Here is a 54,710-nt window from a genome sequence, read left to right on the forward strand (position 1 = left end):
CCGCGATCCACGCATCGTTGAAGACGCCCTTGTAGGCGAGTTCGCTGTGGGTCGTCATCTCCGGTTTCAGGTCGCCGTTGGGTACCCCGTAGCCGAGCTTGTAGGAGTAGCGCTCTTTCATCGAGGGGAAATAGGTCTTTTGGGCCACGCTGAGGCGGAGGGTCTGTTTGGGGGCAAGCTCCGCGATGAAGGCCGCCTCCGGGTTCCAGGCCGATTCGTCTTTCTTGTCGTCGATCGTCGGGTCGCTGATGTAGTCGGAGGATTTGACGTCATAGCCGATGCCCGCGACAAGGGTGAAGCGCTCCGCGAAGCGGTAGCTGTCCTCCACGCCGAAGGAGAGGGTCGTATCCTCGAACTCCTCCCCCAGGGTACTGACGTTGGTCACCTTGTCGATGTCGTACCCTTTATGGTGGTCATGTTTGTAGTTTGATGAGAGGGTGAGCCGGTTGCCCGCCGCGTCGACGGTGAACTCCGCCCGGAGGCCGTAGGTCGACTCCTTGTAGTTGGATTTCCAGGCGAACTTTTTGTTCATCGTCGTCAGGTTGATGTCGTCGTAGGAGTAGAGCTTGCTTTCGTACTCCGTGTAGTAGGCCGTCGCTTTGAAGAGCCCGCCGAAGAGGGTGTGCTTCCCGACGGCGTAGAGGCTCTGCATATCCCATTTCGGCCAGTCCCAGTACTTTTCACGGCCGTAGACGGGGTCGGTGACAGTAGGCTGCTGCTTGGTCGCGTGCTGGTACATATAGCCAAGGGCGACTTCGCCGCCGTCAAGCAGGTAGCCGTATTTGGCGCTGACCTGGCGGTCGTCGGAGGCGGAATTGAGCCGGTCGCCCTCGGGCTGGACCGGGGTCGCGTCGTAGCTTTCGGGCAGACGGGAGTGATCACGGTGCTTGCCCGTCGCGGAGAGCTGCAGGTAGTAGTGCGGTTCGCGGATGCCGATGTTCCCGCCGACCATGGTACCCGTCTGGTCGCCGCTGCTGTCGATCGACCCCTGAGCGAAGACGGTGCCTTCGAAGGGGCGGCTTGGCTTTTTGGAGACGATATTGACGACCCCACCCATCGTATTGGCGCCGAAGGCCGTCGAGGAGAAGCCTTTATAGACGTCAATGTCAGCGATGTTGGTTGTCAGGTAGCGGGTGTAGTCCATATTGCCGTCATAGGGGACGTAGATGGGCACGCCGTCGTAAAAGACGCCGATGCGGCGCGAATCGAAACCGCGGATACTGATATCCGTCTCGGCCCGGCCGCCCCGGGAGTAGAATGCCACCCCCGTCATACGGGTAAGGGCTTCGGAAACCGTGGTGTCGCCGTAGATGTCGATCTGTTCGGCGTCCACCCGGTCGTTAAAGATCTCCGAGAGCAGCGGGTCGGCGGTGACGGAGACCTGGCCGAGCTCGAAGCTCTCCGCACAGAGAAGGGCAGGCGCAAGCAGCGCCGCAAGCAAGGTGGAAAGACGCGGGTTTTGTTTCATAAAGATACTCCTGGATTGAAATGGGGTCTGATCTCGGCATTGAAGCGTTCGAGCATGGCGATATCGGTGTCGGCATCCCGGCCCGCGGGTTTGAGGGAGAGATGGAGGTTGGGCAGTGCGCGGGTCAGGGCATCGATCCGGGCGATGCAGGTGTCGGGGTTGCCGAGAATGGCATTCTCAAAGAAGGCCTGCCCGTCGAAAAAGGCGCTCCGCTCCCGCAGCAGCGCTTCATAGTTTTCGGCGTCGAAACCGGGCTGAGGCTGCTCCCGCTGGGCGGCACGCATGCATTTGACGAAGTGGTCGATGGCCGGCAGGGCGGCGCGCTGCGCCTCGGCGTCGCTGTCCGCGACGGCAAAGACGCGCATGACGATCATCTCCGGGTCGTGCCCGGCGACCATGCGGTAGAAGTTCTGCGCCTCGACGCAGTCGCGCAGCGTCGCCCCCTGCGACATCATCAGGCCGTAGCCGTGCGTCGCGGCAAAGTGGATCGTCGCCTCGGACGCGAAGGTCGCCACGTAAAAAGGGAGCTGCTTCTGGAGGGGTCTCGGCGTCACCGTGCTGTTGCGAATCTGGAGGAAGTCGCCTTCGAAATCAACGCCCCTGCGCTGCAGGAGAAGTTCGACGGCTTCAACGGTCTCGAACATAATGCTGCGCAGCTCCTCTTTTTGCTGCAGGAAGTGGCGGGTGTCCGGGGCGAACCCTCCCTTGGCAAAGCCGGCGTTGATGCGGCCGCCGCTCAGGTTGTCGAGGACGGCGATGCTTTCGGCCAGTCGGACGGGATGGTAGAAGGGGGCCAGGAAGCCCGCGGTGCCGAGCCGGATGTGCTGCGTACGCGCCGCGGCGTAGGCGAGCATCAGTGCCGGGTCGGGAATGACGCTGAAGTTGTTGAAATGGTGTTCGCCGAACCACGCCTCGTCAAACCCGAGCCGCTCCGCCGCCTCGACGAGACGAAGCTGTTCATGCAGGCTCTGCGCCGTGTCGCCGCTGTAGTCTTCGGCGAGGCAAAATAAACCGATGTGCATCAGAGCCCCTCTACTTGCAGATATGGGCCCAAAAGCCGCTCTCGTCGTTAATGATCTCGAAGGAGGCGGGCTGCAGCCGTTCGAGGATCTGCGGCAGCGCATCGCGCATGGCTTTCGAGCGGTGTTTGAAACGCTCTTCCCAATTCGGTTCGCGCTCGAGCATCGTGCTGACGATCTGCTCGCGCAGTTCCGCGCTGCCGAATCCGCCGCCCACATAGGCACGGCCGCCGCGGCGCAACACGCGGAGAATTTCGCTGTAGGCCCGTTTCTGGTCATCCCAGAAGGGCGAGGAACCCCGGCTGATGACGAGATCGACGCTTTCCGAGGGGAGCGGGATGTCGTGGATATCGCCCTGGAGGAAACGGCTGCGCGCCGTAATGGCCTCCGCGTCGGCGTAGCCGCGGGCAAATTCGAGCATCTTTTCGCTCTGGTCGAAGAAGGTGACCTCGCATCCGCTCAGTCGCGCCATGGCCCGTCCCAGTGCACCTGTGCCGCAGCCGGCATCGAGACAGACGCCCCGGGTTGTCTGCGTCTGTTGAATAATCTGCGACGCGATGACCGGGTAGATGGGGGCGAAGACCTCCCTGACGATGGCATCAAAGCCGGAAGGGTCGCCGGCGCCTTTGTGTTTTTTGGAATGGGTCGCATTCATGGTTTTTTCCTTTATGTCAATATAGATATAACGATCTGCGATCGCGATCAGCCGCCGTGCCGGAGGTTGAAGGTGACCGGAAGGACGATGCTCAGCGCCTTCCCTTCCGGCGGTGCCTCGAAGGGTGCGGCGTTGCGGATCGTCGCCAGTGCCTGTTCGTCCAGGGTGCGGTGGCCGCTGGAACGTTGCAGGGCCAGGGCGTTGATGCTGCCGTCGCTGAGGATAATGAACCGCAGCCGCGATTCGCCTTCGAGCCGCAGCCGCCTGGCCGTCATCGGGTAGCACAGGCAGGCCTGCACCTTCTGGCGTACCCTTCCCAGATAGCTCTCGGCCGCCTGCCGGCGCTGTGCGGATGCCGAAGGGGGCGCGGGCTCGCTGACCGGTGCTTCGGACGTTTCCGCCGGGGCAGCCTGCGGTGTTTCGGGCGGTTTGGGCAGCGGCACCGCGGTTAATGCGGATTTGGACGGCGTTACCGGTGCCGGTGTAGGCTTCGGTTTTGGCAACGGTTTCACTACCGGTTTAGCCACCGGTTTCGGTTTGGGCACTACTTTCGGCGGCAGCGGCTTTTTTATTGGCGGGGCCGGGGGCTTCGGCGTCGGTGCAACGGGTTTGGGGGCCTCCGGCTCGGGGGTGCTGATATCGACCACGGCGATCTTCACGGCCTCGCGGCCGGCGGGTTCGGGGAGTTCGGTCTGTATCAGCGCCCCCGCGATCGCCGCGTGAATCGTGGTGGTCACGGTCAATGCCGTGACGAAACGGTACTGCGCTCTCATCGGGGCTGCTCCTGCTGGGTCTGGATGGCGAATGTGCTCACCTCGGCGCTTTTGCACCAGTCGATCGCCTTCACCACGAATGCGAAGGGGGTCTGTGCATCGCTGCGCACGATGACCCCCACGGCACGCTGGGTCGCGTTGAGCTCCTGCAGCCGCGTGCGCAGCTGCGTTTCGCTCACCTCCGCATCGTTGAGGTGGTAGCGGCCGTTCTCTTCGATTGTGATCACCGTCGGCTTTTTGGGCTCTTTCTGCCCCGCCTGCGCCGAACTTTTGGGAAGGGTGACCGGGATCTTCCCCTGGGCGACGAAGGTCGCCGTCGCCATGAAGATGATCAGGATGACGAGCACAATGTCCACGAAGGGGGTCATGTTGATCTCGCTGATCTCCTGATCTTCCTCCATCGCCGACGCGCTCATGCCCCCGTCTCCCGTTTGAGCAGGACCGTTTTGATGCGGCGCACGAAGTAGTTGTAGGCCATGACGCTGGGAATCGCCACAAAGAGCCCCGTTGCCGTCGCGACAAGCGCCTCGGAGATCCCGCCCATCACGGCGTTGACCCCGAAGGAGGCGTCCGCGCCCAGGGTGTGAAAGGCGTTGATGACCCCGAGCACCGTGCCGAAAAGGCCGATAAAGGGGGCGTTGTTGCCGAAGGTGGCCAGAATGCCCAGCCGCTTTTCAAGTTTGAGGCGCAGCTGCGCCTCGGGGTAGGCGGAGGCGTCGGCTTCAAGGGTGCGGAAGGCGAGGAGCCGCTCGGCGATGACGAAGAGCGAGACGCTGCTCATCGCGAGCAGCACCCACAGCACGGGGTCGATCCCGATCACGGCGATGCCGAGCAGTTTGTCAGTAAGCATGGTCTGTCTCCTTGTAGTGGGGGAAGAAGATCGCTTCGAAGCGGGCCTGTTCATCCTCCTTGAGCAGCCCCGGGTAGAACTGCTGCATCAGCCAGCGGATGCCCATGAGCCGCATGAAGGAAGGGGGACGGGTAATGTAGTTGTAGGGGTGCGCCGGCACCAGGAACAGCCGCCCCGTTTTGACCGCCCGGAGGCTGCGCCAGAGGGGATCTTTTTGGGCATGGGCAACGAACTGGGGTTCCATCGCCACGATGACGTCAGGATCGGCGCGCATGACACTCTCCATGCTCACCTTTTCCATGCCGTAGTTGGAGCTCATCGTGCAAACGAGGGCGTTCTGCGCCCTGGCGAAATCGAAGGGGCGTATGTGGAACGATCCCGGGCACTCCGTTGAGAGGCCGTCGAGGCCTTCGGCGAAGTAGTAGCGTACTTTTTTCGCGGCGGCGAGCTGCGTGCGGTACTGTTCCAGCAGCCCCAGGCTCTCTTTGGTGTAGCGCATCAGCGTCTGTGCGCGTGCCGTGTCGCCCGAGAGCGTCCCGAAGAGCCGGAACTGCCCGATGAGGTCGCCGAGGGTGCTGTTGCGGACCATCAGGACGGGGATGCCGAGCTTTTCAAGCTTTGCGAGGATGCGGTCGGCACCGGTCATATCCCCCCACATCAGAATGACGTCGGGTCTGACCTGCAGCAGCAGCTCCATGTTGGGCGTCTGCCCCTGGCCGAAGAAGCCGCCGACGACCGGCCGCTGCGCCGCCGCCCCGGCATAGGGCTTCTGCGCGTCGGTGAAGGGGAAGTTGAGAGCGGCGACGAGCCGGGGATCGAAGGCCAGCAGGCTCATGGTGAGGGGCGGGTGCGTCGCATAGACGGAACGTACCGTCTCCGGCACTTCGACCGTACGGTTGAAATCGTCCGTGACCACCCGGCCCCAGAGGGTGACGCAGGCTGCCAGCAGCAGGAGCATCACCCGTGTGATGCCGGAGGGCCGAAGGGGCGCGAGGTTAGAGACGGTTTTCATGGAGGGCTCCGTTCAGAATGGTCGTCAGCTGTTCGGGCGTCAGGGAGACGTTGAGGAAGAGGCGGTAAAAGGCGCGGGTCGTCTCGCGGATATCCTCGCCGTACTGCCCCGGGTAGAGGGTCGCCATCACCCACTGCAGTCCGAGCAGGCGCATGAAAGAGGGGGGACGGTCGAACCAGTTGAAGGGGAGCCGGGGGATAAGGTAGACCTGCCCTTTCTGCACCGCGTGGAGGTGCTGCCACGACGGATGGGTGCCGATGCGCTCGAAGAAGGTCTGCTCCTGTACGAGGATGACGTCGGGGTCGTACTGCAGCAGGGTCTCCATGGAGAGTTTCTCCAGCCCCTTGTGGTTGGAGGTGTGGCAGCGGTGGACATTGACGTCGCCGGCGAGCTTGAGCAGCTGCACGTGGATGGCATCGTCGCATTCGGTGGAGAGGCCGTCCAGGCCCTCCGCGTAGTAGACACTGGGGCGCGCCGCCTTCGGGATCTCGGCCAGGGTCTGCTCGGCCTGTGCGAACACGTTCTCACTGTAGCGCGCCAGGGCTTCGCCCCGTTCGGGCAGGCCGAGGGCACTGCCCAGGAAACGGAAAATGGCCGCATAATCGGTCAGCGCCTCGTCTTTGGCATAGACGGCGGGCGTGTTGAGCAGACGCAGGCGCTCGGCCTCTTTCTGCGTGAACGCGTCGCGGTGCGACCACATAAGCAGCAGGTCCGGCTGCTGCGCGAGCAGGATCTCCAGGTTCGCGGACTGGCCCGGGCCGAAGACCCGGCCGAGGACGGGGAGCGTCCGCATCCGCGGGTCAAGGTAGGGGTAGGCGCGCGCGTCGATCGTGAAGATCCAGCCCGCCAGCAGCGCGGGGTCCATGGCGTAGAGCGCATACGAACCGTACGGCGAGGGGGCATAGACCTTTTGGGGATCGGCGGGAACGACGACGTCGCGCCCGAGCATGTCGGTGATCTCCCTCCCGCCGAGGAGGGTCCCCATCAGCAGTGACATCAGGAGTAGGGGTGTGGTAAAGCGCATGGTTTCTCCTAAAAAGCGAAGGCGATTTCGGCCCCGAGGGTCCGTCCGCGGTCGTAGTAGTAGCCGGTGACGTAGCGGGTCGCGTAGTGGTCGTCGGTCAGGTTGCGCCCGTAGAGCTTGGCGGTGGCGGTTGCGCCGCCGAAAACGAAGTCGCGGGCGATGTTGGCGTCAACACGGGTATAGTCCCCCAGGTCCAGGCCTGTCATGGTCCCTTTCGGGCTGCGTGAGCTGGAGTAGCCGTCGACGCGTTTGGCCGAGACGTTGAAACGGTAGGCCTCGTAGGCGTGGCTCAGCAGGGCGCTGAAGGTGTTGCGCGGCATCGTGGCGCCGAGGCTCTCCGTGGTCACGCCCCCGGACGTCGTCGAATTCTCGATGATGTGGGTCCATGCGAAGCGGTAGCTCGTCGTGTTGCCGATGCGCCCTTTGAGGAGAAATTCGACCCCCTTGCGGTGGGAATCCTGCTCGGTGTAGTAGTAGTACTCGTTGCCGTCGCTGTCGGTGTAGGTGCTGCCCGTCGCGGTTTTTTCATTGTCGATGGCGACATCGAAATAGGTGAGCGCCGGGACGAAGGCGCGGGCGATGCCCGCCTCGAAACCGATCTCCCAGCGCTGCTGCCGTTCGCCGTGGAGCGTCGCGTTGTCTTCGGTCATCAGGTCGAAATCCCCGGAGGTCCCTTCATTGCCGTAGAAGTAGCGCGCGCTCAGGCGGTACCCTTTTGCGATGTTATAGAGCACACCCGCCGTATAGACGTTGGCGGCGGGAAGGTCCGTATTGCTGTTGGCATCCGGCGTCGCCAGTGCTTCGCTTTTGGCCGCCGTGGCGTGGTTGATGTGCTTGACGTCGTAGCGGTAGCCGGCGTCGAGGCAGAGCATCCCGTCGAACAGGGAGTGTTCGGCGGCGACGGAGTAGCCGTTCACCGTCGTGTTGTAGCTGTTGTAGGCCTTGGAGAGGTTGGGACCGAACCCTTTGCTCTGGGTCGACTGTCCGCCGAGATGCACGGTGGTGTCGCCGAAGCGGGCGTTGTGCCGGAGGCTCAGGGTCTGGGTCTTCTCCTCGTAGTGACGCTGCGACGCCACGGCGCTGTTGAAATATTCGTTGTGCTCCTCCTGGTCGTACGCGATCGTCGCCGCGGAGAAGAGCGTGATCTGGTTCTCGTTCCAGAGGACATTGCCGTCCAGGGAGAAGATGCGGGTCTGGACAGGATCGTAGTACCATTTCGCGCTGTCGGTTGTGCCGTCGACGGCGACGCCGCGCTGCATTTCGAAGCGGCCGCTGTCGATGTAGCCCATCATGTTCAGCGAGAGTTTCCCGAGGGTGAGGCCGCCGTTGACCATCCCCGACACGGCCCGGCTGCCGTCGAACCACGAATCTTTGCTCGGGCGGTCGTAGCGTGAGGCCATCATCCCGACATAGCTGTTGTAGGGAGCGCCCTCGTCCAGCCGGGTCCCGACGTAGATATCCTGCCCGTTCGCCGCGGGCTGCGAAATCGCCTGTTCGTAATAGGCGTGGAGAAGCCCTTCGGTGGTTTTCGGCCGTTTGGTGCGGATGACGATGAAACCGATGTTGAGGCCCGAGCCGCTGTTCGAGGCGCCGATGCCGATGGACGGGGCCAGGGAGAGGGCCGTCGACGAGCGGACGATCTCGATCGATTCGATCGCGTTGACGGGGAGCTGCTGCAGCATCCGGTCGCTGCTGGAGGGGAGAATGGCCCCGTCGACGATGTAGGTGATACTGCCGCCGCCGCGCATGTTGACAAAGAAGGGGTGGCGGCGTCCCTGGTAGGTGAGGTCCAGGCCCGTCGCCATGTTCAGGAGTTCGAGGACGTTCTTGGCCTTGTAGGCTTTGATCTCCTTCTCATCCATCACCTCCGTGCCGAAGGCGGCGGATTTGGCGACGCGGTAGGGGTTGGTCGGACTGTCGATCTGCGTATCGTCGCGTTCGGCGAATTGGGAATAGGCCGAATCGGTCGCGGTGACGGGGGCCAGATAGGTATCGTCGGCCGTGGCGGCGTGCTGCAGGAGGAGTAAGCCTGTGATGGCAAGGTTTTTTTTCATGGTTTTCCTTATGAACATGGGGTGTGGGATGGGGAAGTGAAATGGGGGACGCACCAGCCCCGTTCACGGTGACGGATCACCTCCGCATCGACGTCGTAGACGTGGCGCAGCATCCGGGGGGTGATAACTGCATCGGGATCGCCGTTCGCGATGATTTTGCCCCCGTGCATGACAATGACCCTGGTGGAGACCAGCAGTGCATGGTCGGGATAGTGCGTCGTCTTTAAAAAGGTGTAGCCCTCTGCCGCCAGCTCCGTGATCATCCGCAGCAGGCGCATCTGGTTGCCGTAATCAAGCCCGTTGACCGGTTCGTCCATGATGAAGGTGCGTACCTCCTGGGCGATGGCGCGCGCCAGCAGCACCATCTGCTTCTGGCCGCCGCTGAGCTGCCCGAAGGGGCGCGAAGCGAGGTCGGCGATGCCGACGCGCTCCAGCGCGGCGCGGGCGATATCTCGGTCGCGTCTGGAGGGGTGGGCGAAAAAGCCCAGCTTCGATACCCGCCCCATCAGGACCATCTCCTCCACGCTGTAGCCGAAGGGGACGTTGTGGTACTGCGGAATGTAGGCGACATGCGTCGCGATGTCGCGGTGGTTGTAGTTGTAGAGCGGTTGTCCGTGCAGGCGGATGTCGCCTTTGCCTTCGAGCAGCCGCAGCATGAGGCGGATCAGGGTGCTCTTGCCGCAGCCGTTTGGCCCCAGCAGGCTCACGACCTCTCCCGGGTAGAGGGCAAGATCGACGCCATCGAGAACGGAATGTTTCGGATAGGCGAAAGAGAGATTTTTAACGGTATAGACGGGTTTCAGTTCCATGCGGCCCTCGCGTTTTTAAGTACGATGATAAAGACGGGGATGCCGATGAGCGAGGTGAGGATCCCGATGGGGATCTCGACGTTCATCGCCAGGCGGGAGACGGAATCGGCCAGGAGCATGAAGGCTCCGCCGACCAGGGCGCTCAGCGGCAGCAGCAGCGTATGCGAAGGTCCCGCGGCCATACGGACGATGTGCGGGATGATGAGTCCCACCCAGCCGATGATGCCCGCCATCACCACGGAGAGCGACGAGGCGAGCGTCGCCAGGATAATGGCGGTCAGGCGGATGCGTTTGACGTCGATGCCGAGGGCGCGCGCCTCCTCGTCGCCGAGGCTCAGCAGATCGAAATACTTGCCCATCACGAGCAGTGCCGCGATGGAGAGCCCCATCGGCACGGCGGCGAGCAGCACCTCGTCGAGTTCGGCCATGCTGAGCGAGCCCATCAGCCAGTAGACGATGGCCGGCAGCGTGCTGTAGGGGTCGGCGACGTATTTGACGACGGAGAGCAGCGCCGTGAAGAGCGAACCGCTGATGACCCCGCCGAGCACGAGCATGACGGTCGAGCGCGAACTGGTCACCATGGAGCCCACCATCACGGCGAAGGCGACGGCGACGAAGCCGAAGGCGAAGGCCAGGGCTTGCACGATCCACCACTGTTCGCTCAGCAGCATCCCCAGTGCGGCGCCGAAGGAGGCACCGGCGAGGACGCCTAGGATCCCCGGCGAGACGAGGGGGTTGACGAACATCGCCTGGAAAGCGGCGCCCGACGTCGCGAGCGCGGCACCGATCAGGATAGCCAGAAGGATGCGCGGCAGACGGATCTGGAACAGGATGTTCTCAAGCAGGGCGAACTCCTCCTGCACAGCGCCGCCGAAGAGTTTGTACTTGACAAAGGCGAGCAGCGTTTCGGGCGCGATCGGGTACTGGCCCCAGGAGAGGGCCAGCAGCGCCGACAGCAGGAGCAGCAGGGTGCCCCCGCCCAGAAAGAGCCAGTAGGATGAGGTGCGCCTGGTCAAAACGACAGACTCAGCGATCCGAAGACGGAGAGCGGCGCCCCCGTCTGGTAGGTGGAAGAGGTGCCCGTCGTCGCGAGGACGTTGTCCGCGGAGATGATGGTCGCCACGTACTTCTCGTCGGTCAGGTTCGTCCCGCTGAGGCGGAAGACGGCGCTTTTGCTGCCGAGAAAACCGTTGATGCGGTAGGCGACGTCAAGGTCGAAGAGGGTGTAGGCGTCGACGGTCTGGCTGTTTTGGAGGTCGCCGTAGCGTTTGGAGGTGTAGCGCACGCTCGGCGTGATCATCCAGCCGCCGACGCTGTAGGAGAGCGCCGCCTTGGCCAGGACCTCCGGCGCGTCGGGGACCTGTTTGCCCTCCGTGTCGATCGTCGTCGTCGGCGAGCTTTTGAAGTCCTGCGTAAAGGCGTACTTGTTGTAGGAGAGCCCCGCGATGAACTCCAGCGATTCGCTGACCGGACCCGAAGCGGAGAACTCTGCGCCGTAGCCCATCGCGTCGCCGACGTTGGCGGGATAGTTGACGCCGTATTCGGGGTCGTAGACGTTGGCCTGCTTGTTCTTGACGAAGGAGACGAAGAGCACCGGGTTCAGCGCGACGCCGCCGACCATCGTCTTGTAGCCCAGGTCGATGTTGTCGGAGGTTTCGAGTTCGAGCTTGTTCCACAGCTGCTGCAGCGTCACGTTCTTGGCGACGAAGTTGGCCCGGTTCTTGATGTAGGTCGGGAAGAGGTTGACGTCGAAGCCGTAGGTGCGGGCGTAGGAGACGTAGAGCGTGTTGAGTTCATCGAAACGGTAGCCGGCATAGAGCGACGGGATCCACGTATGGAAGGTCTTCGCCTTGACGCTGGCCCAGGGGTCGAGGGTGCCCTGGGCGATCGCCGTGTCGTAGTTCTGGCTGGTGTTGAGGTCGGTACCGAAGGTGTAGCTCTTGAGCGAGCCGATCTCGAAGCTCTGGTACTGGAGCCCGGCGTTGTAGTCAAAGCCGCCGAGGCTGCCGGAGAGCTCCGCGAAGGGGGCCTGGAGGGTGTGGTACCCGGTTTCGGCCAGGGAGGCGTACCCGTCAAAAACGAGGTCGCCGCCGACGGATTTGTACTTCAGGCGGTCCGTCGGCGGTCCCGGAGGCTGCTGTTTGTGGTACCAGTAGCCCAGCGTCGTCTTGAGGGCCTTGGAGAAGCGGTGGGTGTAATCGGCGACGCCCCCGAAGAGGTCATGGTCGATCCGCCACTGGATGACGCGGTTTTTCGCAGGGTTCGCGTTGACGCTGGCGTTCCAGTACTCCCCCTTGTCCGTTTTGTAGTAGGGTTTGATTGTCACCGTGTCGTCAGCGCTTGGGCGGAACTGCAGGGTTGCCAGGACGGCCGTCGTATCGAAATTCTGTTTGTTCCAGTCGTAGTAATCGACGTCGTTGTCCGCCGTCGGCCGGGCGGAGGCGAAATCTTTGTCCCAGTAGCTCTCCAGATCCTGGGCCTCGGTATAGGAGAGGGCGTAGTAGTTGTGGTGATCGTCTTTGTTGTAGATGACGTAGGCTTCCGCGCTGAACATCTCCGAGGGGGTATAGGCGATCCCCGCCATGGCGTTGAAGCGCTCAAGTTCCCCGTCGCCTTTGTACTTGTCGTATCCGAGGTGGGAGAACGATCCGAAGAGGCGGACGTCCCCCATCTGCCCGCTGTCGAAGCGTGCAAAGGAGCGGGTGAAACTGTCCGAACCGAACGCCTGGGAAAGCGTACCGCTGCTCTGCTGCCGCGGCGCGTTGACGTTCATGTCTACCTTGCCGATCAGGCTGGAGAAACCGATGTTCTTCTCCGGTGGCAGGTACCCTTTGAGCAGGTCGATGGAGGCGACGTTCTCCATGTCGAGCATCTGTTTGCCGCCGCCGGGGTTGCTGGAGATCGGCATGCCGTTGATCATATAGACGCCCCCCGGGCCCGACTGGGATTTGCCGCGGATGCGGATGGGGTCGTGGTAGGAGGGTTCGTTGGAACCGGACGTGTCGGCGGGGGTGTAGTTGACCGAAGGGGAGTACTGGATGACCGTAAAGGGGTTCATGTTTGCCTGGGTCCCGAGGGTCGTGATGCTCTTCTTTTCGAAGCGCTGATCGGAACCGTTGGTGTCGCCCTGGTAGAGGGTGTCGTCCAGCGCGCTGTCGGAGACGACGATGTGTTCGATATTAACGGGGTCGGCCCAGAGGGCGGAGGCGGCCATGACGGCAACGAGGGGGTAGGTGTAAACGGGTTTCAAGTGGATTCTCCTTGGTTTCTTCATGGCACCAGGCAGAGCCCGGATACCTGTATTGATGCTGTGTTCTTCGTTGCGCACCGAGAGACCGTGTTTCGTCGAACGCAGCGGCTTGTTGGTTGCTCGCGACCCGGTCAGGGCACCAGCAGGTCGTCTATCTCTTGCGCGCTCAGGTCGACGCCGAGAAACAGTTTGTAAAAGGCGGCAACGCGCACTTTCAGATCGACGTCGTACGCCTCGGGGTGGAAAAGCGAGGCGAGCCACTGGATGCCGATGACGCGCATGAACGACGGCGGACGGTCGACCCAGTTGAACGGCAGCGTCGGGACGAGGTATATCCGTCCCGCTTTGACGGCGCGGAGCTGCTGCCACATCGGGTCCTCCACGAGGTCGCCGTAGACCATGGCGTGCTGGACGATGATCACCTCCGGATCGTAGGCCAGCAGGGTCTCGAAGTTGATCTTCTCCAGCCCGCGCAGGTTGCTCTGGCGGCATTTGTGGACGTTCTCGCCGCCGGCGAAGTTCATGGCGACGACGTGGAAGGAGGTGTCGCACTCCGTCGAGAGGCCGTCCAGCCCCTCGGCGTAGTAGTAGCGTGTCGGCTTGGTGCCGGCCAGGGAGGTGTTGATCTCGGCAATGACCGTGCGGGTGTAGTCGGCCAGTTCCCGGCCGCGTTTGCCCGCGCCGATGGCGTCGCCGACGCGTTCCATGGCGTCGGGCATCGAGTCGATCTGCCGGAACGGTACGGTCATCGTCGGAACGCCCAGTTTCGTGATCTGGTCGGTCACGGTCTGCACGAGCATGTCGTCTTCCCAGATCAGCACAAGGTCCGGGCGGGCGGCGATGAGACTCTCGAGGTTGATGCGGCTGCCGCTGCCGTGGAACGAGCCGATGACGGGCAGCGCGAGAAAGCGCGCGTCGAGGTAGGCGGGATTGGCACCGTTAAAGGGGTTCTTGGCCGCGAAGTTGAGGCCGATCATTTTGTCAGGGGCGAGGGCGTAGAGCAGGTAGTTCATCGGCGGCGAAGAGCCGAAGACCCTCTTGACGGTCGCCTGATCTTCTTTCATATCGCTAAGCGCCTGGGGTACCAAGACGAGCACCGATATAAAGAGGGTAAGCAGAAGTCTGTTCATGGTGGGTTCCTAAGAGTGTGAAAGTGAGAAGGTAATCGGGATCGTCAGATGGGTCAGCGATTCAAGAGAGGGAAAATCGCCGCTGAGATCCCATAGCGTTTGCAACGCTTTACGGTCCAGAATCGTACTGCCGCTGCTGCGTAAGATTTCCGCAGCAGCGACCGTACCGTTGGAAGCAAGTTTGAACGAGAGCGTCACCACCCCCTCGAGCCGCAGCCTTCTTGCGGCGGCGGGGTAGGCGATGGCGGATTCGATCATGGCACGTATCTGTCCCAGCACCGTTGCGTCCGGCCCGGTTGGGTCAGCTTTTTTGTTGTTGGCAAGCGGTGTAGCGCTTGACGCATTGTTTGGTGTGTGAGGAGAAGTTTCCGCGTGTGAGGCCGGGGCCACGGGCGGGGACGGAAGAGAGGCAAACGCCTCAGATAAAGCCGCGTCATCGGGTGTCTTTATCTCAGGGGTTTTGGGGAGGGGAACGGGAGCGCTCTGGGGCGCGGCCTTGACCGTTTCATGTACCGGCACCGCTGCCGTTTTTACCGGCGGTTTCGGGCGTGCAGCCGGTGTGGCCGGGAGGGGTTTCGCTTTCGGCGCGGCGGCCGCAGCTGCGGCACGCGGCGCATAGTCGGCCAGGGAGATCGCCATCGTCTGCCGCTCGGCCGTGAGGAGGGGCGTCGAGGGGTGCGGTGCGTAGAAGAACGCGCCCACCAAGGCGGCGTGCATCAGCAGGGACGCACCCATCGCTTGCAGGCGGTGATGGCGGTCGTTTTCATGTATCATATTTGATATAACGCTTGGTGCAAAAGAGTGCATTGTCTACTCCGCCGCCTTGCGTCCCGCGAGGGGTTCATAGGGGTAGCGCGTGATGGGGGTGACCGTCGTACGGCGGTTGATCATGCGGATGGAGAGGGCTTCGATCCACTCCCAGAACTCCCGGGCGTGTTCGGCGGGCATGGCACGCTCCGCCATCGCCTTGCGGTACATCATCAGCCAGATCTCCCGGGCTTTTTCATCCACGATGAGGTGCAGGTGGCGCATCCGGAGCGCGGGGTGGCCGTGGGCATCGCTGAAGGTTTTCGGTCCGCCGAGGGCCTCAATGAAGAAGTCGGCGGCTTTTTCGGTGGCGGCGGCAAAGGCGTCGTCGTCATCGGGGAACATCTCGCCCAGCACCGTCTTGCGCAGCAGGCCGTGGTGGTACCGGACGAGGTCGCGGATGTTTGCTTGGCCCCATGCGCGGTAGAGCGCGTCGGAGGGGAAGGTGACCTCGGGATAGACAAAGTCGATCTTCGCATCGGCCGTACGCGGGGCGGCGCCGGCTCCTTCAAACGGCCCGGTGCCGCACTGGTTAAAGCCATGGATCGCCGTGCCATTCTCTGTAAAGACGTTCATGCTTCCCTCCATTATGTTTTAAATGATATAACGCTGTTTCAACGATTGATGCAGTTGGCATTCCACGAAAATCGGAACATTTTGCGTTGTTTTTGGAATGATATAACGAAATTGTCTTGTTTTGTCTTAAACGGTGCTGTTTTTGTCGCGCGGGGGCTGCAAACCCTCCGGCCGGACAGCCGCATCGTGTCGGTACGCTTTGAAAGTACAAGGAGGCAGGGCGTGTAGAGCGGCCCCGTGGGGTAATGGACTGTCCTGCGGGAGTGTTCGTCCGGGCCTGCGGCCCGGTATGCCCCGCTAGGCGAAGCTGTTTTTGAATACGGTGAACATACCCCAGCCGAAGTAGACGAGACACCACAGGATCAAAATGGCGAACGTGGAGTTGGCCAGTCTGGTCACCAGCGCGTCTTTACTGGCGTCGAAGACCCCTTCGGTCTTGCCGGCCTTCCAGGCGAGCGTGGCGATGAACGCGACGCCCGTGAAGCCCAGGAAGACGAAGGTGAGCAGAAACATGACGACGGAGGGCCAGTCGATGTTCATGGGGTAGTCATAGACGGAGTAGCCCAGGTCGCCCATGATCTGGAAGCGGATCAGCTCGCGCATGCCGGAGATCAGCAGGGCGACCACTACCAGCCAGAGGGTCGTCAGGTAGCTCCGCTTGACGACGTTGATCATGACGAGCAGGAGCAACACGGAGATGACGATGGCGAGGGAGAGCGGGTTGAACAGTAGCCCCTCCATAAACATCCATGCGACGAAGAGCGCGGCGCTCACCAGAAGACCGATGGTCGCGATTTTCGTGCCAAGGCGGCGCGAAAAGGCGATGTACTCTTTCGTGAAATCGCTGCGCGTACTCAGGAAGTCGCTGTAGTTCTGCAAAAAGATGCCGACGACCGGGGCGCTGAGCGAGACCATAAAGAGCAGCCGTACCGGATCCATATGGAAGTTGAGGCCGGAGGTGTCGACCGTGCCGCCCGGGGCGTACCAGTTCATCCACTCGTTGGGCTGGATGGATTCGACGGAGAAGACGTGCATCAGTACCCCGGCGAAGACGATGAAAGCAAAGCTGATCAGGCCGATCGTCCTGCCCCCGCCCTTTTTATTGGCGTAATAGAACCAGTAGAAGAGCATATAGCCGACGATCAATGCGTAGATGAACGTGAAGACCCAGATACCCGAAAGGGCATTGGTGACGTACCAGTTAGGGTCGTAGATAACCTGGGTAAAGAGCAGCGGGGCGATGCCCAGTAGAATCGCCAGCGAGATGCTGATCTTGCCCGTCTGGATCATATGCCCCGTCAGGAGCTTCCAGTCGGGGCTTTTCTTCTGTTTGCCGCTGCCGGCGAGCGAGAGGGTGATACTGCCGATGGCGAGCAGGACGAAGGCGGCGTGCAGCGCCCATGTCAGGACATAGAGCGCCTGAAAGACGACCGGGTAGAACGGGACCCCTGCGGGGTCGCGAAGGGTATTTAACAGTGTAGCATCCATAGGCATCTCCTTAGTTGGTTTGGGTCGCTATCCAGGCGGCCATCGCGTCGAACTCGGCGTCGGGCAGGTCGATCTTGGGCATATAGGGGATGGCCCCCGTCGCCAGCGATCCCTGCATGAAGGCTTTGATCGTCTCTTTGTCCTGGCCGGCGAAGCGTGCCATCAGCGGGCGGAACTTGGCGCCCGGTTCCAGTGCATGGCAGTTGGAACAGGCGAGTTTGGTCAGCAGTTGGCCCGCTTCGAGACGGTTTTCGGGCGTGATCGTGCGCAGCCGGTCCGGGATCCACGGATTGACCCGCAGCAGCCCATTTGCGGCGATAATTTCCACTTCGCCTTTGATGTTTTTGCCCGGGACGTCCCGGCTGATAATCTGGTTGCTGTAGATGTAGCGTCCGGCGACATAGGGTTTGCGCAGGCTTTCGCGCAGTTTTTCACCCGGCCAAAGGCCGACGACAGCGATGACAAAGAGCATGACGATCGCCAGGGAGCGGTGGATGTACTGTGGCTTGACAATCGCCAGCAGGAAATAGAGCGCAAACGCGACGATCAGGATGATGCGCGTCGTCAGAATCGAGGGGAGATAGATCCCCAGCAGGATATCCGCACTCTCGGGCAGCGTCTTGATGTACCACATAAAGAAGAAGAGCACGAGGAAGCCGCCGAGGAGACTGACGTAGCCCATTTTACGGGTCAGCTCGTTGGAGATCTCCTTGTTCTTCATCGCGCTGGAGATGATCAGCCCGATGACACCGGCTATCATAATCATGAAACCGATGCGCAGGAACATATGCGGGAAGGTGTTGACGCCGAAGAACGCGTCGCTGGCCGATCCCGTCTGATAAAAGGCGTCGTTGCCCGGCCACATCATGAAGCTGATGATGCCGATGATGAGCATCAGGGTACCGACGGAGGCCAGTGCGAAGGTGTAGGTCAGTTTCAGGTGCGTTCTGCGGTCGATTTTGTCGATGAAGTAGACCAGCGCGAAGACGCCGATGACCTCATAGATGAAAAAGACCCACTCCGTGGCCCAGACCCAGACGAAGTTGTGGATCAGCGCGCTGATTCCCCGCGGGCTGGCCGCCGTGGCCGTATACCAGATCCCCGGCCCTGTGATGGAACCGATGACATAGGAGAAGATCAGCAGGAACATGCCGTATTTCTTCATATAGTCATAGAGGTCGGTGCGGTTCTCCTTGTATGCCTTGTGCGCCAGGAATGCGAAGAGCAGCGCGGCACCGACGGAGGTGTGCGAAGCCAGAATGTGAATGGTTCCGGTGATGCCCATCAACCAGGCGGAGCCGATATCGGGAAAATAAAAGAGCGGAAACATGCCAATAAAATCCATCCGTTTCTCCTCAAACAGATAATCCCGGCAGAGGCAATGCGCCCCTACGGGATGATTCCATAGGTAGCACTCGGGTGGGTTCGGTACCCAAAATGCGCCTATTGGGAAAAAACAACATTTGATTCGTCATAGGGATATGGCACAATAAAATGTTGTAACACAACACAAACATACCCGTCTGTCATCGCCAAATTGTCGACGGGTATGCTTCTTCATCCGGTTAAAACTGCTTCCTCATTTAAAATGATTCTGAAATATGGGAAACGGAAAATAATAATCAACTGATATTAATTTTGTGTTAAGGGCTGTTCAGAAATGAACGGTTATGAGAAAAGGGTGTGTGCGGGATGCTGTGCGGGCGCTTCAGGCCCCGATGATGATGTGGTTCTTCGCAACGGTGGCGTAGGCTTCCATCGCCGTTTCCAGGGCGTCGCTGGCGTCGAGGTCCGTCACGCCGATCAGTTTGGAGCCCCCTTCGAGCTGGAGGGTGATCTCCGCGTTTTCGCTGCTGCGCTGCAAAGAGGTGATCTTCCCCTTCAGGATATTGACATCGTCGGAGGCTTCCGGTGCGCCCCGGCTGATGATGACGTCGCTGGATTTTATGATGGCGTAGGCGTCACACCCCTCTTCCAGGCCCATGTTGCGCACCGACGTCGAGGTGATCACGGAAAAGAGGGTGTCACCGCCGGGAAGTTGCAGGCGCAGTTCGGAACGCAGACCGTGGGGCGTGATGCTCCCGACGCTGCAGGTGATCTGGTTGCGCGCGCTGGTGGTGAGGAAGGTGCGCGAGAGGATGCGGGCGAGCCGTTCGGGGTCGTCGCCCGCTTCGGCGAAGCGGTTGATGAATTCGCGGTGCAGCTCCGCGAAGCGCTTGTAGGTGGCAATGAGCTCGTAGGCGTGGGCGGTGAGGACCGTCCCCCCGCCGCCGCGTCCGCCGGTGGTCTTCTCGATGATGGGGCGGTCGGCGATGTCGTTCATGGCGTTGACCCGTTCCCAGGCGGCCTTGTAGCTCATTTTCATCGCCTTCGCCGCGGCATGGATGGAGCCGGTCTGGGCAATCTTTTCGAGCAGCTCGATACGCCCGTTGCCCAGGAAGTTCCTGCCGTCCTTGCGCAGCCAGAAGCGTCCGTCTATCTGCATGGAATGCCTTTGGAAGAGGTCACGGGGAGGGAAAACGGCGGCATGGGGTTCCTTGGCGAATGATTTGACGGGCTTATTATAACAGACGCTAACGCGCGGTTTGTTCCGGCGGCAGGGTGCAGCTGAAGGTCACGCGGTTTTCGCTCTGGGTGACGGTGATGGCGATCTTCTCCTCGTCGCAGAGTTTTTTGACGATGTGCAGGCCGATCCCGATGCCGCGTTCACTCTCCTTGTAGAAACGGTCAAAGAGGTTGCGGGGCGAACGGATGGGCGCCGCGGCGGTATTGGTAATGCTGAAGGTGTCCCCGGAGAGTGTCAGCGTTACCTCCCCCTCCTTGACATTGTATTTGCAGGCGTTGGAGAGGAGGTTGTCGACGATCCGCGTCAGGGCGTCGGGGTTGGCGCTCAGCGTCGTCGCTGAGAGGGCGGTATGAAAGGTGAGCGCGGGATAGAGATCCCGGAAAAAGGCCAGCCGCTCCGCAATGAGGGTGTCGAGCCGGAAGGTGTCGCGCTGCTGCGGCAGGCCGCCCTGGTACTCCTGGAGGTTGCGGTAGAGCATGCCGATCAGTTTGGCGCTCTTTTCGATCCGCCGGACGGCCTTGTCCTCCCGGTTCAGCATCGAGGTGTTGATGAGAATGGCACTGACGGGGGTATTGAGGTCGTGGATGATGTCCTTGATGAAACGGTCGGTCAGGGCCAGGGCGCTGCGCAGCGGGCGGAGGGTGTAGCGGGCAAACCCGAAGGCCATCGCCCCGACGACGGCCGAGAGCAGAAGCATAAAGAGAAGGTAGCGGCCCAGAAGTGCGCCGGTCTGGGCTTTGAAGTCCGTTTTCGGGTAGTAGATCTTGAGCAGGTAGCGCTGATTGGCCGGGAGGGGAAAGAGGGCGTAGAGCGTCCGGGCATCCTCGCGCAGTTCCAGCAGGGGGGCTTCCGTCTGTTTGGGGACGAAATCGAGGGAGAACTTTTCGCCCTCGAAATTGAAGTTGTAGTTTTTCATCTCCAGGAATAGCTGCTGTTTGAGGCTGCCGACGTCCTCGCGGTAGTTGTGATAGAGCAGGAAACCGATCAGGATCTCGATGGTGACGAAGTAGAGCGCGAGGCTCTTGAAGAAGGATTCTCTTTCAGAGGCTTTCAAGACGGTACCCCACGCCGCGGACGTTGGTGATGTCGATGCCCAGCTGCTGCTTGAGGCGGCTGATATGGAAACGCAGCGCCTGGTCGGTGGGCTGCTCCAGCAGTTCCAGCAGTTCGCTCTTGTCGATGGTCTGGCCGACATTGGTGACGAGCAGGCGGAAGATCGCCGTACGGATCTCCCCGAGGTCGATGCTGCGGTTGTTTTTGCTCACCCGCCCGTCAGCCGGGTTGAAGGTGATCTCCCCGTAGCGGAGCTGCCGTTCGAGCTGGTGGGTGCGCGCCTTGATGCGCAGCAGGAGCTCGTCGATGTCGAAGGGCTTTTTGAGGTAATCCTCCGCGCCTGCGGCGAACCCCTTGGTCATCGAGTCGATGTCGCGCAGGGCGGAGATGAAAATGGCGGGGGTGCGGTCCTCGGCGTCGCGCAGGGCGCTCAGCAGGTCGAAGCCGCCCAGCAGCGGGACGTTGATGTCGAAGAGGTAGAGGTCGAAGGGGGCATCGAAGGCCGCGTCGGCGGCCGCTTCCCCGTCGGTCACCCAGGCGGTCTCAAAGCCGTTGCGCGTGAGCAGATCCTGCAGGGATTCGCCCAGTACCGGATCGTCTTCGAGCAGCAGAATCCGCGCCATTCTCCCTCCTAGAAGCGGGCGAAGAGCATGATGCCGGCCGCGTGATCGCTGGCCGAATCGCTCAGGCCCAGGCTGTAGTTCACCTTTATCGAGAGTGTATCATAAAGCGGGAAGATCCCCAGCACGGAGAGGGAGCGCAACGCCGTAGTGTCCGGGATATACGACTCGGAGTAGTCGTACGAGAAACTCACGCTGCTCGCCGGCGTGGGGTAGAAGGTGACGCCGGCGGAACCGAAGGCGATGTCAGGGTACTTGACGGTACTGCTGTCGCCCGTGACGGTATAGCCGTACTGCACGAACGCGTCGAGCGCCGCAAAACGGTAGAGCCCCACCACGGAGCCGCCCCAGTCGTTCTCGCCGGTGCCCGTCCCCTCCTCGGCGGTGGCGAGCTTGAGGTGCACCCCCGGCGTGATAAAGAGACTGTCGGTGATGCTGAAGGCGTACCCGGCGCCGAGGAAGGTGTCGGAGAGGCCGCCGTCCTTGCTGTCGGCGACGGTCGGGTCCGCCGTACCGTAGTGGTAGTAGCTGATAAGCCCCGTCACGTAAAAGTCCCCCGCGTAGACGGCCGCCATCGCGTCCGTCGAGAGGGAGTCGACGCTCTCCGTTCCGCCGTATTTCCCGGTGGCGTAGCTCATTCCAAGCCCCGCAAGAAAAGTGACCTCCGTGCCCGCACTGCCGACGGGGCAGCCGTCCGCGCCCACCGTCATATCAAAAGAGGTGCCGGGGCAGTGGTCCAGGGTGTCGGCGACGCCGTCAAGATCGCTGTCGCGTTCTGCGGCAGCCGCGAAGAGGGAGGCGCCGAGCAGCCCCGTGATCAGGAGTAACCGTTTCATCTTACCGACTGACCCTGGCGGGGATGCATCTGCTGTTGTTGCATCTGCTGCATTTGCTGCTGCGTCTTGAGCTGCTGACGCATCTGCTGCTGCATGACGGCTTCGCTGCCCGCAGGTTTGCGCTGCGGTGCCGCCGCATCCTCGCCCGTCTGCATCCGGCTCTGCAGGGCCTCGAGGGCTTCGCTGCGCTGCTGCTGGTTAAGCTCGCGCATCTTCAGTTTGAAGGCGTTCATCTTCTCAAACCGCTCCTCTTTGGGGGCGTTGATGACCGCATCGATCAGGGTGTCGATCTCCTCCGTCTCCGCTGCCCAGAGCGCCGCACAGAGGGTCAGAATCGCTAGAAAGTACCGCATGAGTGCTCCTTTTGACGGTAGTATCGCACAGAAGTGTGAGCGGCGCGTGAGTCGGCTTAGCGGATCCGCCGCTTGTCGTCGTCGCGGCCGTATTCGCACTGGAAGGTCGTGTGGGTGATGCCGAAGCGCTCCTGCAGCCGTTTTTCAAGGGCTTCCACCGTCTGGGTCGCCCGGGAGAGGGGAAGGTTTTCGGCGAAATCGAGGTGGGCTTCGAGGTGGATGGCGTGGTCGCTCAGGCGCCAGAGGTGGATATGGTGGATCCCCGCGACGGCAGGCTCACCGCAGACGGTCTCGGCGACGGCAGCGACATCGACGGTTTCCGGGGCAAACTGCATCAGCACCCCTGTGCTCTCTTTGATGAGCCCCACGGAGGCGGCAATGAGGTAGAGGGCGATGATGATGGAAATGAGCGGGTCGACCCAGTGGATCTGCCACAGGGCGATGGCCACACCGCCCAGCACGACGGCGACGGAGGTGAGCACGTCGCCGAGCAGGTGAAGGTAGGCCGCACGGATGTTCATATTGCCCCGGGCGTCGGATTCGAGCAGGAAGATGCTGCCGCCGTTGACGACGATCCCCAGCAGCCCCATCCAGATCAGCCAGGAGGAGAGGACGGGTTCGGGGTAGATCAGCCGCATGACGGAAGCGTAGACGAGGTAGACGCCGATACCCGCGAGCACCGAGGCATTGAAAAGGGCAGCCACGATCTCGGCCCGCTTGTAGCCGAAGGTCTTGCTGCTGTCCGCCTCTTTGTGGGAGATACGGTGGGCGAACCAGCTGATCAGCAGGGCCATGACGTCGCTGAAGTTGTGCAGGGCGTCGCTGAGCAGGGCCAGAGACCCGGCAATAAGCCCTCCCGCCAGCTGGGCGAGGGTAATGAGGATATTGAGCGCGACGGCGATCAGCAGCTTCGTGCCGCTGATATCGTGGGAGTGGTGGTGGTCGCTCATGGGATGTTACTGCGCCTCGCCGGGTTCGGCTTTGAAGCGCTTGTGCTGGTAGAGGTCATTGATGACATGGATAAAGGCCGTCGTGTCGCGTTCGAGTTCCGGGTTGTGCGCCGCGGGGGTCAGGTGGTCCTCTGCGGAGAGGTCGAACGTCAACGCCGGGGTGTCGGGCTGGACGACGGCGAGTTTGTCGCCGTTGCGCAGGGCGTACATGTCGTGGAACTGCATCAGCACCATCTCTTTTTCGGGGTCTTCGAAGAGCGATTTGCCGAGGATGGGGTAGGTTAGGTCGAGTCCGACGGCGTCGAGGGCCGTGGCCAGGACGTCAGGCTGGGTAGAGCGCTTGGCGACGCGCTGGGGTTTGATGCCGCCGCCGAGGATCATCCCCATGATGCGGTATTTGGGGACGGGGATGAGGTCATCGCCGTAGGTACGGACGTTGTGGTCGGCGAGGATCATGAAGACGGTATCGTCGTAGTACCCTTCGCGCTTGGCGTCGTCGATGAGCTTCCCGATGGCGTAGTCGGCGAACTTGATGGCGTTCTCGACGCTGTTCTTCGGTTTGCCGGGGATCAGGTCGATGCGCCCGCCCGGGAATTCGAAGGGGGTGTGGTTGGTCGTACTGAAGAGCACGGAGACGAAGGGTTTGCCCTCGGCGTGCCACTTGGCGAACTCTTCGTTGGCCCGGACGACGAGGTCCTCGTCGCAGACGCCCCAGATGCCTGTGAAGGCGGGGTTCTTGAACTCGGGCTGATCGATCAGGACATCAAAACTGTTGCCGTAGAACCAGCCGCGCATATTGTCGAAGTTGCTGGCCCCGCCGTAGATGAAGCTGCTGCGGTAGCCGTAGGGTTTGAGCAGGGAGGCGACGGTAAAGAAATCCTCCTGGGACTTGTTGCGTTTGACGACCCCTTTGCCCGGCACGGGGAGGAAACCGGAGACGCTGCCGGCGATCCCCCGCACGCTGCGGGTGCCGTTGCTGTAGAGATGGTCGAAGAAGATGGACTCGCCGGCGAGGCGGTCGATGTTGGGCGTGACCCCTTTCTCGCCGCCGAGGGCGCCGACGAACTGCGCGCCCAGGCTCTCCTGCAGGAAGATGACAAGGTTTTTCGGCTTGGCGGAGGGGAAGTGGGTCGGTTGGGTCCGCCGGAAGGGGTCCTCCATGTCGCCGACGGGGATGCGCAGCTGGCGGGAGACCCGTTCATAGGCCTCTTTCAGCGGCATCTTGCCGTATTTGCTCATGACGACGCCGTGCTTCTTCTGCGAATAGTAGGCGTAGCCGATGCTGTAGAGGCTGTTCTTCGTGATCTCGTTCACGACGTGCGAATCGGTATAGACCGCGAGGGAGATATTGGCCGCGCGGTGGCTGAAGGAGGAGCGGATGCCGATGAAGAGCACGGCGACCAGCGGCAGCAGCAGCAGGAGTCGGATGGGCCACTTGATCTCGAAGACGACCTCAAATGTCTTGCGCGTCAGGGTCCAGAAGAGGTACCCCGCCACGGACATCATGATGGCGGCGACGAGCAGCTTGAGCTTGTAGGTCGCCCAGATGTTGCCGAACACCTCTTTGGGGTAATCGAGGTAGTTCAGAAAGATGTCGTTGGGGCGGACGTCGAATTCGGCGAAGAAGGGGAAGGTCGCATTTTCGATAAAGAGGGCCGCCAGCAGAAAAACGAGCAGATAGACCCGGATGAAGGTGCGGACGGGGCCGCCGAGGACCCGGGGCGCCGTAAAGAGCAGAAGGACGGGCAGCGCGAGGATGATACAGGCGACGATCGTATCCATCTGCAGGCCGAGCAGGAAGCTGAACCACTGGCTGACCCCGGCATCGGCGATGCGGTCGTAATAGAGCGCGAACAAAAGGGCCCGTCCGCTAAAGAAGATGGCAATGAAAAGCAGGTAAAAAGCGAAGAGCTGGCGCAGCGATGCGACAATAGCCTGCTTCTGGGTGAGCGGTGGGTGCATTCTTTTCCCTTTGGGTGTTGTGAAATGAATTATAGAATAATAGCGGATTCAGATGAACGCGGGGAGGCGGGCGTCCGCGGCGGCACTGTCGCCCCGTCCCCTCCGGTGAAAAATTCGCCGCGCTTATGGGCGGGTTGCCCTTCCTGGCGTATAATGCGCTCCACGAAAAGGCCGCTTATGTATGATTCCGTCGCCCGCAATGTCAGACTCTCTTTGCTGCTGCTGGCAACGATGGGCGTCATGTCCGGGATCGCCATCGTCGCGGCCCTGCCGCTGATCAGCCACCACTTCGGGGCCGTCCCCCACATCGAGTTTCTCTCGAAGCTGCTGCTGACGATCCCCTCCCTTGTCATTGCCGCCGTTGCCCCCTTCGCCGGGATGATCGTCGACCGCTTCGGGCGCCTGCGCCCCCTCTACCTCGGCATCGTGCTTTTTATTATCGGCGGCAGCTCCGGCTTCTACCTGCAGGATTTCAAAGCGATCCTCGCCGGGCGCGCCCTGCTGGGCTTTTCCGTTGCGCTGCTCATGACCGCCTCCACGGCCCTGATCGGCGACTATTTTGACGAGAAGGGGCGGCACCGTTTCATGTCGATGCAGGGAATGGCCGTCGGGCTGGGCGGGATCGTCTTCATCATCTCCGGGGGCTACCTGGCCCAGCTGGGCTGGAACTACCCTTTTGCCATCTACCTGCTGCCGCTGCTTTTCGTGCCGCTGCTGGTCTCATCACTGTACGAGCCGCAGCGGATCCATACGCACGGCGACGAAGCGGCGGCGGTTTCGCCGAAGCTGCTCCCGGTCTATCTCAGCGCTTTTTTCTCGATGCTGCTGTTTTACATGCTGCCCACGCAGATGCCCTACCTTGTCATCGACGAGCTGCACGGCACCCCCAGCAGCATCGGCCACTTTGTTGCCTTCGCCCTGCTCATCAACGCGCTCACGGCGCGGCAGTATGCGCGGATCCGCGCGCGGTTCAACTACGCACAGATCTTCGTCTTCATCTACCTCTTTTTCGGGACCGGCCTGCTGATCATGTCACAGGTGAGCTCCCCGCATCAGCTCTTTTTCGCTTCGGCTTTCATGGGGGTGGGGTTCGGACTCGTGATGGTCAACATCAACGCCTGGCTGCTCTCGCTGGTGCCGCCGCACCGCCGCGGCCGCGCGGTGGGGATGCTGACGATGAGCTTCTTCCTGGGACAGTTCTTCTCCCCCATCTTCTTCCAGCCGCTGATCACCTATGCCGGGATCCAGGGGCTCTTCCTGGTCATTTCCGGGGTCTCTTTCATCACGGCGGCGGTGCTTTATGTCAAAACGTTTCTGAAAAGGGGTGCGGGTTCTGCGGAGGGGTGAAGGAGAGGGGAACGGTTCACCGTTCCCCGGTGACATCAGGGTTTAGATGATGTTGCACTGTCCGGTGATTTTGCACAGCGGACAGAAGTTCATGATACCGGCGATGAAGGGGATCACGCCGAGGTAGAACCAGGGGTTGCCGCTGTAGGCACCGTAGCCGATAAGGGCGGCGCCCAGGGCGATACGGAAGGGGCGGCAGAATTTGCGGATCTTGATAACGTTCATAGATTGCTCCGTTTTTTGCGGAATTATAGCGCAGAGGGTGGGATCGTAATATTAATTATTTCAATTAGTCATACTGCTTTCAAGGTGCATCCCCTGTTCTCATGTAGGTTTTTTAGAGTTGCTCTGGGATACAATACGGAATTATGAAGATTATTGAGACCCTCTCCCCCTGGATCAGGACCATCGACGAACCCCTCGACGTCAACCTCGAGATCCCCCATATCGCCTATGCGGAGATCAAGAAGGCCGCGCCGAAGATTCTCGTGTTCACCCACCCAGTTGACAAGGCGCTCGGCAAAACCTACGATATGCCTGTCGTGATGAACATTTTTGCCAATGACGCCGTCGTCGAGACGATTTTCGGCACGACGCCGGACGCCATCGCGGCGAAGGTGCAGAAAGCGCTGAAGCTGAAGCCGCCCAAATCGCTCTCGGACAAGCTGGAGACCTTCAAGTTCCTCTTTGACCTCCGCAACGTCTTCCCCAAGCGCCTGAAATCCGCCGGGGAGTGCCAGGCGCGGGAGATCGCATCGCTCAGCGAGCTGCCGATCCTCAAAACCTGGTCCGAGGACGGCGGCAAGTTCATCACGATGGGACAGGTCTACACGCAGAGCCTCGACGGCGAGATCCACAACGTCGGCATGTACCGCCTGCAGGTCTACGACGACAAACGCCTGGGGATGCACTGGCAGATCCACAAGGACTCAAACCACCTTTTCCACCAGTATAAAAAAGCCGGCCGCAAGATGCCCGTCTCCGTCGCCATCGGCGGCGACCCGCTCTACACCTGGTGCGGGACGGCCCCGCTGCCCCACGGTATCTTCGAGCTGATGCTCTACGGCTTCGTGCGCAACAAGCCTGCTCGTCTCGTCAAATGCAAAACGAACCCGATCCACGTTCCCGAAGATGCGGATATCGTCATCGAGGGGTGGGTCGACCCGGAGGTGACGGAGATCGAAGGGATGTTTGGCGACCATACCGGCTACTACACGCTCAAAGAGCCCTACCCGGTGCTCGAAGTGAGCCGCATCACCGCGAAAAACGACCCGGTGTTCTACGCGACCGTCGTCGGCAAGCCACCGCTCGAGGACAAATATATGGGGCTTCCGACGGAGCGGATCTTCCTGCCGCTGTTGCAGACGCAGGCGCCGGATCTCAAAGACTACAAGATGCCGGAGAACGGGGTGTTTCACAACCTTATTCTCTGCAAGATCGCCCCGCAGTACCCGGGCCACAGCCTGCAGATCATGCATGCGCTCTGGGGCGTGGGGCAGATGAGCTTCGTCAAGCACGCCCTCTTCGTCGACGAATCGGCCCCGGAGCTGGGGGATTACGAAGCGCTCACGAAGCATATCCTCGACCGCCTCAGCCCGGAGGCCGTGACGATCACGACGGGGATCGTCGACGCCCTCGACCACTCCGCGAGCAGGCCCCTTATCGGCGGCAAGCTCGGCATCGACGCAACGGGCAGTGTCGTGGAACGCACCATCGACCTGCTCGATGACGCCGCGCTGCTGAAGAAAGTGAAAACGATCGACAGCGATGTCGTCGCGCTGAAGCAGTACATGACGCAGAGCGCGAACCCGGTGACGGTGATCCAGTACGAGAAGAAGCGCCCGGCGCGCGAACTCTTCGAGGCGCTGAAGCCGCTTAGCGGACACATTGCGATCGCCGTGTTCGTCGACACGCGCCAGAACGACGTGAACAACCCCTACATGCTTGTGTGGCGGGTGACGAACAACATCGACGCGCAGCGCGATGTCTGGCTGGAGGAGATGATCGGTGTCGACGGGACCAACAAGGACCCGATGGACGGTTTTACACGCGAGTGGCCCGGTGACGTCGTTTGCGACGCGGACGTTTTTGCCGACCTGCGCGCACGGGGTCTGATCGACCTCGACGACGAGACGGTGGACCGATACCAGTTGGTGGGAGAGAGTAAATGAAACTGAGTGATGCGCAGCTGGCGCAGTTTGAGCGCGACGGGTACATCCTGCTGCGCGGCTTTGCCGACAAGGCGCGCTGCGAGGCGATCCTGGCGGCAGCCAAAGAGGAGATCGAGGCGCGGACACCGCCGATTGAGACGGAAGGGGAGTATACGGGTTCGAACAACTCGACCCTGCGCCGCCTGCGCCAGGTCTATGACCGCCGCGAGATTTTCCGCGACTGGATGACAGACAAAGAGATCCGCCCGATGCTGGCGCAGGTGCTCCACGACACCCCGGTCCTGACCCTGGCGCACCATAACTCCATCATGACGAAGATGCCCTCGAAGAGTACGGAGAGCCGCTGGCACCAGGACCGCCGCTACTGGCACTTTGAAAACGACAACCTCGTCAGCGTCTGGCTGGCACTGGGTGATGAGCGGATGGAGAACGGGGTGCTGGAGTTTATTGACGGCAGCCACAAACTTGAATACCGACCGGAACAGTTCGATACCGATACCAGCTTTCTGACGGGGCTGCCGGAAAACGACGCCCTTATTGCCAAGAAGGTGCATTATGACCTGCATGCGGGCGACGTTATCCTGTTTCACTGCCGGACACTGCACCACGCCTACGACAACCAGACCGACGAACCCAAGATCGCTTTCGTCTATACGGTCAAGGGCGCTTCTACCAAGCCTATTCCGGGTACCCGTTCCGCTGACTACCCCGAGGTTGTGCTCGAGGTCTGATCACGCTTGCCTTCCTCTTCGGAGGCGGCGAACCGTTACTGCGGTGTCTGAAACGCGGCAAAACAGTGTGGTCGATTCAATTGGGTGTTCGTAGGGAAAATGGGGGACCGACGCCGGAGGCGCCGCGGCGTCATTTGACGCTGACGACGATCGGTGCGGAGGTTTTGTGGGCGCTTGAGATGTGGCACTCGCGTGTCGGGTAGACCGAAACGTTCGCGGCGACGCGATAGGTCCCGGTGTTTCTTGCTGTGATGTTATAGATCACTTCCGAGCCGTTCGGGTGGGCACGCAAACACTCGACAGAGGGCGCATCCGTAGCGAATCCGAGACCGCTGAACGTGACCTGGACGCCGTGGGCATCGCTCCCTGAGAGCGGAAAATCTTTTGCTTTGACAATAACGCGCAGGCTGATCGGTTCGCCGACGGCGACTTTCTCTCTGTCCGGAACAAGCTCCACCGTATATTTTTCAAAAGGACTGTCGGCAACGGGGGCCGCAGCGGCAAGCGTCGGCATGGAGACCGGCTCGGGTTCGGCGACAGGTGCCGGCTTGGCCTTGGCGACAGCCTTCGGTTTTTCCGGGGCGGGTTTCGGCGCCATCGGAAGCGGGACCGGTTCGACTTCCGGTGAATTGGGTTCATTGACAATGCCGAGAACTTCCGGTTCCCCCACATTCTGCGCCGCTGGCTCCGCATTTTTCAGACATCCGCTAAAGAGCAGACTGACGGCCAGAAGGGATCCGACATACCGCACATACTTTTGAATCATATTCTTCCTTTTCTTTGATGAAATTGGGCCCGGTCCTCTCACCTCCCTGGCCCACCAGAAACCTTCGAATTCTTTCTTTATACATATTTATATGCATATTTTAAAGGTTTCCAAAGGTCATTATTATATCACAGTGATAACATTTTATTGCAATATTTTAGAAAATTTTTGCGCTTTGCAGAAAAGGTGATAAAGAAGTAATATGAATAATCCGTGCGACTGCTGGAATAATGAAGGCTTATGACTGTGGACCGGCACAGCAGAGCTCTGCCATCGCCGGTACGCTTTTATTTGACGTTAACGGTCAGTGCGTTCGACTGTTTCGTAACGCGTGAAGCTTCGCAGTGGCGGGTAGGGTAGAAGGCGACGTTCGCAACGACATCGTAGGTGCCGGCGTTGGCCGCCGTCACGTTGTAGATGATGTCCGAACCGTTGGGGTGCACCCGCAGACACTCGACCGCCGGCGGATTCGCCGCAAAATCGAGACCGCTGAAGGTGACGGTTACCCCGTGTGCCTCATGCCCGGTCAGCGGGAAGCCGTTGGCTTTGACGTGGACGTAGAGACTGACGTTCTTGCCGACGTCGAGACTGGTGTCATCCATGGAAACCTCGACATTGTAGAGGTCGCAGGGTTTATCCTCTGCCGCTGCATTCTTAGCCGCAGCTGGTTTTGCCTTTGCAACCGGCTTCGGTGCGGCAGGTTTCGGTGCGGGGGCTGCAGCTTCCGCTTTGGCTGCCGCCGGTGCCGCGGCCTCCGCTACAGGCTGCTGCTTAGCGGCCGGTGCCGGCGCAGGCTCCGCATTCTTGGATGCGGCACACCCTCCGACAAGCATACTGACAGCCAAAAGGCATCCTAACTGCTTCAAGCGATGGTTCATACTCTTCCTCCTCCTTGGTTCGGTATGGCCCGGAGTGTCGGCCCCGGGAAAGCAGAAACCTTTAAGCATTTCTATTTGTGATAACTATTTTATAGCATTAAAAGTTTCCTAAGCCATTGTATCACAATTACAACAATTTATTACAATTATTCGAAAAATTTTTCCAAACGTCGGCTGGGCTGGGCAGATGGCGTGAAGGGATGGAGGAAGCAGCTGCTTTGGTGTTGAGGGTCGTCCCTGTTCGGCGGCGCGAGGCAGGGACGTGAAGATTGTTCCGTGGTCTGACCGGTCGCGCTAGGCGATCATGGCCAGGATCTCGTCGACGCTCGGCACACGGCCCGTCGACTTCACCTCGCCGTCGATGACCAGCCCCGGCGTGCTCATGACCCCGTAGGCCATGATCTTCTGCAGGTCGCTGACCTTCTCTACTTGAAGGAATTTGCCGCTCTTGGCGACCGCCTGTTTTACTTTTGCCTCGAGCTCGTTGCACTTGCTGCAGCCCGTGCCCAGAATTTCGATTTTCATGATGGTTCTCCTTTAATGGCTCTGTTTGATCGTATCGTAGAACGGCTCGACCGGGCCGGAAACGACGTAGGCGCCTACGGGGCCGGCTGCGGCGAGGAAGCGCGGGTCGAGGTGCGAATTTTCATGGTCGTACATGTTCTCCCAGACGCCATGCATGATATAGCTGCGGGTATCGCCGTCGGCAAACGCGTTTTGAAGGATTTCGGTCGTCACCGCTTTGCGGTAATAGCTGTTCTGCGCCGTACCGGCCTGGCCGTTCGGATACCGGTCATCATATGCCGCATCGTGAACGTCGGGCCGGAAGGTTTGCTGCGCCGTGCCCAGCAAACGCGCGACTTTTTGATTGAAGGCTTCCCGGTTGGCATCCTTGATCATGACATGGTTTTCAACGGTGACGTAGCGGTTTTTCACTTCGTCGGACTGGTGTTGCAGGAAGGTCCTGATCTCATCGGGGGTCGTATAGAGCTTTTGGCGGTCCCCTGCGGCAACGGTCGTGTAGATCCCTTCGTAATACGCAAGCTTGATCGGCGTCTTTGTCGGAGGCGTCGTCGGTTTGTAGGCAAAGAGCGACGGGACGATCTGCTCGGCAAACCACGCCTGTACCTGGGAGGCGATCAGCGCATCGTAGGAGTCGAAACGGATGAAGAGCGTATAGAAAAGCGGGAGTTTCGGGGAGGTGGGATGGCCGTTGCCGTCGGCATAGCCGCGGTCGAGCACCCCTTTGAGGTGGGCGGGGTAGTTGCGCACCATGGTCGACTCCCCCGTCATCTGTTTGAACGAGAAGCTCAAAAAGCCCTTTTCCCCTTTCAGGAAGGAGGCGAGTCCGTCGATATTGTTGAGCACCCTTTTCTTCTCGGGCATCGGGACGCGCAGCTCATAATAGAGCGTTACGGCCCCCTCGGGTTTTTTCTCCGCGGTTGCGGCGTGCGATGCGGCCGGGAAGATGGCCGCCCCTGCCATGACCGCACCCATGCCTAAAAAGTTTCGTCTTTCCATAGTGACTCCTTACAAGATGATGTTGAACAGATAGCCGACGCCGATGATCCCGACACCGATAATGGCGAAGAAGGTGGCGATGAGCCTGGTGTGCAGGATCTGTTTGAGGATGATCGCTTCGGGCAGGCTCAGCGCCGTCACCGCCATCATGAACGACAGCGCGGTACCCAGCAGCATTCCCTTCTCCGTCAGGACCTCCACCAGCGGCATGACGCCGGCGGCCGAGGCATACATCGGGATGCCCATCACTGCCGCGACGGGCACGGCGTACCAGGCGTCGCCGCCGGCGTAGTCGGCGATAAACTCCGCCGGGACAAAGCCGTGGAACCATGCGCCGACACCGACGCCGGCCATGACCCAGAGGTAGATCTTTTTAAAGATCTCCAGGGTCGCTTTCCAGGCGTCGCCGGCGCGCTGGGCGAGGTTCAAGGACGTCGCCGCCACATGGAGGTCGCCCTGCATCACCGGCACGTCCAGCAGCACGTACTGCTCCGCTTTCGTCCGGCCGATCAGCCAGCCGCCGATGATCGCCACGGCCAGCCCGAAGCCGATGTACAGTGCGGTGATCTTCCAACCGAAGAGCCCGAAGAGCATGGCGATGGCGATCTCGTTGTTCAGCGGGGCCGAAATGAGAAAGCTGAAGGTGACGCCGACGGGGATGCGCGCCTGCAGAAATCCCAGGAAAAGGGGAATGGCCGAACAGGTGCAAAAGGGGGTGATGATCCCGAAGAGGGCGGCCAGGATATTGCCCGTGAACTCTTTTTTCCCGGCGAGGTAGGCCCGCACCATCTCGGTGTTCATCCAGGTGCGCAGGAACGAGACGGCAAAGATGATGGTGATCAGCAGGAACCAGATCTTGACCGTATCGTAGAGGAAAAAGTGAAGCGCGTCGGCGAGCCGCCCCTGGAGGTGGAGCGTCTCGTAGACGAAGGTGCGGCTGAGGTCATGCCACATCTAGCAGAGCTCCGCTTTGATGACGGGCAGGAGCTCCCGCTCGATCAGGTCGAGGGTTTTGGCGTACTCCGCTTCGGCTTTGCCCGAGGGGTCTTCGAAGCCGACGTGGATCGTCTTGACCGCCTTGGGGAACATCGGGCAGGTCTCCTTGGCGTTATCGCAAACGGTGACGACGAGGTCGAAGGCGTTGTTCAGAACCGTTTCGATCACCTTGGAGTGGTACGCCTCTTTCCAATACCCTTTGGATTCAAGCAGGGCCTGGGCGTTGGGGTTGACTTTCCCGCTGGCCTTGACGCCGGAGCTGAACGCCTCGACGCAGTCGCCGAGCTTGGCGTTGATCAGCGCTTCGGCCATAATGGAGCGGCAGCTGTTGCCGGTGCAGAGGATCAGTACTTTCTTTTTGCTCATAGTTTACACCCTTGATCGGTTTCGGAGAGTTTGTGGAGTTTCGGCAGGTCGATGCCGAGGTGCCGGATCTCCTCGAGCGCTTCGCTGCGGAAGCGGTCCAGGGGAAAACGGATGGCATAGTAGGCCCAGGTCCCTTTGCGCTCGACCTTCAGGAAACCCGCCTCTTTGAGGATCTTGAGATGGCGCGAGAGGCGCGACTGGATCATCTCCAGTGAGCTTTGCAGGTCGCAGACGCAGAGCGGCCCGTGCTCGTCGAGGAAACGCAGGATCAGCACCCGCGTCTCGTCGTTGAGGGCCGCGACGCTTTTGAGGAAGACATCCATGCTCAGCAGCCCCCGGCCGTCGACCATTTTCCGTTTTCGGAGAAGGTCGGCTGGCAGCAGCCCACCCCGCCGGTAAAGGCGTCGCCGCCGAACACCTCGATCTGCTCCATCGTGTGGTAGTTTTCCCAGATGACCTCCTGGGGGTCCTGGACCCAGTACTTGTTCGACGCGGCGTAGCAGCACTGCGCGCCGCTCTGTTTCTCGCCCGCAATGCCCGCGGCGACGAGGCGGGCCTCGGTCTCGGCGACGGCTTCGTCGCTGTCGAACTGCAGCCCCAGGTGGTTGAGGCCGCGCTTGCTCTTGCCCGTGGAGATCGCGAAGTTGATAGCCGGATCGTCGATGAGCCACTGCAGGTAATCCGCTTTTTCCTTCGTCGGTTCCGTGCCGAACAGGGCGGTATAGAACGCCCGGCTTTTGTCGAGATCGTCGACGGAGATATGGATGTGGAGACGTTTCATGCTGTTTCCTTTCGCCATTTGGATAGCAGCATTGTAGCCAATCAATTTATAAATATCAAGATATATTGATTTATTACCCTTAGTGTGCTATAGTTCCCATCATTAAAGAGGCGTCCGGTCATGATGCCTCTATATTTATATGGAGAAACAGCGTGGATTTTAAAAGCTTCTTCGCCTACGGTGAAAAGGTGCCCGGGTACGAGGTGGGCATGCTCAATGAGAGAGAGGCGCGCGCGGCGGCGGCGATTCTGTTTGTCGGCGCCTTCCTGGGGTTGACGAACGGGGTGATGCTGGGCACGGCGGTCTTTTCCAAATACTTCGTGACTTTCTTCGCCGTCGATTTTACGCTGCGTATCATCCAGCCTCGCTATGCGCCGAGCTTGATGCTGGGGCGTTTTTTCGTCCGGAACCAGAAACCCGAGTACGTCGGGGCCGCCCAGAAGCGTTTTGCCTGGATCCTGGGCTTTCTGCTGGCCTGGCCGATGTTCTACTACCTGGTCATCGACTTCCAGCCCAACCCGCTCAAAGTGCTGGTCTGTCTCATCTGTATGGCGCTGCTCTTTTTTGAAGCGGCCTTCTCCATCTGCCTGGGGTGCAAGATCTTCGCGTGGATCAAACGCAAAGATCCGAAGTACTGCCCGGGCGGCGTCTGTGAAATGAACTATAAAGAGCCCATCCAGACCTTCTCACCGCTGCAGAAGTTCATTCTCATCACCACCGTATTGGTTATGGGGTACGGTACCTACGCCTATTTCGCCAAGCTGCCCGACCGCACCATCTTTGTCAAAAAGATGAAAATGCTGATGATGAGCCAGGCGGAGCTCGATGCGTTGGAGGCGGCCAAAGATCAGGCGGAAGAGGACGCCTTCTTCAGCGACGACGACGATTTCTGATCCTGCCGAATGATGCTTGAACAGAGCCTGGCCGAACTGGTCGGCCACTACGGTTTTATCGCCCTTGTTGCCTCCTTCGGCATCGGGGTATTGACCTCACTGGCGCCCTGTTCCATCATCACGCTGCCGCTGCTCATCGGCAGCGTGCTCGGTCTGTCCGCGGAGATGACCCCAAGACAGAAACAGCGCTTTGCGCTCTACTACTCCCTGCTTTTTGTCACCGGACTCGTTATCAGTTTTTCCCTGCTCATGCTGACGGTGGCCAAGGCCGGGACGCTGCTCAGCGTCGCGCCCTTCTGGGCCTACGCACTTGCCGCGATGGCAACTTTCCTGGTTACCGCCTATGCTATGGGGTGGCTGGGGCAGATCGACAAGGCGCTTATTGCCGGCCGGCTGCTGAAGTTCAAACTGGCGGGCGCGCTGCTCATCGGCATGATATTCGGCCTCGTCAGCACGCCGTGCGCTTCGGCGCCGCTGGTGGCCATCATCGCCGTGGCGGAACAGAGCGGCTGGGCCTACTCTTATGCCCTGGTGCTGCTCTTTGCGCTGGGGCACGGTCTATTGCTGCTGGCCGCGGGGATTTCCCTGGGATTCGCCCAGAAGATGGTGTCGAGCCCGTTGCTGGCGAGAATTGCAAACGGGATCAATGCTCTTTTCATCCTGCTGCTTGCCGCCATCGCGGTCCACCTGGCCTACCAGGCTTATCTTGTCTTTTAAAAGGGGTGATATGTTTCGAATGTTCTTGATCGGTTTTATGCTGCTGCTGGGCGGCTGCGGCCAGGAAAAAGCGTCCCATGAGTCGAGGCTGAACGTGACGCCGTATAACCTCGCCGCTCCAAAGATCGGCCGCGGCAAACCGGTGCTGCTTGAACTGGGCTCGACGTCGTGCCGAAGCTGTGAAGATATGGCGCGCACGCTGTACAGAATCAAAAAACAGCATCCGCGCAGCGCCATCTACTTTATCGACATCCGGCGGGAACGGCAGGTGGCGGTGCAATATGATGTCCGCATGATGCCGACCCAGGTGATCCTCGGCGGCAGCGGGAAGATCGTCTACAGGCATATCGGGCCTTCGGAAACGAAAGAGTTGACCGAGACGCTCACGCGCTTCGGCGTCCTACAGTAACTTCTACTTCGCGAAAAACCAGTAAAACGCGAACATCAGCCCCGGGGTTTTCGCCCTGTTTTCATCAAAAACAAAGGCGTTAGCCTCCGTGAGCGGGACCCACTCGAGCACGATCTCCTCGGTGTGGATGCCGCCGCCGTCGTGGGCGCGCATTGCCTCGTCGATTTCGGCAAAGTAGAGGTGCTGCTGCCCGCCGGAGATGCCGACGTTGGTGAAGAAGGAGGTGATCTTCTCGATCTTTTCCAGAGGGACGTCGTAGCCGCACTCCTCGTCGATCTCCTCCTTGGCGATCTGGAGCAGAGGGGCCTTTTTGTCGACGATCCCCGCGCAAAGCTCGTATGTGAACAAGTGTTCAGGGTGGTTCATGTGCACCGGGGGGCGGAACTGTTTGACGAGGAGGAAGGCCTCACGTTCGGTATGGTAGAGCAGGACGGCGACGCTGTCGTGGCTCTTGACGGCCTCCCAGCTCAGCTCGCGGCCGTTTTGCGTATAGAGGATGCGGACGGGGCGTACGAACGCCGGCGCTTCCAGGGGGATCGTCTCAAAGCGGGTAATCTTGAATGGCATGTTACAATCATATAAAGCAAAGCTTAAATTGATGCCAGCGTTTCAAAAGCGCTAGACATGTTGGCGTTTGGCTACTACAATGCCCCCATTATTCCAGAGGAGAAGCGATGGTCCCGACACAAGAGGAGCTTGACGCATTTATCCGCGAACGGTTTTTCTGCCACTTCGGCCACGAGGATGAAACAGCACTCGCGAGCGCCGTGGAGGAGTACCGAGCCGTCAAGGCGTTCCGCGTCAACGAAAATATCCATGAAACCGGCCAGCGCCTTTCTGAGGAGGGGCACTATGTCATGCGCCTCTATGCGATGTTTTACATGGGGCAGGTGCTCGACGCGCTTAAAATCGACCGCGAAGATCCCAACGTCATGGAAGACAGCGCCTGCGGTAACATCGGAACGGCGGGGCGCATCGCGAAGATGTATACCGGGGCCGTGCCCGAGGACGAGCGCGAGCTGATGAGCGGCCGCTGGAACCCCGAGCCGCGTATGGCGACCTTCCCCAACAATGCGCAGACGCACGAGCCCGTCTTTGTCACGACGCAGCTCGATGCCGTCTGCAGCCACCACTTTATCCGTTTCGGGCAGGACCAGGCGGACACGGGCTCCGTGGTCGTCGTCGGCTACATTCCGCGCGAAAAGCTCGGCGGTATCAGCAAGATCAACCGTTTCGTCAACTGGTGCGCGCGCCGCGGCTGGCTGCAGGAGGATCTGACGCGCTACATCGGCAACAAGATCATGCAGGTCTTCGAGACGGATTCCGTTTACGTGGGCCTCTTCAATCTCAAACACGGCTGCACGGCGTTCCGGGGCGCGTGCGACATCAACGCCTCGACCTCGACGACCTACGTGACGGGCGCGTTCGAAAAAGACCGCAGCCTCATCCCGCTGAAGTTCCAGTGAGGCGGGCGGCATGACGTGGATTATCGATAAACAGTTCGACTTTTGTTACGGCCACCGGGTCTGGTCGCAGAGCCTCGAGACGGAGTATAGCCTCGACGACTGCCTGATGTGCCGCCACCTGCACGGGCACCAGGGGCGGATCAAGATCTTTCTCGCCGCGGAGACGCTGCAAAACGGGATGGTGACCGATTTCAAACACCTCAACTGGTTCAAGCAGTGGCTCGACGCGACCCTGGACCACAAGTTCATCATCGACCGCAACGACCCGCTCTTTCCCGATATGATGTCGCATTACTGCGCGGACGGCAAAATGGACGACGCCCGCTTTTTCCTGCACGATGAAGGGTACTGGACGCCGCGGCTGGAAGTCGTCGACGGCGAGATCGGGGCGATACGCGAAAAATACGAGGGGATGGTCATTGTCGATTTCGTTCCCACCAGCGAACAGCTGACGGCGTGGATGCTTAAGATCGTACAGAAAAAGATGGCGCCGCTGGGCATCAGGGTGAACTCCGTCGAATTCTGGGAGACGCCGAAATCGCATTGTGAAATAAAAGCGTAGTTGAAATGTGCACCCGGAGGGTGCGACAAAGAAGGAAAAACACTGTATCCGGGAGTAAAAAGGAGTTTCAAAAACAGGAGGGTTCGTGAAAAAAACCGGATACAGCTATAGGCATCATAGCGCTTTGGACGCAATGTTGCCCCTGCATTTTCCATTGGATAAAAAAAATTAATCTTTTTTCAGGTTTCTACGTCAACGCAGAGTACGGCGGGCATTTGAAAGCCGGAGATATCCGGCTTCGGGCGGTGAGAGTGTAGTGCCCCTTAGGCGAGCTGGGCAGAGACGCTGCGCAGGACGGCTTCGGCCTTGGCGGGATCACCGGCGTATTTGCGGATATGCACGCCGTACTCGGCCATGGCCGCCGCCGTGTTCTTGCAGGCGCGGCTGACGACGACAAAGTCGCAGTCTTCGAGCGCCGCGCCCATTTTGAAGTGCTCTTTGATGTGATCTTCGTCGTCGTGGTCGTGGTCGCACTGGTGCTCCTCGTCGGCATGCTCATGGTCGAGGTCGGTGCGGGGGTTGGCCCGCAGCCCTTCGAGTTCGAAGGCGCGGAACATGCCCGCACCCTTGACGGTGTAGACGGCAAAAAAGGGTGTATGTCCGGCATTGCCGAAAAACTGCAGGGTATCGTCTTTGACGGGAACGGCTACTTTCATAAGGGGCTCCTTACGCAATAAAGTTAATTTTCGAAAATTATAACCGAAAATGCTTGACCAGCGGCAAACGGCGGCGATATAATCGCGTATGCTGAAAATCATCGAGTATTTTATCCGCAACAAACGGCTCAACTACGTGCTGTTGCTCTTCGTGCTTTTTATGGGCGTCAACGCCTACGTCTCTATCCCCAAAGAGCTCTTCCCGCTGGTGACCCTGGACCGGGTGACAATCAGCGGCGGGTACGCGGGGAGTAGCGCGGATAACCTCGACAAAATGGCCGTGCGCGATATCGAGGATGCGCTCGGCAGTATCGACGGCATCGACAAGATCGAAACCGTCATCAAACCCGGTAGCTTCGCGATCGTCCTGACGCTGCAGGAGGGGGCGAATGAAAACGACGCGCTCAACAAGGCCAAAGACGCCATTGCCAAAAGCCGGCAGTACCTTCCGTCGGACATGGTCGAACCGGTGGCGACGCTGGCGGTGCACAACCGCCCCCTCGTCTCCCTTTCGCTCTCCAGCGATACGCTGACGCACGGAGAGCTGGTCGAGGCGGCCAAGGAGATCAAGACCCGTTTCGCCCGCTATCCGAACATCAGCGAAGTGGTGATGTACGGGGATTCGGACGAAGAGGTCTCCGTCCGACTCGACTCGAAAGCGATCGAAGCCCTCGGGCTCAGCCGCAGCGCCGTGACGTCGGCGATCGCTAATCTTTCGTATATCTATCCCATCGGGAACATCGAACAGAAAGGGGACTTCGTCTTCCTCTCCACCGTCCACGGCAAGCCCGATGTCGCGGCGTGGGAGACGACGATGCTCGGCGTCGGGGGCAAATACGTCCGTCTGGGGGAGATCGCCCGCATCGTGATCGAACACCCCCAGGACACGACGATCTCGACCTTCAACGGCCGCCCCAACATTACGCTCAATCTCTCCAAGGGGGACAACGGCAACGCCATCGCCCTCTCCCGGGAGCTGGTACATTTTGCAAAGAGCCTTCAAGGCGACTATCCGCAGATCCATTTCGACTTCTACCACGACACCTCCAAGCCGGTGCAGAGCCGTCTGGAGACCGTATTGTCGAACCTGATGTTCGGGCTGATTCTCGTTTTCCTCTCCATGGCGCTGCTGATCAATGTCCGCATCGCTTCCATCGTGGCCATGGGGATCCCCTTCTCCTTCGCGATCGGCATCGTCTTTATCTATGTGCTGGGCTACTCCATCAACATCGTCTCGCTGCTCGGTGCGCTCATCGTCATCGGGATCGTCGTCGACGACGCCATCGTCGTCTCCGAGAACATCCAGCGTCACCTCAACGAGGGGATGGAACGGCACGCCGCCGTGATGACGGGACTGCGGGAGATGATCCTGCCGGTCTCCCTGGCGACGGTGACGACCGTCGTCGCCTTTTTGCCGCTCTTTATGCTCAGTGGGGAGATCTCCAAGTTCATCATCCTCATCCCCATCATGGTCATTATGATCTTGATGGGCTCGCTGATCGAGAGCTTCCTCTTTCTGCCGCTGCATGCCGAGGAGGTGCTCAGGAAGCAGAAAAATATGGTCGACTGGACGCGCATCCAGAACGGCTATGAAACGATCCTGCACGGGCTGATCCGGTACAAAAAGAGCGTACTCGCTCTCTTCCTGATCACGGTGCCGCTGCTGACCTTTTTTACGGTCAAGAGCATGAACTTTCAGTTCTTCCCGGAGCATGACGGCTCGTTCCTGTATGTGACGGGGAAACTCGACATCAATACCCCGATCGAGGAGACGGCGGAGATCGCCCGGGTCATCGAGCGGCGCATTCTGGCGGAAGGGGAGCGGTTCGCGCTCAAATCGGTCTCGACGGTCACGGGTTCGCGGGTCTCCATGGCCGGGGACGCGGAAACCGGGGAGCATGTGTTTTTGGTGACGATGGAGCTCTACGACATGGTGCCGGACAACGTTTTCGACCGCTACCTTGCACCGCTGCTGAACTTCTCTTTCAATTATGACGATCCCGAAAAACGGCGGACAAAACACACCTATGAACTCGTTGACGATCTCGAGGCGTTGGTCACGCCGCTGCGGCAGCAGTATGTCTTCGAGGAGCTGGGCGTCCGGGAACAGCGGGCCGGCGTCGTGCGTATCGATGTCCAGGTCAACTTCTCCGGGGCGGACGAAGCGAAGACGGTCGCGGCGATGGAGCAGGTGCAGTCGGCGCTGGAGAAGGTCAATGGGGTCGTTTCCGTCAGCAACAACCTCGAACCGGGGATGCGGGAGATCCGGCTGCGCGTCAACGACTACGGCGAGCGGCTGGGGCTGAGCGAAGCGGAAGTGGCCCGGACACTTTCGGCCTATTTTCTCGACAACCGCAGGGCGATGACTTTCAACGAGAGCGGGGTCATGGAGATCAAGACCCGCGCCCTGGAAAAAGACCGCCTGAGCACGCTGGAGCGGTTCCAGTACCCGCTCTCCGACGGCACCTACGTCAACCTCGGCGATATTGTCGCCTTTGAGAGCCGCCGGGACTTTAACCAGATCGAAAAACGCGACGGCACGGTGGTGAAGACGGTATTTGCGAAGGTCAACAAGCGGGTTACGACCCCGTCGCAGGTGCTGCAGCAGATCGCCCCGGTACTGGACGCGGTGCGCAAAACGGGGGTGAAGGCGGAGCTGTTCGGGGAGCAGGAGCGCAACGATCAGTTGGCATCGGATATGAAGCGTGCCGTCGTCGTCGCCCTCTTCTTGATGTTGATCACCCTGCTGTTCGTCTTCCCTAAGATCAAGTACGCGCTTATTGTCATGTCGGTGATCCCCCTCTCCATTCTCGGGGCGCTGGTGGGCCACAAGCTGATGGGGATGAACCTCACCATGCCGGGGGTCATCGGGCTGCTCGGACTGGCAGGGGTCGTTATCAACGACGGGATCATCATGCTCGATTTCCTGCACGGCACCCACGATACGCGCGCGTTCTACGAAAGGGCGAAGATGCGCCTGCGGCCGATTCTGATTACTTCCATCACGACCTTCCTCGGCCTCTTTACGCTGATCTTTTATGCGACCGGGCAGGCGGTGATCCTGCAGCCTATTGCCGTTTCCATTGGTTTCGGCCTGCTGTGGGGCACGGTGCTGAACCTGCTGTACGTGCCGACGCTCTACGCCGTCATCAACGGCATCGGACCCACCACGACATCACAGGCATCGGAGCAGAGACATGCTACTATTTGAGAGGAGAAAATGATGAGAAAAAGTTTAATGATACTGCTGGCGGCGCTGCCGCTGGTAGCGGGAAGTTACAAGGCGAAAGTGGAGCCCTATGACGCGCACACGGTGAGCACGGAGGTTTCGGGGCGCATCGTCAAGCTCGACCAGCGCGACGAGCTCAAGACCCTCAACAAGGTCGTGATCGAGATCGACCATGCGCTTGACGATATCCAGCTGGCAAACGACCGCCGGAAACTGCAGCTGCTGCAGGAACAGATCGCCGTCAAGCAGGCGCAGTACGACAGTATCAAGGATCTTGCGAGCCAGAACCGCTTTACGAAGGACCAGTACAAGACGGAGCTGCTTGCGCTGAAGATGCAGGCGGAAGACCTGCAGAGCGTCATTGCCCAGCTGGAGGATACGATCGCCAAAAAGCGCATTGCGCTCCGCGGGCAGTACCTGAAGACTCTCTATGTGCGCCAGGGCGAATACGTTGCCCCGGGCACGAAGCTGATGAAGGTCGAGGACCACGGCGGGGGGAGGCTGGTACTCTACATCGACGCGGCGGACCGTGCGATCCTGGACGGGGCGAAGGTTACGGTCGAGGGGAGCAGCGGCTGGAAGATCGAAAAAGCGGCGACGAGCACGGATGAAACCTACGTCTCCTACTACCGCGTCGATCTCGTCAAGCGCGGCAATGTGCCGCTGGGCGGCGTTGTTTCCGTCACCATCGAGAAGCCCTGAGTTGATGCGCATCGTTCCTGTGACCACGCCGGAGCAGGCGGCGCTCTGCGCTTCCCTGGCCGAGACGATCTGGCGGGAGTTCTATACGCCGATCATCGGGGCGGAGCAGGTGGCTTATATGCTGCGCTCCTTGCAGTCCGCCGATGCCATCAGTATGCAGATGCAAGACGGGTACCGCTACACGCTGCTTTATGACGGCGAGACGGCGGTCGGGTACTGCGCCACCGTCCCCGAAGACGATGCGCTCAAGGTGAGCAAACTCTACGTGCTTCAATCGAAGCGGGGAAAAGGCGGGGGGCGCCTGATGCTGGAGCACTGCGCGGCGGAAGCGAAGGCGGGCGGATTCAAACGGCTGCTGCTCACCGTCAACCGCCACAACCCTTCCGTCGCGTTCTACGAGCATGAGGGGTTTACGAATGCCGGCCCCCTGGTCCAGGGGATCGGCGGCGGCTTTGTCATGGATGACTATGTGATGGTCCGCCCCATTCGGTGAGGCGAAGGTATGAAACAGAAGGAGAGAGCGCATGATTAAAGAAGTGACGGCGGCAGGATTGGCAGTGGCGGCGGTACTGGGCCTGGGGGCGTGCAGCAAAAAGGCCCCTGATTGCGACGCGGAGGAAGTAGTCGCGTACTTGAAACATGACGACGGCGTGCTCAAGGGCTTCATCGAACGGCGTTATGAACTCACCAAGGTCGTCGACGGCGGGCTGGAAGGGAACCGGCGCGAGTGCAGCGCCGTTCTGACGACGACGGTCACCCTCAAAGAGGACCTCGGGACCATTATGGAAGAGGCGCAGAAAGCGAGCAAAAGCAAAGGGATATCGGGCCAGCTGATGGTCGGAAGCTATCTGATGGGACTGTCGCTGCTGGGGCTGCAGAAAAAGGGCGATGCGAGCGTCGACGAGAGCGCGCTGACCTATACGACCGCCTACACGGAAAAAGGGGAGTCCGTCATCACTGTGACGAATGTGCAGTAGCCTTTGCGGCCGTCAATGGGTAAATGTGTTTTAAGAAAATAATTGAGTTGTCAGAGAAACGTTTTGTGGGAGATGGTGGCTCTACCACAAACGGAATAGTTACTTCCAACAGCGTATTTAAGCCTCTTAATAAATATACTGAATTATTGAAAGTACATTATGAAGTACATAATTTTTTTTTGTTACTCATAGATATTTCGATAGCACGGTAGGATGAAAGAGTTAGTTAGAAGATCATGTAATTAAAAGTCCTTCAGACTTGGAACCAGGTGTCGTAAGATATTGGGGACAAGTCTTCTCCCCCCACACCATTCTCTAAAAATATGAATTTCAAAGCATTTTTTTCAATAATGCAAAATCATTGAAAAATTGAGATAGATATTTTTTATTCTCGTATAAGCAGTTCGTAATTGTCAAGTAATTAAGGCCCTAAACTGTGGACTTAAAGCTTGTTTTCCGTTTTCTAGTCATATAAAGCTTATCCCCAGAAAGGAATATACTCAGCAAACTTAGAAGATTCACTCTCTGGGTTTTTTGGCTTAATGAGCTTTTTCTCTACGCCTTCTTTTATTAGGCGTGAAACCATAGATCGTTGGTAGTATATGTGGCAGGGTACATTAATAAGTACATTAGGGGCATGGATTTGTGCAAATTGCAATGGACTATCTGAGATTGATTTGATGGATGAAAGCCCTATTTCCTGGCTTTTGTAAGACTATTAAGGATTGTTTCGGATTAATGGATGGTGGACCCTACCGGGATCGAACCGGTGACCTCTTCGCTGCCAGCGAAGCGCTCTCCCAGCTGAGCTAAGGGCCCGGGAGATTTTTAAGAGGCAAAATTATACTTGCCGCTGACTTAAGGAAGTTTGAAACGACCCCCTGATCAGAGGATCGAGTATTTTGCTGCCTCGGCGCGGGCGGCCAGAGGGGTCGTCGTAACGGTTTCGCCGTTCACGTCGAGAGTGTATTCCTCTTCCGGCGAGGTTTTGCAATAGGTGAGGATGCTGCGGGCGGCGAAAGCGCGGTCGCTCTCGCTGGCATCTTTGCTCAGCAGCACGTGCGGCCCTGGGATGCCGACGGTCTGGATGTGCATGAATTTCGCGTTGTCGATCTCCTGCAGTTTCGCGTTCTCCTCCTGGTCGCGGCCGATGACCATCTTGGCGCCCTCGGGCAGGCGGAAGTGGCGGCCCCATTTGAGGACGGGGATGTCCGGCACGTCGAACTGCTCATCAAACTTGATGTAGTCGCGGATCTTGATGGCGAAGTTGGCATCGGTCAGCAGACAGCCGCCGCCCGGGCTCTCGTAATCTTCAAGGCCGAACTGTTCGGCGAGCTCCATCTGGCGTTCGCGGCTGCGGCCGAGGATCCCTTCAAGCTTGTCGCGGTCGACCCACCCCTCCTCTTCGGCGATGGTCGGCGCCAGGCGCTTGGCGCTCATCGGGCGCAAGAGAAGGCCGTCGACGTTGGCTTCGTTAAGGACCTTGATGAGGGCGTCTTTGTTCTGGCTCATCGGGCGCTGGCCGAGGACCTCGCCGCTGATGAGGAAGCTTGCGCCTTCCGCTTCCATGATACGCTTGGCGACTTCGAACATTTTCGCATGGCAGTCGATGCAGGGGTTGAAGTGCTTGCCGTAGCCGTGTTTGGGGTCGAAAAGGACCGTCTGGAGGTACTCGCTCTGGATATCGATGATGCGCAGTTCCGCGCCGACCTGGTCGCACATGTTCTGCATATGCGCGCGGCGGTCCTTGGTGGCGCCGAAACCGGTGTTGATGTTGCAGGCGATGACGTCAATCCCCTGGTCGATGATGAGCTTCATGGCAAGCGTGGAGTCGAGCCCGCCGGAGAAAAGCGCGATGGCTTTACGTTTTGACATTGGTAATTCCTTGGTAAGGCACAGGAGCAGGAGCGCGCCTAGGCGTCTATTCCCACCAGTTCACCTTTTTTGAGTTTCGCAATTTTACCGAGAATCTGACGATTTAAGAAGTATTTCTTATCGCTGGGGATGGAAGGATCGCGCATCACCGCCTGGCGGCGATGTTCATAATATTTGCGCAGAAAGATCAGCAGTTCGCTCTTGAGGGTTTCGTCGTCGGGGAAAACGGGGACGGCTTCGTCCATGACGATGTGAATAAGTTCCGGGGTGCTGCTGTCGCCCTGCAGGGCCGTGGCGAATTCCCGGGCGTGAAAACGCAGCATCTGCGGCGAGATGAAATCCAGCAGCGCGTCGACGACGCCGGGGCGTTCCAGCACCGTTTTGATAAGGGAGAGCTCCCAGAGGTCGCGGTGGGCTGAGGGTGCCGTGACGGGGGCCGTGGGCGCTGCTGTTCGTACCGGCTGGCTTCCGACCCGCACCAGCCCGGGCGAGATGCCCATGCGCGCGGCGAGGTGGCGCTTGTACTCCTCCTGCATCAGCGGGGAGAGGGTTTTGAGGTAGGCGGTCGTCTCCGCGAGGGCCTGCTCCTTCGCGCGGGGGTTGGCCAGGTCGTACTGCCCCAGCGTCGTCTCCAGCACGAAATCGATAAAGGGGCGGGGCTGCCGGAACATCGTGCCGAGCTCCTCGACGCGCCCCTCTTTGACCATGTCCGCCGGGTCGCGTCCCCCTTCGAAAAGAACGACGCCGCCGTCAAAGCCCGCGGCGCTGAGCAGTTTCGAGGCCTTGAGGGCCGCATTGCGCCCCGCCGCGTCTCCGTCGTAGGCCATGATGACGCGCGGTTCGCCTTTGCGCAGGAGCGGGAGGTGCTCGCTGGTCAGCGCCGTCCCCAGGGTTGCCACGGCCTGGGTGAAGCCGGCCTGGTGCAGCATGATGACGTCGAGGTACCCCTCGGTGACGATCATCTCCTTGCGTTTGTGGATGCTCTCCCTGGCGTGGTTGTAGGCGTAGAGTAGACGGGACTTGTTGAAGAGTTTCGTCTGCGGGGAGTTGACGTACTTGGCCTGGTGGCCGGTGATGGTACGGCCGCCGAAGCCGACGATGGCGCCGTTGGGGGCATGGATGGGAAAGGTGATGCGCTCGATGAAGCGAGCGTATTCGCGCCCCTCACTTTCGCCCGCGACCCCCAGCTCGACTGCTTCGGCCATGGAGAACTGGTTCTGCTTGATGAAGCCCAGGGTCAAGTGCGACGTGGGGGCATAGCCGATGCCGAAGTGCTCGATGCTCGACTCATAGATGCCGCGATCACGCAGGTACTGTATCGCCGTGGGCGTCTTGTCCAGCAGGCTGCGGTACCAGTCGTTGAGCTTCTCCATCAGCTGGGAGCGCTGCTGGCGCGGCTCTCCCTGGGTGTAGGCGAGACTGTAGTTGTACTGGCCGGCGAGCTTCTCGATCGCCTCGGGGTAGGTGAGCTTTTCGTACTCCATAACGAACTTGATGGCGTCCCCACTCGCCTGGCAGCCGAAACAGTGGTAGAACTGTTTGGAGGGGCTCACGGAGAAGCTCGGACTCTTTTCGTCGTGGAAGGGACAGAGCCCCTTGTAGTTGACGCCGGCTTTCTTCAGTTCGACATAGTTACCGATGACGTCGACGATGTCGATCCGGGATTTGAGCCCGTCGATGGAGTCCTGGGAAATCATAAGGGCATTTTAGCGCAATGTAGCCCGTTGGGGGCTTCGAGATGAGGTGAAACTAAAGGATAATTTTTCTCCTTAACTGTAAGCATCGGAAAAGAGCCAACGTTCTATAATGGTGACTGATTTGATTGTCTTGAGGCCGGTGCCGGGCCGTTTCGCCCGGAGTGCCATAGCGCGGCGGGAAGACCGCCGGGAGAGAAGGAGCAGAAGATGAAACAGTATGAGACCTACAAATGCAGCGTTTGCGGGAACGAAGTGGAAGTACAGCATGTCGGCGGGGGCACCCTGACCTGCTGCGGCCAGGAGATGGAGTGTGTCACCGAGAACCTGACAGCCGTCAACCTGATGAAGGCCTATGCCGGCGAATCGATGGCGCGCAACAAGTACGACCTCTTTGCCGACATCGCCCGCGAAGAGGGGTGGCATGCGATCGAGCGCCACTTCCGCGAAGCGGCACTCAACGAGATGTGGCATGCCCGGGCCGAGTACAAGGCCTATCACAAGATGATGGAGGGGCAGGAGGTCGAAGCGACGATGAAGAACCTCGAGACGGGGATGGAAGGGGAACACTACGAACACACGGAGATGTACCCCAACTTCGCCGCGATCGCCGAGGAGGAGGGGCACAAGGCCCTTGCCCGGCTCTTCAACGCCATCGCCAAGGTCGAGGTCGAGCACGAACGCGAATACGCCGCGCTGAAACAAGCGATGATCGACGACGGCTTTTTTGCGAGCGCGGACGAGGAGATCTGGGTCTGCGAGGTGTGCGGCCACATCCACCGCGGCAAGAAGCCGCCCAAGGCCTGTCCGCTTTGCGGGGTGCCGCAGGAGTATTTCAAGCGTGAACATCTGTACTGAAAAGGCAAAAATTGATGCGTAACCTGATGATTCTGATGGCGCTGGCGGCTTCGCTGCTGGCGATGGAACCGGTCGTAACGGGCGAATGGCTCGTCAAGCATGCGGAGGATAAGAACCTTGTGATCGTAGATGTTTCCGCCCCGGAAGCTTACGAGGAGGGGCACGTCCCCGGCGCGCGTAGTGCCAGCATCGAGCTGTGGCGCCAGGGGGTCGGCAAGCACGCCGAAGTGCGCAGCGCCGCGGCGCTGCAGGCGCAAATGCGCCGTCTGGGGATCGGCAGCGATTCCAAAGTCGTCGTCTACTCCCACCACCTCGATAACAAGGACCTACTGCGCGCGACCTACGTGCTCTGGGCGATGGAGTATGCCGGGTTCAAAAACAGCGCCCTGCTTGACGGCGGCCTTCCCGCCTACACCGCTGCGGGCGGGAAGCTTTCCGCGACGGCGACGGCGGACGGTTCCGGTGACTTTTCCGTCGCGACCGATGGGGGGATGATCGCAACGCTGGATGAGGTACAAGCCTCCCTGGACAAAACGGCGATGATCGACTCGCGCCCGGCGGTTTTCTATTTCGGGGCCGAGAAGCAGGGGATGCTCAAACGCGCCGGGCACATCAGCGGGGCGCACAGCTATTTCTGGCGCTATAACGTGACGCCGAAAAACCGCCTCAAGCCGAAGGCGGAGCTCTCGGCCATGCTGGAAAAGGGGCTGGGGCTGAAGAAGAGCGCGCCGCTCATCGTCTACTGCACCGGCGGGCTGGAGGCGTCGATGAACTACTTCGTCGTGTACCGCGTGCTCGGGTTCGCGCAGGCGAAACTCTACGATGCGTCGATGAAAGAGTGGGCCAACCGCGACGACACGCCGATGCGCGTTTTCGTCTGGGAATAAGGGCACCTTTGCATTCGGATGCGGATTGTGTTATACTTCGCGTCCAAATTTTAAAGAAAGTAGGTGATGTGAATGCCAGGTATCGTTCTTCGTCAAGATGACAACTTCGATGCTGCGTACCGTCGCTTCAAAAAGCAGACTGACCGTAACCTCGTCGTTACGGAAGCGCGCGCCCGCCGTTTCCACGAAACAGCGACCGAAAAGCTGAAAAAAGAGAAAATTGCTGCACGCAAGAAAATGCTCAAACGTCTGTATATGATGCGCCGTTACGAGTCACGCCTCTAATCCCGAAAGCCTCCGGGCTTTTTGGATACACTCTCATTATGAACCTCCTCCTTATTGACAAACAGGGCCTTGCTACGTACGCCAGAGAAGAGATCCTGCGCGACCAGTACCACCATCATGTCGATTACGTCTCTACCTTCGAGGATTTCAAAGCCAAGTACGCCGTCGGCCGATACAAGGTCGTCATTGTCGATTTCGCCCTCGAAGCCGGTACGGAAGCACTGAAACTGATGGACAGTCTCGACCCGAAGCAGCGGGTCATTATCCTCAGCGCCAGCGACGACTACAGCGAACACAAAGGGTGTGCCTACTGCGTGGACCATCACAACCGCCGCCGTCTGAAAGAGCCCGTCAGTATCGCAGATCTCGCCAATCTCATCAAGAATTTCGACTATACCACCTGCGCCCATTACCACGAGTAGGGCACCGCTCTTTTTTAGCTCCCTTCGTTACAATTAGGCATCTGATTTTAAGGATCTTATGATGCTGTTTACCGCGCCGTTAAAAAGCAATTCCGTTCGTATCATGCTGCTGGGTTCGGGGGAACTCGGCAAAGAGGTCGCCATCGAGGCACAGCGCCTGGGGATTGAGGTGATCGCCGTCGACCGTTACGAGGGCGCTCCCGCCCACCTGGTCGCGCACCGTTCCCACGTCGTGAACATGCAGGACACCGAGGCGGTGCTGGAGCTGATCCGCTCCGAGATGCCCGACTTCATCCTCCCCGAGATCGAAGCGATCAGCATCGACGCACTGTTCAAGGCCGAAGCGGAAGGGTTCCACGTCATCCCGAACGCCGAAGCGGTCAGCAAAACGATGAACCGCAAGAACATCCGCAAATTCGCCGCGGAGGAGCTGGGACTCAAAACCGGTCCCTACGAGTTCGTCAAAACCCGCGAGGAGCTGGAGGCGGCAGCGGGCCGCCTCGGCTACCCCTGCGTCGTCAAGCCGGTCATGAGCTCCTCGGGCCACGGCCAGAGCGTCATGAAGAGCGAAGCGGACCTGGACCGCTCCTGGGAGATGGCCAAAGAGGCGCGCGGCGATGCGAGCGAGCTGATCGTTGAAGCCTTTATCGCCTTTGATTACGAGATCACGATGCTCACGGCGCGCAACGGGTTCGAGACGGTCTTCTGTGAGCCCATCGGCCACATCCAGCGCGACGGCGACTACGTCTTCAGCTGGCAGCCGATGCAGATGAGCGAGGTGGCCAAGGAGCGGGCACAGGCGATCGCCAAGGCGATCACCGACGGCCTCGGCGGCCGCGGCATCTTCGGCGTGGAGCTCTTTATCCAGGGTGACGAGGTCTACTTCAGCGAAGTGAGCCCGCGCCCGCACGACACGGGCATGGTCACGCTCATCACCCAGAGCCAGAGCGAATTCGCCCTGCACCTGCGCGCCGTCCTCGGCCTGCCCCTGGGCTTCACCTTCTACGGCGGCGGCGCGTCGGCGGCGTATAAAGCGACGGCGGAATCCTTCGCCCCGGTCGTCGATGTCGACGATACGCTCTTCGATGATAACAGCTACGTACGCGTCTTCGGCAAGCCCGAGTCCCACCCGGGCCGCCGCCTTGCCGTCGCGCTGGTCTATGACGAGCCGGAGGCCGCGCTGGCCAAGGCGCGGACCATCATCGAGAAAGTAAGCGACCACTGATGAAAATCGTCCTGCTCGATACCCTCACCTTCGGCGAGACGGACCTCGGCGGTTTTGACGCATTCGGCGAAGTCGAAGCCTTCGAGACGACGGCGCCGGAAGAGACAGCGGAGCGCATTGCTAACGCCGACGTTATCGTCACAAACAAGGTCGTTATCTCCGACGAGATGATGGCCGCGACCCCGACGCTGAAGCTGATCTGCGTGGCGGCGACGGGAACGAACAATATCGATATCCCCGCCGCCGAGGCGCGCGGCATCGCCGTCAAAAACGTTGCCGGCTACTCGACCGATTCCGTTATCCAGCACACCTTCTCCATGCTCTTTTACCTTCTGGGCCACAGCCGCTACTACGACAGTTACGTGAAAAACGGCGACTGGGCGCGCAGCGAGGTTTTCACCCATGTCGGCCGTCCCTTCCACGAGATCAAGGGCAAGACCTGGGGGATCATCGGGCTGGGCGAGATCGGCCGGGGTGTCGCCGCCGTTGCCAAGGCCTTCGGGGCAGAGGTGCGCTACTACTCCACCTCGGGCAAAAACGCCAACGCCGACTATGAAAAAGTGACCCTGAGCCGCCTGCTCGAGGAGAGCGACGTCGTCTCGGTCCACGCACCGCTCAACGCTGCCACGCAGGGGTTGATCGGCCACTCCGAGTTGCTCATCATGAAAGACGGGGCGACACTGCTCAATCTCGGGCGCGGCGGGATCGTCGACGAGCGCGCTCTCGCGGCCATCATCGACGCCAAACCGATTTATGTCGGCCTCGACGTCCTTGAAACAGAGCCGATGAACGCGGGCCACCCGCTGATGGAAATCGAGCACAAAGAGCGCCTCTACATCACCCCGCACATCGCCTGGACCTCCGTCGAGGCGCGCGATGCGCTGATCGCCAAGGTCATTGACAACATCCGCACCTTCGTCGAACAGTGAAGTGTCGGTGGATAGGCCCGAGAAAAGTGCCGAAGGCATGCGGGTACCCCGGGGGCACTTCCTTCGGGGCGCCTGCCGCCGATGTAGTGTAAGCGGAATTCCGCAGGGCGCAGTCCGAGGACAACGCAAACACAGCGTTAGCGTAGCCGGAAGGGCTCTGCTCTTTGGGCGTACCAAATGATATTGACACTGTTTATTTCCGCTTTTCTCGCCGCTACGTTATTCCCTTTTAGTTCCGAAGCCGCCCTCGTTGCCGCCCTGTCGGCCGGGATGGAGCATGCGACGGCGCTGACGGCGGCCTCCGCGGGGAACATCCTTGCAATCCTCGTCAACTATCTGCTCGGCTTCTGGCTCTACGAAAAGAGCCATACGAAACTGGAAGCGAGCAAAACGGGGCGCAAAGCGCTCGCGGTGGGGCACCGCTACGGCTATGCGGCCCTGCTGCTGAGCTGGCTGCCGATCATCGGGGACCCGCTGACCCTCGTCGCGGGGCTGGTGCGGCTGAATATTGTCTGGTTCATTCTCATCGCCGGAAGCCTGCGGGTCGCGCGCTACTGGCTGATCGCGCAGGCGTTCTAGCGCCGCGTGCGCAGGTGCCACCAGGAGCGGATGTCCGTCTCCGGCACGTCGAGGGTCAGCGTGATGGCGATATTTTCCACCGCTTCGAGCACAAGCACGGCCACGGCGATGTAGAAGGGCCAGGAGAGGTCAAAGACGAGCAGGGCGAAGATTCCGAGGCTCATCAGGATCGCGGAGAGCTTCGTGATCCACGTGTGGTAGCTGGCAAACCGTTTGAATTTCAGGATGCTTGCCACGGCGGGCAGGATAAAGACGGCGACGGCCAGGAGAATGACGGGGGCCTCGCGTTCGATGCGTTCAGGCCACTGCAGCCAGGCCCCCAGGGTGACGGCCATGTAGGTGGCGTAATCGCCGTAGCTGTCTAGCTTCGCCCCCAGCACGCTTGTCTGGTGGAGCAGGCGGGCCAGGAAGCCGTCGAGGGCGTCGGAAACGAGCATAAGCGAGAGGATCGTAAAGAAGGGGACGGCACTCTCCGCGAGCCCCGAGAGAACGAGAAACGGGGCACAGGCCAGGCGGAAGAGACTGAGGGTGTTGGGGATGGTCCATAGCGGTGTCTTCATGGTTACCATTATAGTGAAACGGCCGGCAAATATGATACTATGTGAAAAAGCAAGGAGGCGACGATGGCGGACGACCAAAACAAAAATGAAGAGGAAATGCCGCATTTCATGCAGCGGCAGTACGGCAAGTCGGCGTCGACGCTGGAGGCGTCCCATGAGGAGCTCTCCGACGTACGCAAGCAGATGATCCGCTTTGCCCTTGAGTTTCCCATCCGCGACATCCGCACCTACTCGGGCTATAAGGGGGATCTGCTCGTCGAGATCACGACGGGCAACGATGACATTCTCTCCGAGCTCAAAGCCCATGCGGAGTCCCTGGGCATGGAAGTCGTCGTCAAAGAGCGGTACGACACCCGCATCCACGAGGTCTACTGCATCGTACCCGACGAAAATATCTACCGTCTGAAGTAGGCTACTTTCCGAACAGCCGGGCCAGGAGCCCTTTCCCCTGCGCCTTTTCGATCATGCGGATATAGCGCGCCGGCGCGGCGGCACCCAGTTCATAATCCTTTACCATCTTGTCTTTTGCCCCGATGCTGACGCAGAACGGGACGCTGCGGATCTCGTATTTGGCGGCGAGCTTCGGGTTGCGGGTGACGTCGACCTTGGCGATCACCGCTTTGCCCTCAAAGTGCTTCTCCAGGGCGGGAAGCTGTGAGAGCACCTGCTGGCAGGGGCCGCAGGTCGGGGAGTAGAAGTCGATAAACAGCGGTTGGTCCATTTCGGCGACGAATTGCGAGTAGGTGGCATCGGTCAGTTCAAGCATAGCTTCTCCTTTGATACTCAGATGGTCAGCCACGGCACGTAGCGCATGGCGGCGAAGATGATCCCCAGGAAGAGGACGGAGGTGATGAAGACGAGGGCCGTCAGTGCCTTGGGGCGGCAGTCGTAGAGCGACGCCAGGTTGACGTTGGCGACGGCGAGGGGCATCAGCATCTCCATGAAGAGGATGCCTTTGACCATTTCCGGCAGG

The 54,710-nt window shown here is 60.0% G+C and carries 60 protein-coding genes and 1 tRNA gene (2 of these 61 running past the window's edge); 20 read left to right on the top strand and 41 right to left on the bottom strand.

Features of this window, described 5'->3' with window-relative positions; genetic code table 11:
* The 24 genes from ACM66T_RS00280 to ACM66T_RS00395 form a co-directional block, all read right to left on the bottom strand.
* On the bottom strand, positions 1-1,468 hold the 5' portion of the coding sequence (locus ACM66T_RS00280; protein WP_345970231.1) for a TonB-dependent receptor. It extends 503 nt beyond the left edge of the window; 1,468 of the gene's 1,971 nt are visible here — the first part of the coding sequence; its start codon is at positions 1,466-1,468; its stop codon lies beyond the left edge, outside the window.
* Complete coding sequence (locus tag ACM66T_RS00285) at positions 1,465-2,490, bottom strand: LLM class flavin-dependent oxidoreductase (protein ID WP_231019587.1); 1,026 nt, start codon at positions 2,488-2,490, stop codon at positions 1,465-1,467. The genes ACM66T_RS00280 and ACM66T_RS00285 overlap by 4 nt, the downstream gene beginning before the upstream one ends.
* A 10-nt stretch (positions 2,491-2,500) precedes the next feature.
* Positions 2,501-3,142 carry a class I SAM-dependent methyltransferase gene (locus tag ACM66T_RS00290; protein WP_231019588.1) on the bottom strand — a complete coding sequence of 214 codons (642 nt, stop codon included), beginning with the start codon at positions 3,140-3,142 and terminating at the stop codon, positions 2,501-2,503.
* Between the two features lie 47 nt (positions 3,143-3,189).
* A complete protein-coding gene (locus ACM66T_RS00295) occupies positions 3,190-3,915 on the bottom strand; it encodes an energy transducer TonB (RefSeq protein WP_231019590.1) in 726 nt (241 codons plus the stop codon).
* A complete protein-coding gene (locus tag ACM66T_RS00300) occupies positions 3,912-4,331 on the bottom strand; it encodes an ExbD/TolR family protein (protein WP_231019592.1) in 420 nt (139 codons plus the stop codon). Before ACM66T_RS00300 ends, ACM66T_RS00295 begins: the two co-directional genes overlap by 4 nt.
* Positions 4,328-4,765 (bottom strand): MotA/TolQ/ExbB proton channel family protein, encoded by a 438-nt coding sequence (locus ACM66T_RS00305; RefSeq protein ID WP_231019593.1) that lies wholly within the window; start codon positions 4,763-4,765, stop codon positions 4,328-4,330. Before ACM66T_RS00305 ends, ACM66T_RS00300 begins: the two co-directional genes overlap by 4 nt.
* A complete protein-coding gene (locus tag ACM66T_RS00310; RefSeq protein WP_231019594.1) occupies positions 4,755-5,777 on the bottom strand; it encodes an ABC transporter substrate-binding protein in 1,023 nt (340 codons plus the stop codon). Before ACM66T_RS00310 ends, ACM66T_RS00305 begins: the two co-directional genes overlap by 11 nt.
* The gene (locus tag ACM66T_RS00315) at positions 5,761-6,801 is read right to left on the bottom strand and encodes an ABC transporter substrate-binding protein (protein ID WP_231019595.1); all 1,041 of its coding nucleotides are present in this window, start codon (positions 6,799-6,801) and stop codon (positions 5,761-5,763) included. The genes ACM66T_RS00310 and ACM66T_RS00315 overlap by 17 nt, the downstream gene beginning before the upstream one ends.
* 8 nt (positions 6,802-6,809) lie before the next feature.
* Positions 6,810-8,855, bottom strand: coding sequence for a TonB-dependent receptor plug domain-containing protein (locus tag ACM66T_RS00320; RefSeq protein WP_231019596.1), 2,046 nt, complete (start codon positions 8,853-8,855; stop codon positions 6,810-6,812).
* An 8-nt stretch (positions 8,856-8,863) separates the two neighbouring features.
* Positions 8,864-9,664: an ABC transporter ATP-binding protein gene (locus ACM66T_RS00325; protein WP_231019597.1), complete on the bottom strand. Its 801-nt coding sequence runs from the start codon at positions 9,662-9,664 to the stop codon at positions 8,864-8,866.
* Positions 9,655-10,680: a FecCD family ABC transporter permease gene (locus ACM66T_RS00330; RefSeq protein WP_231019598.1), complete on the bottom strand. Its 1,026-nt coding sequence runs from the start codon at positions 10,678-10,680 to the stop codon at positions 9,655-9,657. The genes ACM66T_RS00325 and ACM66T_RS00330 overlap by 10 nt, the downstream gene beginning before the upstream one ends.
* A complete protein-coding gene (locus tag ACM66T_RS00335) occupies positions 10,677-12,914 on the bottom strand; it encodes a TonB-dependent receptor (protein ID WP_231019600.1) in 2,238 nt (745 codons plus the stop codon). The genes ACM66T_RS00330 and ACM66T_RS00335 overlap by 4 nt, the downstream gene beginning before the upstream one ends.
* Positions 12,915-13,045: 131 nt before the next feature.
* Entirely contained in the window at positions 13,046-14,044 is a 999-nt protein-coding gene (locus ACM66T_RS00340; protein ID WP_416768664.1) for an ABC transporter substrate-binding protein, read from the bottom strand.
* Between the two features lie 9 nt (positions 14,045-14,053).
* Positions 14,054-14,851: a TonB family protein gene (locus ACM66T_RS00345; protein ID WP_416768665.1), complete on the bottom strand. Its 798-nt coding sequence runs from the start codon at positions 14,849-14,851 to the stop codon at positions 14,054-14,056.
* A gap of 3 nt (positions 14,852-14,854) precedes the next feature.
* Complete coding sequence (locus ACM66T_RS00350; protein ID WP_231019603.1) at positions 14,855-15,427, bottom strand: globin; 573 nt, start codon at positions 15,425-15,427, stop codon at positions 14,855-14,857.
* A 297-nt stretch (positions 15,428-15,724) separates the two neighbouring features.
* Positions 15,725-16,915, bottom strand: a complete 1,191-nt coding sequence (locus tag ACM66T_RS00355; RefSeq protein ID WP_231019604.1) for a hypothetical protein — start codon at positions 16,913-16,915, stop codon at positions 15,725-15,727.
* A 10-nt stretch (positions 16,916-16,925) separates the two neighbouring features.
* Positions 16,926-18,260 carry a cytochrome c gene (locus tag ACM66T_RS00360; RefSeq protein WP_231019605.1) on the bottom strand — a complete coding sequence of 445 codons (1,335 nt, stop codon included), beginning with the start codon at positions 18,258-18,260 and terminating at the stop codon, positions 16,926-16,928.
* Positions 18,261-18,623: 363 nt separating this feature from the next.
* On the bottom strand, positions 18,624-19,400 hold the full coding sequence (locus ACM66T_RS00365) for a TOBE domain-containing protein (protein ID WP_416768666.1): 777 nt from the start codon (positions 19,398-19,400) through the stop codon (positions 18,624-18,626).
* Between the two features lie 88 nt (positions 19,401-19,488).
* Positions 19,489-20,535, bottom strand: coding sequence for a sensor histidine kinase (locus ACM66T_RS00370; RefSeq protein ID WP_416768667.1), 1,047 nt, complete (start codon positions 20,533-20,535; stop codon positions 19,489-19,491).
* Positions 20,522-21,157 (bottom strand): response regulator transcription factor, encoded by a 636-nt coding sequence (locus ACM66T_RS00375; RefSeq protein WP_231019609.1) that lies wholly within the window; start codon positions 21,155-21,157, stop codon positions 20,522-20,524. Before ACM66T_RS00375 ends, ACM66T_RS00370 begins: the two co-directional genes overlap by 14 nt.
* An 8-nt stretch (positions 21,158-21,165) precedes the next feature.
* Positions 21,166-21,990: a hypothetical protein gene (locus ACM66T_RS00380; protein ID WP_231019610.1), complete on the bottom strand. Its 825-nt coding sequence runs from the start codon at positions 21,988-21,990 to the stop codon at positions 21,166-21,168.
* Entirely contained in the window at positions 21,987-22,343 is a 357-nt protein-coding gene (locus ACM66T_RS00385) for a hypothetical protein (RefSeq protein ID WP_231019611.1), read from the bottom strand. The genes ACM66T_RS00380 and ACM66T_RS00385 overlap by 4 nt, the downstream gene beginning before the upstream one ends.
* A 56-nt stretch (positions 22,344-22,399) precedes the next feature.
* Positions 22,400-23,293 carry a cation diffusion facilitator family transporter gene (locus ACM66T_RS00390; protein ID WP_416768668.1) on the bottom strand — a complete coding sequence of 298 codons (894 nt, stop codon included), beginning with the start codon at positions 23,291-23,293 and terminating at the stop codon, positions 22,400-22,402.
* Between the two features lie 6 nt (positions 23,294-23,299).
* Positions 23,300-25,255 carry an LTA synthase family protein gene (locus ACM66T_RS00395; protein ID WP_231019613.1) on the bottom strand — a complete coding sequence of 652 codons (1,956 nt, stop codon included), beginning with the start codon at positions 25,253-25,255 and terminating at the stop codon, positions 23,300-23,302.
* A gap of 177 nt (positions 25,256-25,432) precedes the next feature.
* Between ACM66T_RS00395 and ACM66T_RS00400 the strand changes: the two genes are divergently transcribed.
* On the top strand, positions 25,433-26,602 hold the full coding sequence (locus ACM66T_RS00400; RefSeq protein ID WP_231019614.1) for an MFS transporter: 1,170 nt from the start codon (positions 25,433-25,435) through the stop codon (positions 26,600-26,602).
* A gap of 42 nt (positions 26,603-26,644) precedes the next feature.
* Here ACM66T_RS00400 and ACM66T_RS00405 read toward each other — a convergent pair whose 3' ends face one another.
* Complete coding sequence (locus tag ACM66T_RS00405) at positions 26,645-26,827, bottom strand: DUF2892 domain-containing protein (RefSeq protein ID WP_416768669.1); 183 nt, start codon at positions 26,825-26,827, stop codon at positions 26,645-26,647.
* Positions 26,828-26,970: 143 nt separating this feature from the next.
* Here ACM66T_RS00405 and ACM66T_RS00410 point away from each other — a divergent pair, with 143 nt between their 5' ends.
* Together ACM66T_RS00410 and ACM66T_RS00415 are read left to right on the top strand one after the other, a co-directional pair.
* Positions 26,971-28,773, top strand: coding sequence for a menaquinone biosynthesis decarboxylase (locus ACM66T_RS00410; RefSeq protein WP_231019616.1), 1,803 nt, complete (start codon positions 26,971-26,973; stop codon positions 28,771-28,773).
* Positions 28,770-29,504: a phytanoyl-CoA dioxygenase family protein gene (locus tag ACM66T_RS00415; RefSeq protein WP_231019617.1), complete on the top strand. Its 735-nt coding sequence runs from the start codon at positions 28,770-28,772 to the stop codon at positions 29,502-29,504. Before ACM66T_RS00410 ends, ACM66T_RS00415 begins: the two co-directional genes overlap by 4 nt.
* Positions 29,505-29,634: 130 nt before the next feature.
* Here ACM66T_RS00415 and ACM66T_RS00420 read toward each other — a convergent pair whose 3' ends face one another.
* From ACM66T_RS00420 to ACM66T_RS00455, 8 genes are all read right to left on the bottom strand, one after another.
* Positions 29,635-30,270, bottom strand: coding sequence for a hypothetical protein (locus ACM66T_RS00420; protein ID WP_231019618.1), 636 nt, complete (start codon positions 30,268-30,270; stop codon positions 29,635-29,637).
* Between the two features lie 287 nt (positions 30,271-30,557).
* The gene (locus ACM66T_RS00425; RefSeq protein WP_231019619.1) at positions 30,558-31,115 is read right to left on the bottom strand and encodes a hypothetical protein; all 558 of its coding nucleotides are present in this window, start codon (positions 31,113-31,115) and stop codon (positions 30,558-30,560) included.
* Positions 31,116-31,442: 327 nt separating this feature from the next.
* Positions 31,443-31,673 carry a thioredoxin family protein gene (locus ACM66T_RS00430; RefSeq protein ID WP_416768670.1) on the bottom strand — a complete coding sequence of 77 codons (231 nt, stop codon included), beginning with the start codon at positions 31,671-31,673 and terminating at the stop codon, positions 31,443-31,445.
* A 12-nt stretch (positions 31,674-31,685) separates the two neighbouring features.
* Positions 31,686-32,669 (bottom strand): hypothetical protein, encoded by a 984-nt coding sequence (locus ACM66T_RS00435; RefSeq protein WP_231019621.1) that lies wholly within the window; start codon positions 32,667-32,669, stop codon positions 31,686-31,688.
* A gap of 9 nt (positions 32,670-32,678) precedes the next feature.
* Entirely contained in the window at positions 32,679-33,623 is a 945-nt protein-coding gene (locus ACM66T_RS00440; RefSeq protein WP_231019622.1) for a permease, read from the bottom strand.
* Positions 33,624-34,031: an arsenate reductase ArsC gene (locus ACM66T_RS00445; RefSeq protein ID WP_231019624.1), complete on the bottom strand. Its 408-nt coding sequence runs from the start codon at positions 34,029-34,031 to the stop codon at positions 33,624-33,626.
* Positions 34,028-34,354, bottom strand: a complete 327-nt coding sequence (locus ACM66T_RS00450; protein WP_231021248.1) for an ArsR/SmtB family transcription factor — start codon at positions 34,352-34,354, stop codon at positions 34,028-34,030. Before ACM66T_RS00450 ends, ACM66T_RS00445 begins: the two co-directional genes overlap by 4 nt.
* Positions 34,355-34,356: 2 nt before the next feature.
* Positions 34,357-34,812 (bottom strand): ArsI/CadI family heavy metal resistance metalloenzyme, encoded by a 456-nt coding sequence (locus tag ACM66T_RS00455; protein WP_231019625.1) that lies wholly within the window; start codon positions 34,810-34,812, stop codon positions 34,357-34,359.
* A 152-nt stretch (positions 34,813-34,964) separates the two neighbouring features.
* On the opposite strand from ACM66T_RS00455, the gene ACM66T_RS00460 reads away from it, so the two are divergent.
* From ACM66T_RS00460 to ACM66T_RS00470, 3 genes are read left to right on the top strand one after another with little or no spacing between them, the layout of a single operon-like run.
* Positions 34,965-35,705, top strand: a complete 741-nt coding sequence (locus ACM66T_RS00460; RefSeq protein WP_416768671.1) for a DUF4395 domain-containing protein — start codon at positions 34,965-34,967, stop codon at positions 35,703-35,705.
* Between the two features lie 9 nt (positions 35,706-35,714).
* Positions 35,715-36,422: a cytochrome c biogenesis CcdA family protein gene (locus ACM66T_RS00465; RefSeq protein WP_231019627.1), complete on the top strand. Its 708-nt coding sequence runs from the start codon at positions 35,715-35,717 to the stop codon at positions 36,420-36,422.
* Positions 36,423-36,432: 10 nt separating this feature from the next.
* On the top strand, positions 36,433-36,831 hold the full coding sequence (locus tag ACM66T_RS00470) for a thioredoxin family protein (protein WP_416768672.1): 399 nt from the start codon (positions 36,433-36,435) through the stop codon (positions 36,829-36,831).
* Positions 36,832-36,834: 3 nt separating this feature from the next.
* On the opposite strand, the gene ACM66T_RS00475 is transcribed toward ACM66T_RS00470, so the two are convergent.
* Positions 36,835-37,398, bottom strand: coding sequence for an NUDIX domain-containing protein (locus tag ACM66T_RS00475; protein WP_231019629.1), 564 nt, complete (start codon positions 37,396-37,398; stop codon positions 36,835-36,837).
* A gap of 107 nt (positions 37,399-37,505) precedes the next feature.
* Here ACM66T_RS00475 and ACM66T_RS00480 point away from each other — a divergent pair, with 107 nt between their 5' ends.
* Both ACM66T_RS00480 and ACM66T_RS00485 read left to right on the top strand, forming a co-directional pair.
* Complete coding sequence (locus ACM66T_RS00480; protein ID WP_231019630.1) at positions 37,506-38,297, top strand: GTP cyclohydrolase I; 792 nt, start codon at positions 37,506-37,508, stop codon at positions 38,295-38,297.
* 10 nt (positions 38,298-38,307) lie between these two features.
* On the top strand, positions 38,308-38,859 hold the full coding sequence (locus ACM66T_RS00485) for a 6-carboxytetrahydropterin synthase (RefSeq protein WP_231019631.1): 552 nt from the start codon (positions 38,308-38,310) through the stop codon (positions 38,857-38,859).
* Between the two features lie 263 nt (positions 38,860-39,122).
* Here the strand turns inward: ACM66T_RS00485 and ACM66T_RS00490 are convergent, their stop codons facing one another.
* Positions 39,123-39,515 (bottom strand): hypothetical protein, encoded by a 393-nt coding sequence (locus ACM66T_RS00490; RefSeq protein WP_231019632.1) that lies wholly within the window; start codon positions 39,513-39,515, stop codon positions 39,123-39,125.
* An 88-nt stretch (positions 39,516-39,603) separates the two neighbouring features.
* Between ACM66T_RS00490 and ACM66T_RS00495 the strand changes: the two genes are divergently transcribed.
* From ACM66T_RS00495 to ACM66T_RS00510, 4 genes are read left to right on the top strand one after another with little or no spacing between them, the layout of a single operon-like run.
* The gene (locus tag ACM66T_RS00495) at positions 39,604-42,726 is read left to right on the top strand and encodes an efflux RND transporter permease subunit (RefSeq protein WP_231019633.1); all 3,123 of its coding nucleotides are present in this window, start codon (positions 39,604-39,606) and stop codon (positions 42,724-42,726) included.
* Between the two features lie 12 nt (positions 42,727-42,738).
* A complete protein-coding gene (locus ACM66T_RS00500; protein WP_231019634.1) occupies positions 42,739-43,446 on the top strand; it encodes an HlyD family efflux transporter periplasmic adaptor subunit in 708 nt (235 codons plus the stop codon).
* 4 nt (positions 43,447-43,450) lie between these two features.
* On the top strand, positions 43,451-43,939 hold the full coding sequence (locus ACM66T_RS00505) for a GNAT family N-acetyltransferase (protein WP_231019635.1): 489 nt from the start codon (positions 43,451-43,453) through the stop codon (positions 43,937-43,939).
* 31 nt (positions 43,940-43,970) lie between these two features.
* Positions 43,971-44,423 carry a hypothetical protein gene (locus ACM66T_RS00510; RefSeq protein ID WP_231019636.1) on the top strand — a complete coding sequence of 151 codons (453 nt, stop codon included), beginning with the start codon at positions 43,971-43,973 and terminating at the stop codon, positions 44,421-44,423.
* A gap of 743 nt (positions 44,424-45,166) precedes the next feature.
* On the opposite strand, the gene ACM66T_RS00515 is transcribed toward ACM66T_RS00510, so the two are convergent.
* The 3 genes from ACM66T_RS00515 to dnaG form a co-directional block, all read right to left on the bottom strand.
* Positions 45,167-45,242, bottom strand: a tRNA-Ala gene (locus ACM66T_RS00515).
* Positions 45,243-45,308: 66 nt separating this feature from the next.
* Entirely contained in the window at positions 45,309-46,298 is a 990-nt protein-coding gene (locus tag ACM66T_RS00520; protein ID WP_231019640.1) for an argininosuccinate synthase domain-containing protein, read from the bottom strand.
* 38 nt (positions 46,299-46,336) lie between these two features.
* Complete coding sequence (gene dnaG, locus ACM66T_RS00525) at positions 46,337-47,995, bottom strand: DNA primase (RefSeq protein ID WP_231019641.1); 1,659 nt, start codon at positions 47,993-47,995, stop codon at positions 46,337-46,339.
* A gap of 207 nt (positions 47,996-48,202) precedes the next feature.
* Between dnaG and ACM66T_RS00530 the strand changes: the two genes are divergently transcribed.
* The 7 genes from ACM66T_RS00530 (at position 48,203) to ACM66T_RS00560 (ending at position 53,177) form a co-directional block, all read left to right on the top strand.
* Complete coding sequence (locus ACM66T_RS00530) at positions 48,203-48,850, top strand: ferritin family protein (protein WP_231019643.1); 648 nt, start codon at positions 48,203-48,205, stop codon at positions 48,848-48,850.
* Between the two features lie 14 nt (positions 48,851-48,864).
* Positions 48,865-49,737, top strand: a complete 873-nt coding sequence (locus tag ACM66T_RS00535) for a sulfurtransferase (RefSeq protein ID WP_231019644.1) — start codon at positions 48,865-48,867, stop codon at positions 49,735-49,737.
* A 72-nt stretch (positions 49,738-49,809) separates the two neighbouring features.
* Positions 49,810-50,022: a 30S ribosomal protein S21 gene (rpsU, locus tag ACM66T_RS00540; RefSeq protein WP_231019645.1), complete on the top strand. Its 213-nt coding sequence runs from the start codon at positions 49,810-49,812 to the stop codon at positions 50,020-50,022.
* A 38-nt stretch (positions 50,023-50,060) separates the two neighbouring features.
* On the top strand, positions 50,061-50,444 hold the full coding sequence (locus ACM66T_RS00545) for a hypothetical protein (RefSeq protein WP_231019646.1): 384 nt from the start codon (positions 50,061-50,063) through the stop codon (positions 50,442-50,444).
* 61 nt (positions 50,445-50,505) lie between these two features.
* Positions 50,506-51,669, top strand: a complete 1,164-nt coding sequence (gene purT, locus ACM66T_RS00550; RefSeq protein ID WP_231019647.1) for a formate-dependent phosphoribosylglycinamide formyltransferase — start codon at positions 50,506-50,508, stop codon at positions 51,667-51,669.
* Positions 51,669-52,598 (top strand): D-2-hydroxyacid dehydrogenase, encoded by a 930-nt coding sequence (locus ACM66T_RS00555; RefSeq protein WP_231019648.1) that lies wholly within the window; start codon positions 51,669-51,671, stop codon positions 52,596-52,598. Before purT ends, ACM66T_RS00555 begins: the two co-directional genes overlap by 1 nt.
* 183 nt (positions 52,599-52,781) lie before the next feature.
* Positions 52,782-53,177 carry a YqaA family protein gene (locus tag ACM66T_RS00560; protein WP_231019649.1) on the top strand — a complete coding sequence of 132 codons (396 nt, stop codon included), beginning with the start codon at positions 52,782-52,784 and terminating at the stop codon, positions 53,175-53,177.
* Here the strand turns inward: ACM66T_RS00560 and ACM66T_RS00565 are convergent.
* The gene (locus ACM66T_RS00565; RefSeq protein ID WP_231019651.1) at positions 53,174-53,737 is read right to left on the bottom strand and encodes a CDP-alcohol phosphatidyltransferase family protein; all 564 of its coding nucleotides are present in this window, start codon (positions 53,735-53,737) and stop codon (positions 53,174-53,176) included. The two genes, ACM66T_RS00560 and ACM66T_RS00565, sit on opposite strands and share 4 nt — an antisense overlap.
* A 63-nt stretch (positions 53,738-53,800) precedes the next feature.
* Between ACM66T_RS00565 and ACM66T_RS00570 the strand changes: the two genes are divergently transcribed.
* On the top strand, positions 53,801-54,148 hold the full coding sequence (locus ACM66T_RS00570; RefSeq protein ID WP_231019653.1) for a hypothetical protein: 348 nt from the start codon (positions 53,801-53,803) through the stop codon (positions 54,146-54,148).
* Position 54,149: 1 nt separating this feature from the next.
* On the opposite strand, the gene ACM66T_RS00575 is transcribed toward ACM66T_RS00570, so the two are convergent.
* Positions 54,150-54,503, bottom strand: a complete 354-nt coding sequence (locus ACM66T_RS00575; protein WP_231019654.1) for a thioredoxin family protein — start codon at positions 54,501-54,503, stop codon at positions 54,150-54,152.
* 17 nt (positions 54,504-54,520) lie between these two features.
* Positions 54,521-54,710: the 3' end of an AEC family transporter gene (locus ACM66T_RS00580; protein WP_231019655.1), read on the bottom strand. It continues 725 nt past the right edge of the window; the window shows 190 of its 915 coding nt (coding positions 726-915); its start codon lies off the right edge, out of view; its stop codon occupies positions 54,521-54,523.

The sequence above is a fragment of the Sulfurimonas sp. ST-25 genome, from assembly GCF_048079205.1.
Classification (GTDB): domain Bacteria; phylum Campylobacterota; class Campylobacteria; order Campylobacterales; family Sulfurimonadaceae; genus Thiomicrolovo; species Thiomicrolovo sulfuroxydans.

Coding starts and splice junctions, on each gene's coding strand:
- ACM66T_RS00320 (WP_231019596.1), bottom strand. CDS start 8,855: ATGAAAAAAAACCTTGCCATCACAGGCTTACTCCTCCTGCAGCACGCC.
- ACM66T_RS00380 (WP_231019610.1), bottom strand. CDS start 21,990: ATGAAACGGTTACTCCTGATCACGGGGCTGCTCGGCGCCTCCCTCTTC.
- ACM66T_RS00310 (WP_231019594.1), bottom strand. CDS start 5,777: ATGAAAACCGTCTCTAACCTCGCGCCCCTTCGGCCCTCCGGCATCACA.
- ACM66T_RS00530 (WP_231019643.1), top strand. CDS start 48,203: ATGAAACAGTATGAGACCTACAAATGCAGCGTTTGCGGGAACGAAGTG.
- ACM66T_RS00290 (WP_231019588.1), bottom strand. CDS start 3,142: ATGAATGCGACCCATTCCAAAAAACACAAAGGCGCCGGCGACCCTTCC.
- ACM66T_RS00420 (WP_231019618.1), bottom strand. CDS start 30,270: ATGATTCAAAAGTATGTGCGGTATGTCGGATCCCTTCTGGCCGTCAGT.
- ACM66T_RS00355 (WP_231019604.1), bottom strand. CDS start 16,915: ATGGATGCTACACTGTTAAATACCCTTCGCGACCCCGCAGGGGTCCCG.
- ACM66T_RS00430 (WP_416768670.1), bottom strand. CDS start 31,673: ATGAAAATCGAAATTCTGGGCACGGGCTGCAGCAAGTGCAACGAGCTC.
- ACM66T_RS00510 (WP_231019636.1), top strand. CDS start 43,971: ATGATTAAAGAAGTGACGGCGGCAGGATTGGCAGTGGCGGCGGTACTG.
- ACM66T_RS00365 (WP_416768666.1), bottom strand. CDS start 19,400: ATGCAGATAGACGGACGCTTCTGGCTGCGCAAGGACGGCAGGAACTTC.
- dnaG (WP_231019641.1), bottom strand. CDS start 47,995: ATGATTTCCCAGGACTCCATCGACGGGCTCAAATCCCGGATCGACATC.
- ACM66T_RS00535 (WP_231019644.1), top strand. CDS start 48,865: ATGCGTAACCTGATGATTCTGATGGCGCTGGCGGCTTCGCTGCTGGCG.
- ACM66T_RS00350 (WP_231019603.1), bottom strand. CDS start 15,427: ATGAACGTCTTTACAGAGAATGGCACGGCGATCCATGGCTTTAACCAG.
- ACM66T_RS00360 (WP_231019605.1), bottom strand. CDS start 18,260: ATGGATTTTATTGGCATGTTTCCGCTCTTTTATTTTCCCGATATCGGC.
- ACM66T_RS00465 (WP_231019627.1), top strand. CDS start 35,715: ATGATGCTTGAACAGAGCCTGGCCGAACTGGTCGGCCACTACGGTTTT.
- ACM66T_RS00325 (WP_231019597.1), bottom strand. CDS start 9,664: ATGGAACTGAAACCCGTCTATACCGTTAAAAATCTCTCTTTCGCCTAT.
- ACM66T_RS00415 (WP_231019617.1), top strand. CDS start 28,770: ATGAAACTGAGTGATGCGCAGCTGGCGCAGTTTGAGCGCGACGGGTAC.
- ACM66T_RS00475 (WP_231019629.1), bottom strand. CDS start 37,398: ATGCCATTCAAGATTACCCGCTTTGAGACGATCCCCCTGGAAGCGCCG.
- ACM66T_RS00390 (WP_416768668.1), bottom strand. CDS start 23,293: ATGAGCGACCACCACCACTCCCACGATATCAGCGGCACGAAGCTGCTG.
- ACM66T_RS00305 (WP_231019593.1), bottom strand. CDS start 4,765: ATGCTTACTGACAAACTGCTCGGCATCGCCGTGATCGGGATCGACCCC.
- ACM66T_RS00410 (WP_231019616.1), top strand. CDS start 26,971: ATGAAGATTATTGAGACCCTCTCCCCCTGGATCAGGACCATCGACGAA.
- ACM66T_RS00385 (WP_231019611.1), bottom strand. CDS start 22,343: ATGCGGTACTTTCTAGCGATTCTGACCCTCTGTGCGGCGCTCTGGGCA.
- ACM66T_RS00545 (WP_231019646.1), top strand. CDS start 50,061: ATGAACCTCCTCCTTATTGACAAACAGGGCCTTGCTACGTACGCCAGA.
- ACM66T_RS00495 (WP_231019633.1), top strand. CDS start 39,604: ATGCTGAAAATCATCGAGTATTTTATCCGCAACAAACGGCTCAACTAC.
- ACM66T_RS00480 (WP_231019630.1), top strand. CDS start 37,506: ATGGTCCCGACACAAGAGGAGCTTGACGCATTTATCCGCGAACGGTTT.
- ACM66T_RS00520 (WP_231019640.1), bottom strand. CDS start 46,298: ATGTCAAAACGTAAAGCCATCGCGCTTTTCTCCGGCGGGCTCGACTCC.
- ACM66T_RS00315 (WP_231019595.1), bottom strand. CDS start 6,801: ATGCGCTTTACCACACCCCTACTCCTGATGTCACTGCTGATGGGGACC.
- ACM66T_RS00555 (WP_231019648.1), top strand. CDS start 51,669: ATGAAAATCGTCCTGCTCGATACCCTCACCTTCGGCGAGACGGACCTC.
- rpsU (WP_231019645.1), top strand. CDS start 49,810: ATGCCAGGTATCGTTCTTCGTCAAGATGACAACTTCGATGCTGCGTAC.
- ACM66T_RS00450 (WP_231021248.1), bottom strand. CDS start 34,354: ATGGATGTCTTCCTCAAAAGCGTCGCGGCCCTCAACGACGAGACGCGG.
- ACM66T_RS00470 (WP_416768672.1), top strand. CDS start 36,433: ATGTTTCGAATGTTCTTGATCGGTTTTATGCTGCTGCTGGGCGGCTGC.
- ACM66T_RS00345 (WP_416768665.1), bottom strand. CDS start 14,851: ATGCACTCTTTTGCACCAAGCGTTATATCAAATATGATACATGAAAAC.
- ACM66T_RS00575 (WP_231019654.1), bottom strand. CDS start 54,503: ATGCTTGAACTGACCGATGCCACCTACTCGCAATTCGTCGCCGAAATG.
- ACM66T_RS00445 (WP_231019624.1), bottom strand. CDS start 34,031: ATGAGCAAAAAGAAAGTACTGATCCTCTGCACCGGCAACAGCTGCCGC.
- ACM66T_RS00565 (WP_231019651.1), bottom strand. CDS start 53,737: ATGAAGACACCGCTATGGACCATCCCCAACACCCTCAGTCTCTTCCGC.
- ACM66T_RS00485 (WP_231019631.1), top strand. CDS start 38,308: ATGACGTGGATTATCGATAAACAGTTCGACTTTTGTTACGGCCACCGG.
- ACM66T_RS00400 (WP_231019614.1), top strand. CDS start 25,433: ATGTATGATTCCGTCGCCCGCAATGTCAGACTCTCTTTGCTGCTGCTG.
- ACM66T_RS00340 (WP_416768664.1), bottom strand. CDS start 14,044: ATGAACAGACTTCTGCTTACCCTCTTTATATCGGTGCTCGTCTTGGTA.
- ACM66T_RS00570 (WP_231019653.1), top strand. CDS start 53,801: ATGGCGGACGACCAAAACAAAAATGAAGAGGAAATGCCGCATTTCATG.
- ACM66T_RS00395 (WP_231019613.1), bottom strand. CDS start 25,255: ATGCACCCACCGCTCACCCAGAAGCAGGCTATTGTCGCATCGCTGCGC.
- ACM66T_RS00505 (WP_231019635.1), top strand. CDS start 43,451: ATGCGCATCGTTCCTGTGACCACGCCGGAGCAGGCGGCGCTCTGCGCT.
- ACM66T_RS00490 (WP_231019632.1), bottom strand. CDS start 39,515: ATGAAAGTAGCCGTTCCCGTCAAAGACGATACCCTGCAGTTTTTCGGC.
- ACM66T_RS00440 (WP_231019622.1), bottom strand. CDS start 33,623: ATGTGGCATGACCTCAGCCGCACCTTCGTCTACGAGACGCTCCACCTC.
- ACM66T_RS00455 (WP_231019625.1), bottom strand. CDS start 34,812: ATGAAACGTCTCCACATCCATATCTCCGTCGACGATCTCGACAAAAGC.
- ACM66T_RS00295 (WP_231019590.1), bottom strand. CDS start 3,915: ATGAGAGCGCAGTACCGTTTCGTCACGGCATTGACCGTGACCACCACG.
- ACM66T_RS00435 (WP_231019621.1), bottom strand. CDS start 32,669: ATGGAAAGACGAAACTTTTTAGGCATGGGTGCGGTCATGGCAGGGGCG.
- ACM66T_RS00375 (WP_231019609.1), bottom strand. CDS start 21,157: ATGGCGCGGATTCTGCTGCTCGAAGACGATCCGGTACTGGGCGAATCC.
- ACM66T_RS00405 (WP_416768669.1), bottom strand. CDS start 26,827: ATGAACGTTATCAAGATCCGCAAATTCTGCCGCCCCTTCCGTATCGCC.
- ACM66T_RS00500 (WP_231019634.1), top strand. CDS start 42,739: ATGAGAAAAAGTTTAATGATACTGCTGGCGGCGCTGCCGCTGGTAGCG.
- ACM66T_RS00300 (WP_231019592.1), bottom strand. CDS start 4,331: ATGAGCGCGTCGGCGATGGAGGAAGATCAGGAGATCAGCGAGATCAAC.
- ACM66T_RS00285 (WP_231019587.1), bottom strand. CDS start 2,490: ATGCACATCGGTTTATTTTGCCTCGCCGAAGACTACAGCGGCGACACG.
- purT (WP_231019647.1), top strand. CDS start 50,506: ATGCTGTTTACCGCGCCGTTAAAAAGCAATTCCGTTCGTATCATGCTG.